Origin of the sequence: Sorangium sp. So ce448 (genome assembly GCF_051520915.1) — a bacterium.
GTDB lineage: Bacteria > Myxococcota_A > Polyangia > Polyangiales > Polyangiaceae > Sorangium > Sorangium cellulosum_B.
Genome location: NZ_CP150343.1, coordinates 1,900,756 through 1,957,977 on the forward strand (window position 1 = coordinate 1,900,756; position 57,222 = coordinate 1,957,977).

At 71.8% G+C, this 57,222-nt stretch carries 41 protein-coding genes, 1 tRNA gene and 1 pseudogene (2 of these 43 cut by a window edge); 19 read left to right on the forward strand and 24 right to left on the reverse strand.

The window, feature by feature from the left end; all coding sequences use genetic code 11:
• The 3 genes from WMF45_RS07205 to WMF45_RS07215 all read right to left on the reverse strand — a co-directional run.
• Positions 1-579, reverse strand: partial view of a hypothetical protein gene (locus tag WMF45_RS07205; RefSeq protein ID WP_437716202.1) — the 5' portion only. Its footprint begins 372 nt before the window's first position; the window shows 579 of its 951 coding nt (coding positions 1-579); the start codon lies at positions 577-579; its stop codon lies beyond the left edge, outside the window.
• A 426-nt stretch (positions 580-1,005) separates the two neighbouring features.
• Positions 1,006-2,307: a DUF1552 domain-containing protein gene (locus tag WMF45_RS07210; RefSeq protein WP_437716203.1), complete on the reverse strand. Its 1,302-nt coding sequence runs from the start codon at positions 2,305-2,307 to the stop codon at positions 1,006-1,008.
• The gene (locus WMF45_RS07215; RefSeq protein WP_437716204.1) at positions 2,304-4,019 is read right to left on the reverse strand and encodes a DUF1592 domain-containing protein; all 1,716 of its coding nucleotides are present in this window, start codon (positions 4,017-4,019) and stop codon (positions 2,304-2,306) included. The genes WMF45_RS07210 and WMF45_RS07215 overlap by 4 nt, the downstream gene beginning before the upstream one ends.
• 417 nt (positions 4,020-4,436) lie before the next feature.
• Between WMF45_RS07215 and WMF45_RS07220 the strand changes: the two genes are divergently transcribed.
• Positions 4,437-5,261 carry a LamG domain-containing protein gene (locus WMF45_RS07220; RefSeq protein WP_437716205.1) on the forward strand — a complete coding sequence of 275 codons (825 nt, stop codon included), beginning with the start codon at positions 4,437-4,439 and terminating at the stop codon, positions 5,259-5,261.
• Between the two features lie 36 nt (positions 5,262-5,297).
• Here the strand turns inward: WMF45_RS07220 and WMF45_RS07225 are convergent, their stop codons facing one another.
• From WMF45_RS07225 to tssC, 6 genes and pseudogenes are all read right to left on the reverse strand, one after another.
• Positions 5,298-6,347 (reverse strand): hypothetical protein, encoded by a 1,050-nt coding sequence (locus tag WMF45_RS07225; protein ID WP_437716206.1) that lies wholly within the window; start codon positions 6,345-6,347, stop codon positions 5,298-5,300.
• Positions 6,344-7,663 (reverse strand): FecR domain-containing protein, encoded by a 1,320-nt coding sequence (locus tag WMF45_RS07230; protein WP_437716207.1) that lies wholly within the window; start codon positions 7,661-7,663, stop codon positions 6,344-6,346. Before WMF45_RS07230 ends, WMF45_RS07225 begins: the two co-directional genes overlap by 4 nt.
• Entirely contained in the window at positions 7,653-8,300 is a 648-nt protein-coding gene (locus WMF45_RS07235; RefSeq protein WP_437716208.1) for an RNA polymerase sigma factor, read from the reverse strand. Before WMF45_RS07235 ends, WMF45_RS07230 begins: the two co-directional genes overlap by 11 nt.
• Before the next feature lie 275 nt (positions 8,301-8,575).
• A pseudogene (locus WMF45_RS07240) lies at positions 8,576-8,851 on the reverse strand (glutathione S-transferase family protein); the annotation flags it as partial.
• Positions 8,852-8,883: 32 nt separating this feature from the next.
• A complete protein-coding gene (locus WMF45_RS07245; protein ID WP_437716209.1) occupies positions 8,884-10,998 on the reverse strand; it encodes a M13 family metallopeptidase in 2,115 nt (704 codons plus the stop codon).
• 100 nt (positions 10,999-11,098) lie between these two features.
• Positions 11,099-12,571 (reverse strand): type VI secretion system contractile sheath large subunit, encoded by a 1,473-nt coding sequence (gene tssC, locus WMF45_RS07250; protein WP_437716210.1) that lies wholly within the window; start codon positions 12,569-12,571, stop codon positions 11,099-11,101.
• Positions 12,572-13,185: 614 nt separating this feature from the next.
• Between tssC and WMF45_RS07255 the strand changes: the two genes are divergently transcribed.
• The 4 genes from WMF45_RS07255 (at position 13,186) to WMF45_RS07270 (ending at position 16,880) form a co-directional block, all read left to right on the forward strand.
• Positions 13,186-13,446: a hypothetical protein gene (locus tag WMF45_RS07255; RefSeq protein WP_437716211.1), complete on the forward strand. Its 261-nt coding sequence runs from the start codon at positions 13,186-13,188 to the stop codon at positions 13,444-13,446.
• 46 nt (positions 13,447-13,492) lie between these two features.
• Positions 13,493-14,089 carry a hypothetical protein gene (locus WMF45_RS07260; RefSeq protein WP_437716212.1) on the forward strand — a complete coding sequence of 199 codons (597 nt, stop codon included), beginning with the start codon at positions 13,493-13,495 and terminating at the stop codon, positions 14,087-14,089.
• Between the two features lie 2 nt (positions 14,090-14,091).
• Positions 14,092-16,245, forward strand: a complete 2,154-nt coding sequence (locus tag WMF45_RS07265) for a heavy metal translocating P-type ATPase (protein ID WP_437716213.1) — start codon at positions 14,092-14,094, stop codon at positions 16,243-16,245.
• A gap of 65 nt (positions 16,246-16,310) precedes the next feature.
• The gene (locus WMF45_RS07270; RefSeq protein ID WP_437716214.1) at positions 16,311-16,880 is read left to right on the forward strand and encodes a cytochrome C; all 570 of its coding nucleotides are present in this window, start codon (positions 16,311-16,313) and stop codon (positions 16,878-16,880) included.
• Positions 16,881-16,942: 62 nt separating this feature from the next.
• On the opposite strand, the gene WMF45_RS07275 is transcribed toward WMF45_RS07270, so the two are convergent.
• Positions 16,943-22,024, reverse strand: a complete 5,082-nt coding sequence (locus WMF45_RS07275; protein ID WP_437716215.1) for a sensor histidine kinase — start codon at positions 22,022-22,024, stop codon at positions 16,943-16,945.
• Between the two features lie 409 nt (positions 22,025-22,433).
• Here WMF45_RS07275 and WMF45_RS07280 point away from each other — a divergent pair, with 409 nt between their 5' ends.
• The 4 genes from WMF45_RS07280 to WMF45_RS07295 all read left to right on the forward strand — a co-directional run bounded on the left by WMF45_RS07280 (position 22,434) and on the right by WMF45_RS07295 (position 28,795).
• A complete protein-coding gene (locus tag WMF45_RS07280) occupies positions 22,434-23,564 on the forward strand; it encodes a serine/threonine-protein kinase (protein ID WP_437716216.1) in 1,131 nt (376 codons plus the stop codon).
• A 197-nt stretch (positions 23,565-23,761) separates the two neighbouring features.
• Entirely contained in the window at positions 23,762-24,877 is a 1,116-nt protein-coding gene (locus WMF45_RS07285) for a prephenate dehydrogenase/arogenate dehydrogenase family protein (RefSeq protein ID WP_437716217.1), read from the forward strand.
• A 710-nt stretch (positions 24,878-25,587) separates the two neighbouring features.
• A complete protein-coding gene (locus WMF45_RS07290; protein ID WP_437716218.1) occupies positions 25,588-27,729 on the forward strand; it encodes a response regulator in 2,142 nt (713 codons plus the stop codon).
• A gap of 745 nt (positions 27,730-28,474) precedes the next feature.
• Positions 28,475-28,795, forward strand: a complete 321-nt coding sequence (locus WMF45_RS07295; protein WP_437716219.1) for a hypothetical protein — start codon at positions 28,475-28,477, stop codon at positions 28,793-28,795.
• 706 nt (positions 28,796-29,501) lie between these two features.
• Here WMF45_RS07295 and WMF45_RS07300 read toward each other — a convergent pair.
• Positions 29,502-32,117: a GAF domain-containing protein gene (locus WMF45_RS07300; RefSeq protein WP_437716220.1), complete on the reverse strand. Its 2,616-nt coding sequence runs from the start codon at positions 32,115-32,117 to the stop codon at positions 29,502-29,504.
• A 370-nt stretch (positions 32,118-32,487) separates the two neighbouring features.
• On the reverse strand, positions 32,488-32,631 hold the full coding sequence (locus WMF45_RS07305; RefSeq protein ID WP_437716221.1) for a hypothetical protein: 144 nt from the start codon (positions 32,629-32,631) through the stop codon (positions 32,488-32,490).
• Positions 32,632-33,157: 526 nt separating this feature from the next.
• Between WMF45_RS07305 and WMF45_RS07310 the strand changes: the two genes are divergently transcribed.
• Positions 33,158-34,411 carry a hypothetical protein gene (locus WMF45_RS07310; RefSeq protein WP_437716222.1) on the forward strand — a complete coding sequence of 418 codons (1,254 nt, stop codon included), beginning with the start codon at positions 33,158-33,160 and terminating at the stop codon, positions 34,409-34,411.
• Between the two features lie 82 nt (positions 34,412-34,493).
• On the opposite strand, the gene WMF45_RS07315 is transcribed toward WMF45_RS07310, so the two are convergent.
• Positions 34,494-34,979 carry a gluconokinase gene (locus tag WMF45_RS07315; RefSeq protein WP_437716223.1) on the reverse strand — a complete coding sequence of 162 codons (486 nt, stop codon included), beginning with the start codon at positions 34,977-34,979 and terminating at the stop codon, positions 34,494-34,496.
• Positions 34,980-35,099: 120 nt separating this feature from the next.
• Here WMF45_RS07315 and WMF45_RS07320 point away from each other — a divergent pair, with 120 nt between their 5' ends.
• Positions 35,100-36,395 carry a serpin family protein gene (locus tag WMF45_RS07320; protein WP_437716224.1) on the forward strand — a complete coding sequence of 432 codons (1,296 nt, stop codon included), beginning with the start codon at positions 35,100-35,102 and terminating at the stop codon, positions 36,393-36,395.
• Positions 36,396-36,483: 88 nt separating this feature from the next.
• Here WMF45_RS07320 and WMF45_RS07325 read toward each other — a convergent pair whose 3' ends face one another.
• Both WMF45_RS07325 and WMF45_RS07330 read right to left on the reverse strand, forming a co-directional pair.
• On the reverse strand, positions 36,484-37,146 hold the full coding sequence (locus WMF45_RS07325) for a methyltransferase family protein (RefSeq protein ID WP_437716225.1): 663 nt from the start codon (positions 37,144-37,146) through the stop codon (positions 36,484-36,486).
• A gap of 343 nt (positions 37,147-37,489) precedes the next feature.
• Complete coding sequence (locus WMF45_RS07330) at positions 37,490-38,947, reverse strand: PLP-dependent aminotransferase family protein (protein WP_437716226.1); 1,458 nt, start codon at positions 38,945-38,947, stop codon at positions 37,490-37,492.
• A 91-nt stretch (positions 38,948-39,038) separates the two neighbouring features.
• Between WMF45_RS07330 and WMF45_RS07335 the strand changes: the two genes are divergently transcribed.
• Positions 39,039-40,073 (forward strand): GNAT family N-acetyltransferase, encoded by a 1,035-nt coding sequence (locus WMF45_RS07335; RefSeq protein WP_437716227.1) that lies wholly within the window; start codon positions 39,039-39,041, stop codon positions 40,071-40,073.
• A 51-nt stretch (positions 40,074-40,124) separates the two neighbouring features.
• Here WMF45_RS07335 and WMF45_RS07340 read toward each other — a convergent pair whose 3' ends face one another.
• The 3 genes from WMF45_RS07340 to WMF45_RS07350 form a co-directional block, all read right to left on the reverse strand.
• Entirely contained in the window at positions 40,125-40,913 is a 789-nt protein-coding gene (locus WMF45_RS07340; RefSeq protein ID WP_437716228.1) for an HIRAN domain-containing protein, read from the reverse strand.
• Positions 40,910-41,776, reverse strand: a complete 867-nt coding sequence (locus WMF45_RS07345; protein WP_437716229.1) for a HipA domain-containing protein — start codon at positions 41,774-41,776, stop codon at positions 40,910-40,912. Before WMF45_RS07345 ends, WMF45_RS07340 begins: the two co-directional genes overlap by 4 nt.
• 221 nt (positions 41,777-41,997) lie before the next feature.
• A tRNA-Arg gene (locus WMF45_RS07350) sits at positions 41,998-42,071 on the reverse strand.
• Positions 42,072-42,272: 201 nt separating this feature from the next.
• Between WMF45_RS07350 and WMF45_RS07355 the strand changes: the two genes are divergently transcribed.
• Complete coding sequence (locus WMF45_RS07355; RefSeq protein ID WP_437716230.1) at positions 42,273-43,895, forward strand: L,D-transpeptidase; 1,623 nt, start codon at positions 42,273-42,275, stop codon at positions 43,893-43,895.
• A 24-nt stretch (positions 43,896-43,919) separates the two neighbouring features.
• Here WMF45_RS07355 and fusA read toward each other — a convergent pair whose 3' ends face one another.
• A complete protein-coding gene (fusA, locus tag WMF45_RS07360) occupies positions 43,920-46,031 on the reverse strand; it encodes an elongation factor G (protein ID WP_437716231.1) in 2,112 nt (703 codons plus the stop codon).
• 204 nt (positions 46,032-46,235) lie between these two features.
• Between fusA and WMF45_RS07365 the strand changes: the two genes are divergently transcribed.
• The 3 genes from WMF45_RS07365 (at position 46,236) to WMF45_RS07375 (ending at position 50,190) form a co-directional block, all read left to right on the forward strand.
• Complete coding sequence (locus WMF45_RS07365) at positions 46,236-46,583, forward strand: transcriptional regulator (protein WP_437716232.1); 348 nt, start codon at positions 46,236-46,238, stop codon at positions 46,581-46,583.
• A 273-nt stretch (positions 46,584-46,856) separates the two neighbouring features.
• Positions 46,857-48,869: a protein kinase domain-containing protein gene (locus tag WMF45_RS07370; RefSeq protein ID WP_437716233.1), complete on the forward strand. Its 2,013-nt coding sequence runs from the start codon at positions 46,857-46,859 to the stop codon at positions 48,867-48,869.
• A 52-nt stretch (positions 48,870-48,921) separates the two neighbouring features.
• Positions 48,922-50,190 (forward strand): glycoside hydrolase family 113, encoded by a 1,269-nt coding sequence (locus tag WMF45_RS07375; RefSeq protein WP_437716234.1) that lies wholly within the window; start codon positions 48,922-48,924, stop codon positions 50,188-50,190.
• 40 nt (positions 50,191-50,230) lie between these two features.
• Here WMF45_RS07375 and WMF45_RS07380 read toward each other — a convergent pair whose 3' ends face one another.
• Complete coding sequence (locus WMF45_RS07380) at positions 50,231-50,620, reverse strand: sensor histidine kinase (RefSeq protein ID WP_437716235.1); 390 nt, start codon at positions 50,618-50,620, stop codon at positions 50,231-50,233.
• On the opposite strand from WMF45_RS07380, the gene WMF45_RS07385 reads away from it, so the two are divergent.
• Positions 50,561-50,707 carry a hypothetical protein gene (locus tag WMF45_RS07385; protein ID WP_437719695.1) on the forward strand — a complete coding sequence of 49 codons (147 nt, stop codon included), beginning with the start codon at positions 50,561-50,563 and terminating at the stop codon, positions 50,705-50,707. The genes WMF45_RS07380 and WMF45_RS07385 overlap by 60 nt on opposite strands.
• 119 nt (positions 50,708-50,826) lie before the next feature.
• Here WMF45_RS07385 and WMF45_RS07390 read toward each other — a convergent pair whose 3' ends face one another.
• The 3 genes from WMF45_RS07390 to WMF45_RS07400 form a co-directional block, all read right to left on the reverse strand.
• The gene (locus WMF45_RS07390) at positions 50,827-51,543 is read right to left on the reverse strand and encodes a TIM barrel protein (protein ID WP_437716236.1); all 717 of its coding nucleotides are present in this window, start codon (positions 51,541-51,543) and stop codon (positions 50,827-50,829) included.
• On the reverse strand, positions 51,543-52,625 hold the full coding sequence (locus WMF45_RS07395; protein WP_437716237.1) for a nucleotidyltransferase domain-containing protein: 1,083 nt from the start codon (positions 52,623-52,625) through the stop codon (positions 51,543-51,545). The genes WMF45_RS07390 and WMF45_RS07395 overlap by 1 nt, the downstream gene beginning before the upstream one ends.
• An 88-nt stretch (positions 52,626-52,713) precedes the next feature.
• Positions 52,714-53,610, reverse strand: a complete 897-nt coding sequence (locus tag WMF45_RS07400; RefSeq protein ID WP_437716238.1) for a hypothetical protein — start codon at positions 53,608-53,610, stop codon at positions 52,714-52,716.
• 273 nt (positions 53,611-53,883) lie between these two features.
• Between WMF45_RS07400 and WMF45_RS07405 the strand changes: the two genes are divergently transcribed.
• Together WMF45_RS07405 and WMF45_RS07410 are read left to right on the forward strand one after the other, a co-directional pair.
• Positions 53,884-54,963 (forward strand): glycosyltransferase family 4 protein, encoded by a 1,080-nt coding sequence (locus WMF45_RS07405; protein WP_437716239.1) that lies wholly within the window; start codon positions 53,884-53,886, stop codon positions 54,961-54,963.
• A 14-nt stretch (positions 54,964-54,977) separates the two neighbouring features.
• Entirely contained in the window at positions 54,978-56,171 is a 1,194-nt protein-coding gene (locus tag WMF45_RS07410) for a glycosyltransferase family 4 protein (protein ID WP_437716240.1), read from the forward strand.
• 111 nt (positions 56,172-56,282) lie between these two features.
• On the opposite strand, the gene WMF45_RS07415 is transcribed toward WMF45_RS07410, so the two are convergent.
• Positions 56,283-57,222, reverse strand: partial view of a hypothetical protein gene (locus tag WMF45_RS07415; RefSeq protein WP_437716241.1) — the 3' portion only. 194 nt of this gene lie beyond the right edge of the window; the window shows 940 of its 1,134 coding nt (coding positions 195-1,134); its start codon lies beyond the right edge, outside the window; the stop codon is at positions 56,283-56,285.

Below are 57,222 nucleotides of genomic sequence, written 5' to 3' on the forward strand. Positions count from 1 at the left end.
CGTGTCCACGACGCGGACCTCCTGGGCGCCCGTCGTCGGGCCGTTGCCGTACAGCGCGACGAGCGTCGAATGGACGAACGCGTCAGGCACCGGCCGCTGCACCCGGTAGCGGATCCGGCCCCAGTGCCCGCTCCCGAGCTGAGAAGCGTCGTGATAGATGCGCCGCTCCCCGTTCGCGACGGGGCCCATCTTCAGCGCGTGCTTGCCGTGCGCGGCCTGATCGTCGGCGACCGCGACCGGCTCACCATGCTTGGTCCAGCCCTGCGGAACGCCGCCCACGTCGGTGTCCTCGAAATCCTCGCAGAGGATGTACCTGCCGGACGCGCAGCCCGTCAGGGAGGTCTCGCCGCCGCCCGAGCCACCTTGCCCGCCGCCGCCCGAGCCGCCTTGCCCGCCGCCGCTCGAGCCGCCTTGCCCGCCGCCGCTCGACGAGCTGCTCGTGAGGGCCCCGCCGTCACCGCCAGCCCCGCCGCTGCCGGTCGTACCGGTGCTGGTCGCGCCACCGCTTCCGTCGCCTCCACCGGAGCTCGAGTCCGAGGAGGTTGAATTGCAGCCCACGTGGAATGCAATGAGGGCCAAGGTAAGGCTCACAGCGTGAACACGATGCATGGTGGACCTCCGGCTCTCCGAGAGCCAAGCAAGCGGACCAAACTTGATACTTTTGTCATGGGGTGATGTCAAGACCCCCTCGGCGTGCGCAGAACTCTCGATGGGAAGAGTGACACGAACGATGCTGAATCGTGCGTCTGCGATCGGTGCGAATCGCGGCCTCGCTCATCGCGTCCATCAGCCCAGGGCAGGTCCCGCAGTTGGGTCGTGAGAGCAGCGTGGACTCAATCACCACAAGCGCGGGCGCCGTGCTTTTCTCGATGAATTTGAAATTTCGCCATGCACGAGGACGCGGAGCTGTAGACAGGCCACGCCTGGTCGCCCGGCTCGGGCGCTCCGCTCTCGGGAGCACCGGTGTACGACCCGAGCGAACCGCCCCGGAGGTTCGCTTGTCGGTCAAGCCTTCAAGAACGCGTCGCAGTCTCCGCCGTAGCCCTCGCCGACGCTGCTCACCGGGACGTCCATCGCGTGGCAGAGCGTGGCGAGCAGCTTGTTGTGCGGCATGCTCCCCAGCTTGACCTTTCGCCCGGTCTTGAAGAACCCCCCGCAGCTCCCGACGAGCAGGAACGGGATGTTGTCTACGGCGTGGTAGTTCCCCTCGTTCATGTCGTTGGCGACGACGACGACGCTGTTGTCGAGCGCGCTCCCGTCCCCCTCGGAGGAGTCGGCGAGCTGCGCCACGAGCGTGGCGACCTGCTCGTAGAACCACCGATCGATCGCCGTCTTCTGGGCCGCGTTGTTCGCGCCCTCGTGGGCGATGGCGTGGTAGTCGGGGCTGCCGATGCCGAGCCACGGGAACGTGAGGCTGTTGCCCCCGCCGTCGTCGATGAGATCGAGGGTGACCGTCCGGGCCAGGTCGCACTTCACGGCTGCCGCGGCCAGCTTCATCATCAGGTCGACGTGCTTCGGATAGTCGTTGATGTTATCGTAGTTGATCCCCCCCTCGCCGATCGCGGGCGGCGTGCACGCGCGCTGCGAGGCCGCCGCCTCGAGGTCCAGCTCCAGCGAGCGGATCGAGTCCAGGTGCGCCTGCACCTTCAGCCGGTCCTCCGTCCCGAGGCGCTGGCCGAAGCGCTCGAGGTCGGTCCCCACCAGATCGAGGACGCTCTGCCTGCGCTTGCGCAGCTTGTCGATCTGGGCTGCCGGCAGGCTCGCCCCTCCGAAGAGCCTGTTGAAGAGGCGGTAGGGATCTGTCTCGGCATTGTTCTTCTGATTCCGCCCCGCCCAGCTCGTCGAGAAGCCATAGGGGCGGCAGCCGAGGTTGAGCTGCGGCGAACTCACCCCCTTGCTCCTGAGATCGTCTCCGATGATCTGATCGATCGACGGCGCGATGCCGTCGCTGACCCCGGGGGCGGGGCTCACGCCGGTGAAGAGCGCGCCATAGCTGAAGTGCCCGTCGTACGTCCGGTTCGCGTCCAGCATCACCTTCAGGTCGACCCCTTGGGGGATCAGCACCTTGGACTTCCAGCTCTCGAGCGGCTCCAGGATGGTCGGGAGGCGCGCCGCGTTCAGGTCGTCGTTGCCAGGCAGCCAGTTCTGCTGGAAGATGCCGTTGGTCCAGGTCACGGCGATCATGCGCTTCGGGAACGCGCTCGGCGCCGCCGTGGCCGCGCGCTCGGCGTGCAGCAGCGGCAGCATGGCCGCCCCCACGCCCAGCGCCTGGAGCAGTGCTCGCCGTGAGAATCGCGCCTGGTTCATTGCAGCACCTCTCCTTCCATGATCGCCCGGAAGCGGAACGTACGCGAGCTCACCAGCGCCACCATCAGCTCGCGGATGTCCTGATCAGCGCCCTTGAAGGCATCCACCACCGATTCGAACGAGGCCTTGTCGTCCCCCGTCTCGCCTCGACCGAGCGCATAGCGCAGCCATTGCTTGGCGAAGCAGCTGTGGACCGCCTCGCTCGAGGCGAGCACCTGGCTGAGCCCGCGCGCGTCGGCCACGGCGTGGACCTGGCCGTCCAGCTCGACGGTGCTCGTCGCGTCGACCGGCTCTCCGTTGTCCATGGTCCGGAAGCGTCCGATGCCGTCGTAGTTCTCGAACGGGAAGCCGAGCGGATCCAGGAGTGCATGGCAGCCCTTCGCGCACGCCAGCTGGGAGTGCTCCGCGAAGCGCTCTCGCGTGGTACCTCCCTCATCTGGCTTCTTCGGCTCCGGGATGTCGTTCGGCGGCGGCGGGAGCGTCAGACACAGGATCTGGTTAAGGATGGCTTTCCCTCGCCTGACCGGGTGCGAGCCGTCGGCCGCGCCGGTCACGGTCAGGAACGCAGGCGAGGTCAAGATGCCTGACCGCTGGGCCGGGTCGAGCGACACGGGCTGCATCTCCTCGCCCTTCGGCCCGCTCACTCCATAAACCGCGGCGAGCGGCTCGTTCGCGAACGAGCTCGTCCCGGTCAGCACCTCCTCGAAGCGCCCGGTGCCATCGAGGACGACCCCGGCGACGAAGCGCCGCACCTCCTCCGACATCGCCCGCTTCAGCGCATCGTCGAACTCGGGGTAGACGTCGGCGTCCTTCGGCTTGCGAGCGACCGCCGAGAGGTCGAGCCAGTCCTCGAAGAAGTCGGCCACGGCGTCGCGCGATCTCGGATCGCCTAGCATCCGGCGCGCCTCTCGGGCCACGTCCTCCGCGCTCGCCAGCCGATCCGCGGCCGCGGCGTCGAACAGCGCCTGGTCAGGCATCGTCCCCCAGAGGAAGTACGAGAGGCGGCTGGCGAGCGCATAGCCGTCCAGCTTCACCGTCTTCCCCTCGACGAGCGCTGGCTCCTGCCCGTTCTCCCAGTGGTAGAGGAACCCCCGCGACTGCAGCATCGCCTCGACAAGGAGGACGATCGCGCCGTTGAAGTCGAGCTCGATCTCCGTTCGCCCGGTCTGATAGAGGCGCATCAGCCCGTCCACCTCGTCGGCGGAGACGGGGCGCCGGTACGCCTTCAGGCCGAACTCCGTCACGAACTGCCGGGCACACGCTTCTTCTCCGGCGCTCTGCGCGTCGCACGGCACGAGCGCGCTCAGGCGTGATGCCGCGTTCGCAGCGAGCTTCTCGGCTGCGTCGCGGAACAGCTCGGCGTTCAGCTTGTCGACCGGGCCGGGCAGATGGTAGCCGAGGACCGGATCGTCATTCTCCACGGGCACATCGTTGAGGTGCAGCGTGGTGTCTCCGAGCAGATCCCGGACGGTGTTGAGGTACTCGCGCCCGCTGAGCCGGCGGAGCACCTTGACGCCCGCCGAGGTGGGATCCGCCGGGGTCCCGTCGAAGCTCGGGTCAGGAGCCACGGAGCCGCCAGGCCGCTCCTCGGCGTCGCCTGGGCCGCCAGGCCGCTCCTCGGCGTCGCCTGGGCCGCCGAGCACCCCGGTGCATGAGGCGGCTGCGAGCGCGCAAAGGACGAGCCCTGCGCAAGTCCGTAAGATAAGTCTCATCGTGTTCATCTCCTCGTGTGAACGCATCCGCTCCGCGAGCGCACCCCTGCAACGACCCGGGCGCCTCGAGAGAGAAAGACGCAGGTTCGACGTCTCGCGACGGCAGCGTCGCGGGATGGTCAGGCGACCAGTAGGTCGGCCGTCGCAGGGAGCATGTGGCAGTAGCGGCTCGCCCCCGAAACGGCTCACCCTCCAGTCGATTCGCACTCCATGACAAATTTCTGGTTAAACGCGCGCTGCGAGGCGACGCAGGAAGATCGGATATGCTGCAGCCCAGCACGCTGCGCCGCGTCACCGCCGGGTGCCTTAGGACACCGAAGCTCGGAACCGGGGATTGGCCGAGATCGGGACAGGACCGGCGGGCCCGCCGTGCCCCTCGGCGCCGCTTCTCTGTCCTGCTACGGAGAGGGCCTGACCATGAAGCGGTCGAACACGCTGTCCCCGCACCGGGTTACCACCGCGATGCCGGCTTCTGCCGCGAGGCCCCCCGGCCGCGCGACGCGCCGCCGCCTGGCCGCCGTCGCGCTGCTGGGGCTCGCGGCCTGCGAGGCAGGGCCGCTCGACGCCATCGAGCTGGCCCCCACGACGCTGACCCAGGGCATGGTCGCGCACTGGACGTTCGACGAGGGAGAGGGCACGGTCGTGCTCGATTCCTCCGGCAACATGCGCGACGGAGCGCTGACCGGAGGAACGTGGGTGCAAGACGGTCGGTTCGGCAAGGCGATGCACCTCGGCGAGGGCGAGTTCATGGCGGTCGACAGCTTCCCGAACGCCACCGCGAGCTGGAGCGTCTCGGCGTGGGTGCGCCTGACGAGCGACGAGCCCGCGCCCGAGGTCCTGGCGACCGTGGTCAGCACGGAGAACACCGGCGGATGGGAGATCAACATCGACTACGCGCAGTCGCCGCCGGGCATGCACTTTGGGTTCTGGAAAGGGCCGGAGACCAGCGATTATCAATTCCTCATCTGCTTCTGCATGGAGCCTCGCCGGTGGACGCACGCCGCCGCGGTCGTCGACGGCGAGGCGCTCACCATGTCCCTCTACCTCGACGGGCAGCTCGACCAGGCGGCGCCGATCGACGTGACGATAGCGCCCGGCTCCGACACCCTTTATGTCGGTCGATGGGGGGGCGCGAGTCGGTTCCTCTTTGCGGACGTCGATGACATCGTCATCCACAGCCGGGCGCTCGTCCCGGCAGAGGTCGCCGAGCTCTCGCAGCGCTCTCCGCCGGAGCCCCGATGAGGAGGCTCGCCTGCGGCGGCCCGCCGCGCCGCGCTCTCACAGCCACCCCACGAAGCTGAGGCTGCCGAGCAGTGCCGGGCGCGCGCCGGACGCCACCTCGTCGTTGAGGAAGCGCACCACGGGATACGGCTCGGCGACGAGCACGTGCCCCTCGACGGAGATGTCGAGCCCCCGCACGAGCTCGATCTCGGCGCCCAGACCGGCGTCCGCCGAGAACGCCCACCGGGCGCTGTGGACGCCCCGGTACGGCCACGCTGCCTCGCCGTCGACCGACGCGTGCAGCGCCCCCGCGCCGGCCGAGAGCATCGGGCGAACGCGCAGGTCGGGCCAGGGGAGGACCGCGAACTCGACGAGCGCGAGCCGCTGGGCCACCGTGGCGCTGCCCTGCGGCCCGTCGACGCGCGGGGCCGTCCCGAGCCCCGCGAGCGACAGGCGCGCCTGGAACGGCCGCAGCGGCGCGAAGCGGAGGCGCCCGACCGAGAGCAGCGCGGGGCCGACGCCGCCCGGGCTCGCGAGGAGCGCGCCCCCCAGCTCGACCCCCCACGTCGACCGGCGCGCCCCGTCCAGCGACCGCTCCGCCCACCGGGACGCGTGCCGGCGCGCGTCGCTCGCCACGGGCGGCGGGGACGCCCCCTCCGCGGAGCGCCGCGAGGCCATCAGGAGCTCGAGCAGGCTCGCCCGGAGCAGCTCGACCGCGCGCACGGCGAGCACCTCGGCCATGCGCGCCCGCGGCTCGCCGCGGATGTCGATCCGCCGCGTGAGCGTCTTGCTCGTGAGCCGGTCGACCACCCAGAGCTCGGCGGCCTGGGCGTCCGGCTCCAGCGACATCCCGATGAGCGCCGCGGAGCCGCGCTGCTGCGCGACGTCGATCTCGGCCGACCGGGGCGCCGAGGCGGCGCTCGCGTCCGCGAGCACGACGTCGAAGCCGTCGGCGACCAGCTCCCCCCGGATGCGGATCAGCGCCTCCGCGATCGACGGGTCCGCGGCGCCGGGCCGCACGAGGACCACGCGGGCAGGCTCCGCGGAGGCCACGGCGCTCGCCGCCGCCAGGAGGAGCGCGAGCGCCTGCGCGAGCGCGCGCCTCACGGCGTCCGGGCGAGGGCCCGCGCCGCCTGCGCGTAAGTGCCGCCCGGGAACCGGCGCAGGTACTCCCGCGCGACCAGCTCGGCCCGGTCATCGCCCTGGAGCCCCTGCACGAGCACCATCTTGCGCCCGAGCGCCTCGGAGGCATAGGCCCCCCCTTGCGGCGTCTCCTTCAGGTAGCTCTCGAACCAGGCGAGCGCTGCGGCCGGCCCCTCCTGTGCCTCCGCGAGCCGCCCGAGCAGGAACGCCGCCTCGGCGCCCCGGCGCGTCCCCGGGAACCGCCGCCGCTGCGCGAGGAGCGCCCTCCGCGCGACGTCGGTCCGCCGGGTGTATCGCGCCGCGTCCGCGAGGGCCGCGAGCTCCTCGCTCGTGCTCTCGGCGAGGGCGGCGTCGAGCCCGAGGCGCTGCGCCTCGTCGACGATGGCGTCGAGCTTGCCGGCCGCGAGCTTGCCGGCCCAGTCGCGCTTCGGCCCCGCCTCCGGGCCGCGCGCCGTCCCCCGCGCGGCCGCGGGCTCGCCGCGCGGCTCGGCGGCGGCCGGCGAGGCGACCGGGGCCTCCGCGCGGCCTTCGGCGGGCGGAGCGGCGGCCAGCGCGGAGGCGGAGGGAGGCGGGGCGGGCGCCGCTTCGGCACCCTGCCGCGCGTCGAGGTCCCGGAGGAGAACCTCTCCGTTGCGCACCCGGACCGTCAGCCACTGCCCTGCGCGCACCGCGATCGGCTCCGCGGAGAGCGGCCCATGGACGGCGACGGAGCCGTCCTCGAGCCGGAGGTCGAGCCGCTCGTCGTCCGGCGCCCAGGCGAGCGCGAAGGCCGTCCCGGTCACGGTCACGACGAACGGCCCCGCGTCGAACAGCCACTGCGTCTCCGACCGGTGGACCACGCGCGCGTGGACCTCGCCCTTGTCGAGCGCCACCCGGGCGCCCTGCGCGGTCACCGCCGCGATGTGCGCGCGCGCCCCCTCGGCGAGCTGCACCTCGGTGCCGTCCGAGAACCGCAACGTCGGGCGGCTCGACGCGTCCGCCTGGAGATCGCCGTCCTTCGCGACGCCCCCCTCGACTTCGTAGGACAGCCGATCTCCGTGCGCCCGCCGCTGCCACCCTCGGAACGCGAGCACGCCCGTGGCGGCGACGGCGAGCGACAGCCCTCCTGCGAGCAGCGGCGAGGACCGGAAGCCCCGGCGCGCCGCCGTCCGCTCCGTCACGCGAAGCAGCCCCCGGGTGCGCTGCTGGTGCGTCATCGCGCCGAGCGACTGGCACGAGAGCTCGACCAGGCGCGCCGCCCTCGGGCTCAGCTCCGGCTCCTTCGCCTCGTCAGGGTTCATCCCGTGCCTCTTCTCTCATGCCGTAGGCGGCGAGGGTCGTGTCGCTCTCCACCAGCGACGACACGCGCTTGGTGGCCCGGCCGAGCCGCCGCTTGACGGTGGCCAGCGAGACGCCGACCGCCTCTGCGATCTCTTGCAGGCTCATGCCCTCCATGTGCCGGAGCACGAACGCGGTCCGATCGTCCGCGCTCAGCGTGTCGAGGATCGCGTAGAGACGCCCCAGCGCCTCGCGCGCCTCGCTGTCGGCCGGCTCGACGGGGTGCTCCGGAAGATCCGCGGTGTCCGACAGCTGGAGGATGCGCCGCACGCGCCTTCGCCGGAGCTCCCACTTGAGGATTCGAACGGTCACCGAGAACACGAAGCTTCCCAGCGCGTCCGGGTCCCTCAGCCCGGATATCTTGGAGAAAACCCGCACGAACACCTCCTGGGTGATGTCCTCGGCGTCGGCGCCCGGCCCGAGTACGCGCGCCGCGATCCGGAACACCTTCGGAGCATGCTTGTTCCATACCGCTGCTGCCGCCCATGGCTCCCCTGTCACGAGCGCGCGCACCACCTCACCCTCGTCGGGACCGCCACTCTCCGGAGGAGTGATGGCAAGGCTGGCTTTACGTGCTACGGCATCGCTCCGAGGGCTCATGACTCCCGCAGCGGTCGTGCGGAGCAGTCACAGTACCGAGCCGGTGCTCCCGGCGCAAGAAGGTGAGTCGGGGCGGCCGGGGGAGCGCGCCCCGCGCACGTCCGCAGATGCCGCGCGCGCGGCGGGGCGTCTTCGGTCCAGCTGGCGAAGCGCACTTCCATGCAGTAGCGGCTCGGGCTCGAACCGGCTCACCACGGGAGTGACTGGCGTGGGGATGTAAGTTTCCCGCAAGAGCGACCGGGGCTCAGGCGCCGCGCGCGACCTCGAGGACGCGGAAGGGCAGCGCGGCGCGCCTCGCCCGAGCGCGGCAGGAGCGCGCGATCGGGCCCCACCAGGTCGTCGAGGGCGTCGAGGATCGCCGCGCTCTCCACGAGCGGCTCCCCGCCGTCCGTCACGAGCACGGGGACCCGCCGGAGCGGGTTGTACTTCGCGATGGACTCCGCGTCGGCCCACACCGACCACGGGCGGTGCTCGTACGCGAGCCCGTAATGCTGGAGCGCCACGGCGACGCGGCGCACGAAGGGAGAGTCGTACTGGCCAATCAGGATCATGGAGGCTCTTTAACCGAGCCCGCCGCGCGCGGCTACCAGACAGCGCACGTCTTGGCCGGCCGCATCGGCGTGCCCGGCGCGCACCTGAACGCCTCGCCGAACTCCGGGAGGTTCGCGAGCGGGCCGTTGACGCGGAACCGCGGCGGGGAGTGCGGGTTCACCTGGACCATCAGCCGGAGCGCCTCGTCGCGCAGCTTGCCGCACCAGGACTGCCCGTGCGCGAGGAAGAACTGCTGATCTTCCGTGAAGCCGCTCGCGACCGTCTGCTCCGCCGCGCCCTTGCGCATGGCGCGGTACGCCATGAACGCGAGCTTCACGCCCCCGAGATCCGCGATGTTCTCGCCCAGCGTCAGCTTGCCGTTCAGCTTCAGCCCCGGCAGCGCCTCGAAGGCCGAGTACTGCGCCTCGACGCAGCCGGTCTTCTCCTTGAACGCCGCCCCGACCTCCTTCGACCACCAGTCCTCCAGGTTGCCCTTCTGGTCGAACTGCGAGCCCGCGTCGTCGAACCCGTGCGTGAGCTCGTGCCCGACCACCATGCCGATGCCGCCGAGGTTCACCGCCGCGGCCGAGCTCACGCTGTAGAACGGCGGCTGCAGGATGCCGGCCGGGAAGACCATGTGGTTGCGCTGCGGGTCGTAATAGGCGTTCACGGTGGGCGGGCTCATCTGCCACTCGTCGCGATCGAGCGGCTTGTCGATCTTCCCGAGGTCCCACCGCGTGTGGAAGGCGCGCGCGGCGAGCGCGTTCTTCGCGTACGATCCCGGATCGACCTCGAAATCGTAGGTCCTCCACTTGTCGGGATATCCGATGAGGTACGCCATCGCGGCGAGCTTGGCGAGCGCGCGCTGCCGCGTGCCCTCATCCATCCAGTCGAGCGCCCGGACGTCGCGCGCGAACGCGTCGCTGATCTGGTGCACCATCGCCTCGGCCGCGGGCTTGCTCGCGCCGGGGAAGCTCGTCTTGACGAACGGCTGCGCGAGCAGCTCGCCGAGCGCGTCATCGGTCGCGTCCACGCAGCGCTTCCAGCGCGGCCGCACCTCCTTCTGCCCGGTGAGCGCGGCCTGCAGCGTGAAGCTCTCGTCGACGAACGCCTTGGGCAGCGCGGGCGTCATGGAGCGCACCACGTGCCATGAAAGGTAGCTCTGCCACGCGGCGGGCTTCACCGACGTGAGCAGCCGGGAGAGCCCCTCGAAGAACCGGACGGAGGTCACGTTGACCTCCTTGACGTCCTGGAGGCCGAGCCCCTGGAAATACGCGTCCCACGAGAACGCCGGCGCGGCCTTCGCGAGCGCCGCCCGGTCGAGCTTGTTGTAGAGGCCCGCCGGGTCCCGCCGCTCGACCCGCGTCTTCGAGATCTTCGCGAGCTCGGTCTCGATCTGCACGACGTCGAGCGCCGCCGCCTTCGCCGCCGCCTCCTGCGCCCCGGCGAGCCGCATCATCCGCGCGACGTGCTCCTCGTAGGTCTTGCGGAGCGCCTTCGATTTGTCGTCCTCGTTGAGGTAGTAGTCGCGGTCTGGCAGGCCGAGACCGCTCTGGTCGAGCTGCGCGATGACGCGCGTCGCGTCCTTCATGTCCTGCGCGGATACGATGTCGAACAGCGCCCAGATGCGGCGGCGGTGGAGCTCGGTGACGAGCGCCCCGAGGCCCTTCGGGTCGCGCACCCGCCGCGCCTTCGCGAGGAGGTCCGCGATGGGCTTCGCGCCGGCGGCCTCGACCGCGGGCTCGTCCATGCACGCGCCGTAGTAGGCGCCGATCTTCTTGGTCACCGGATCCCGGTCGCCGGCGCTCGCGGCGTCCTCGAGGATGCGCCGGAGCTCCGCCTCGTTGCGCTTCTCGATCTCGTGGAAGCTCCGCATCCAGGTGGACTCGTCCCCCGGTATCTCGGTCTTCGCCAGCCATCCGCCGCACGCGAACTGGTAGAAGTCCTCGCAGGGGTTCGCCGATCGGTCGAGCGCGGCCTCGTCGAGCCCGACGCTCTCGAGCTTCGTCTCGACGACAGGGAGGCCCTGCGGCGCCGGCGGCATCAGCGCCTTCACGGTGGGGGGCGGGGGCGCCGGCGGCGGGCTCGCGGCGGGGCCGCAGGCCGCCAGCGCGGAGAGGGCCACGGTGAGCGCGAGGGGAGCGGCAGGCTGTCGGAGCGTGCGCATACAGCGCTCTACCACAGGCCGGCCGTCGCGCGGGCTCGCGATGGCCGCCCGCCGCGGCAGCGCGCGCTCGCGACCGCATCCGCCCGGAGCGGGGCCGGCCTCACTCCCGGTCGAGCTTGCCCATCAGGCTCAGGGTGAAATAGGCCCCCATGTACTTGAGGTGCGGGCGCACCTCGAGGTGGACCCGGTACCAGCCCGCGCTCCCCTCGACCTCGGTCACCGAGGTCCGCCCCTTGCGGAGCGGCCTGCGCGAGCGCACGGCGGGCGACACGACATCCATGTCCGCGACATACTGGCTGAGCCAGCTGTTCAGCTCGCGCTCGAGGTCGCCGCGCTCCTTCCATGTGCCGATCTGCTCGCGCTGCATGACCTTGAGGTAGTGGGCGAGCCGGCTGACGAGGAAGACGTAGGGCAGCTGTGTGCCGAGCCGGTAGTTGACCTCGGCGGCGCGCCCCTCCTCGCTCTGGCCGAAGTACTTGGGCTTTTGCGCCGAGTTCGCGGAGAAGAAGCAGGCGTTGTCCGTGTCCTTGCGGAACGTGAGCCCGATGAAGCCCTCCTCGCTGAGCTCGAACTCGCGGCGCTCGGTCAGCATGATCTCGGTCGGGATCTTCGTCTGGATGGCGCCGAGCGCCTCGTACTCGTGGAGCGTGAGCCCCTCGACGGTGCCGCCGGATTGCGGCCCGATGATGTGCAGGCACCAGCGGTGGCGCGCGAAGCTCTCGGCGAGCCGGGTCGCCATCGCGTAGGTGGGCGCCCCCCAGCAGTACGCCGCGTGGTTGCCGACGACGTCCTCCTCGTAGGAGAACGCCCGTATGGGCGAGGTGCTCGCCCCGTAGGGCAGGCGAAGGAGGAAGCGGGGGAGGAGCAGGCCGACGTAGCGCGCGTCCTCGGACTCGCGGAACGCTGTGTACTTCACGTACTGCGGCCCCTCGAAGAGCGCCTTGATGTCGCCGAGGTGCGGCACCTTCCGGTAGTCCTTGAGCCCGAAGAACTGCGGGCCCGCGACGGCCAGGAACGGCGCGTGCGCCATCGTCGCCACCGCCGCGCATTTCTGGAGGAGCGCGATGTCCTGGGGCACGGGGCCGAACTCGTAGTTCGAGACGACGGCGCCGAACGGCTTGCCGCCGAAATTGCCGAACTCCGACGAATAGACGATCTTGTAGAGGCCGCTCCTCACGACCTCGGACGAGTCCTCGAAATCCGCGAGCAGATCGTCCTTCGAGCAGTTGAGGATCTCGACGCGGATGTTCTCCCGGAAGTCGATGTGATCGATGGCGAACTTCAGGCCGCGCCACGCGGCCTCGAGGCGCTGGAACACCGGGTGATGCAGGATCTCGTCGATCTGCCGCGACAGCCGCTGGTCGATCTCGGAGATCCACAGGTCGATGAGGGCGCTGTCCAGCGCCGCGCCCGCCTCCGGGCGGCCCGCGACCTTGCCGACCACCGCCTCCACGCCCCGCTTCACATCGTGGTAGGCGCCGCTCGTCGCGGTGACCCCCGTCTCCGCCAGGAGCTCCGCAAGGAGAGAGCCATTGCTCCCCATCACCGGCTCTTCGCGCTGCCCCGCTTGCATGTCCGGAAATTTACCACGGTCGCTCGCCGGCTGGAAGCGACGGACACGCCGGCGCGCGCCGCGCCGCGCCCCGCCCGGGCGGGGCGAGAGCGCGGCGGCGCGGCATGGCGCGGCGCGGCCAGAGGAGAAACGCGCGCTCGGCGCGCCTCGGACGCCCGCGCGGAACGCTCCCTCAGCACGCGAGTCAGGTGTCGACCGGACATGAAAAGCCCATGGCGATCGCGCGACTGCAGTGTTACAAATCACGTGTGGGTGCTCCCACGGAAGCCGAAGACATAAGGGCTTTCGTTCGAGTCTGCCCTCTCGCACTCCCGGATCAGGCGCCGACGCCCCCGCGGCGGCGCCCGTCCTGGTCGTGGCCGCGCGGCGCCGCGCGGCGCCAGCGCCCCGAACGGCTCGGGACCGAGTGAAATGGGCAGTGGGAGCACGGAGGGACAGCGGACATCGCCTGTCTCTGTCTATCTCTCCGTGTGCCCCGTGCCTGTGTGGTCCAGATTCTCTGTCTTTCGGCGCGCGTCTGCGCGTCGTCAGCATCCGGCGCGCCTTCGTGCGTTGTCGGCATTCGGCGCTCCAAGGCGCGCCTTGGGTCGTGGATTTCGAGGAGAGGAGTGGGGATGGAACGCCTCGGGCTCGGCATCATCATCGGGATAGGGCTCACCAGCTTGACGAGGATCACGCGTCCGACCGTCAAGAGGGGCATGAAGCTAGGCTTCGTCGCCGTGGACGCGATCAGGGGCGCGCTCGACGAGGGCAGGGAGAGGCTCGCCGACCTCGTCGCCGAGGTGAGGGAGGAGATGGCGCGCCAGGAGCAGCGCGCCGGCTCGGGCGGCGCGCAGGGGTGGTCGCGCGCGGAGATGGAGCCGCCCGGGCGCTGAAGAGAGGTGTTCCGGTGACCCGGCCGCGCAGGCCGGGAGGTGAGACATGCCGAGCGATCGAGGGGTCGTCATCATCCACTGGGTTCCAGGGCGCGTGCGCCTCGCCGTCCCCGCGCTGCGCAGGGACCCGGCGAGGGCCGAGGAGATCGCGGAGCTGGCGCGCGCGTGCCCCAGCGTCGTCGACGCGCGGGCGAGCGCGTGGGCCGCGAGCCTCACGATCGAGCACGAGCCCGATGTCCCGCTGGAGGACGTCTTCTCCGAGCTCGCGCACATCCCCGAGCTCTCGGACTGTAGCTGTCGCACGATCGATGGGCTCACGCCCTCGCCCTGCGCGGCGCCCGCCGAGCCGCCGAGCCCGGGCCGGACGGCGCGCCTCGTCGTCCAGGCCGCGGACAGGCTGAACGCGGCGTCGCAGGTCGTCCCGCCGCAGCAGGTCGACCTCAAGCTCCTGGTCCCGGCGCTCCTCGTCGGGTCCGGGATTCTCCAGCTGATGATGCGGCGCTCCCCGGGCATGCCCCACTGGATCACGCTCGTGAAGTACGGGGTCGACTTCTTCGTGGTGCTGAACCACGGCCGTATCCAGAGCTTCTTCGCGAGCGCGGGCGCGGGCGTACCCACACCCACCGGCGGCGAGGCGGGGTGACGATGGCCGCGCTCCTGTCGACCGCGACCGAGCCGGTCTCGGTGGTCCACGCGATCCCGGGCAGGGTCCGCCTGCGGCTCCCGCGCCTCGGGAAGGACGCGGCGTTCGGTCCGCTGCTCGAGGCGGGGCTCACCGCCGTGCCCGGGGTCCTGTCCGTGCGCATCGCCGAGGGCGCGTCGAGCGCCGTCGTCGAGCACGACCCGCGGCACGTCGACCTCGAGGCCATCGTGCGCGCCGCCGCCTCGGCCTCCGCCGCGCCGGCCCCGCGAGGGGCGCTGCGCGCCGCGCGCGCCGCCCGGGAGGTACGGCGCGCGGCCGCCCTCGCGAAGCGCCCGCTCTACCTGTCGAGCGTCGGCATGGTCCTCTCGCTCGGCAGCTTCGTCTCGCCGCTGCTCGCGTACCCGTTCATCGCCGCGACGTCCGCGCCCATCCTCAAGAGGGCCTGGGACTCGGTGGTGCGGGACCGCAAGCTCAACGTCGACCTGCTCGACAGCCTGGCGATCGCCTCGGCCGTGGCGACCGGAAACGCCATCAACGCGGCCGGCATCATCTGGCTGGTCACGCTCGGCGACCACATCCGCGATCTCACCCAGGCGCGCGCCCGGCGCGCGATCAGCGGCCTGCTCGAGTACCAGCAGGACCTCGCGTGGGTGGTCCGCGGCGACGTGAAGGTGCAGATCCCGGTGGCCGAGCTCGCCGCCGGAGACGTCCTCGTCGTCTACACCGGCTCGGTCATCCCGGTCGACGGGACGGTCACGGACGGCGAGGGGCTCGTCGATCAGCAGACGCTGACCGGCGAGTCGATGCCCGTGCTCAAGGGCCCCGGCGACCGCTGCTTCGCGGCGACCGTCATCAAGGACGGCAAGCTGTACATCCGCGCCGAGCGGGTCGGCGGCGACACGACCGCCGCGAGCACGGCGCGGCTCATCGAGAGCGCGCCCGCGCTGGAGACGCGCGCGCAGAACTACGCGGAGCTCGTGGCGAACCGGCTCGTCCCGCCGGCCCTCGCCTGCTCGGCGGTCGTGCTCGCCGCGACCAGGGACCTCGGCCGCGTGTCCGCGATCCTGACGATCGACTTCGGCACCGGACCGCGGGTCTCGGCCCCGACGACGGTGCTCGCGTCGATGAACGCCGCGGCGCGGCGTGGGATCCTCATCAAGGGCGGCGCGTACATCGAGAAGCTCGCGAAGGTGTCGACCGTGGTGTTCGACAAGACGGGCACGCTGACCTCCGGCATCCCCGAGGTGACGGATCTCCTCGTCCACGACGCCCTGTCCGAGCGCGAGGCGGCGACCCTCGCCGCCGCGGTGTCCGCGCGGCAGACCCACCCCGTATCGCAGGCCGTGCTCCGGCTCGCCGAGGCGTGGTGCCTGACGATCCCGGACCGGGAGGAGTCCCGCTACCTCGTCGGCCGGGGCGTGCAGGCCAGGGTGTTCGGCAAGGTCGTGCAGCTCGGCAGCCCCCGCTTCCTCGACGAGCTCGGCATCCCCTGCCGCGCCGAGCCCGGCGCGAGGAAGGCGCTCGAGGCGGCGGCGAAATCGCTCCTCTTCCTCGCCGTCGACGGGCGGCACGTCGCCACGCTCGCCTGCCGCGACGCCATCCGGGCCGAGAGCCGCGCGACGATCAGCAGCCTGCGCGCGCGCGGGATCGAGGACATCGTCATGCTGACGGGCGACAGCCGCGAGGTGGCCAGGCAGGTCGCGCTCGAGCTCGGCATCCCCCGGTACTTCGCGGAGATGCTGCCCGAGGACAAGGCGGAGATCACGCGCCGGATGACGCAGGAGGGCCGCACGGTCGCGGTCGTCGGGGACGGCATCAACGACTCTCCGGCGCTGTCGTACGCCGACATCGGCATCAGCGTGTCCGCGGGCGCCGAGATCGCCCGGGAGACGGCGGGCGTCGTCCTCGTCGAGGACGACCTGTCGAAGCTCATCGAGGCGATCGACATCTCGCGCGCCGCGATGCGCCTCATCCACCAGAACTTCTCGATGATCCTCGCCGTGAACGCGGTCGCGTACGCGCTGTCGATCCCCGGGCTCCTCAACCCGGTCGCGGCGACGCTCATGAACAACGGCTCCGCGGTCCTCGCCTGCGTGAACGGACTCCGTCCGCTCATGGCGGCGCCGCGCAAGAAGGCCCGCGCCGGCGGCCCCTAGCGCGCTCGTCCGCGCGCCGCGCCGCAGCCCGGCACGCGCGCTGCACGAGGGATGGAATGGTTGGAATGCAGAGCGAAACGCGCGCCGGATCGAGATCGTCCGCCGCGGACCGGGCGCGCGCGGCGCGCCGGACTGTGCAGTGGCTGCCCGGCGCGGCGCTCCTGGCGTTGATCGGCTGTGCAGCCGTCGCACGGGCGCCTGCCTCGCCGCACGTCGCGGCGGGGAGCCCGGAGGAGGCCGGCCGGTACCTGATCCTCGTGGGCGGGTGCAACGACTGCCATACGCCCGGCTGGGACCGATCGAGCGGCAAGCTCCCGACCTCGGAGTGGCTGACGGGCAGCGACGTCGGCTACCGAGGTCCGTGGGGGACGAGTTATGCGGCGAACCTCCGGATCTCCGCCCAGAACCTCAGCGAGGAGGCCTGGGTGCGGATGTTCCGCGAGGCCGCCGGCCGGCCGCCGATGCCATGGCTCAACTACGTGACGATGCACGATCGCGATCTCGTCGCGATGTACCGCTTCATCCGGAGCCTCGGTGAGAAGGGCACCCCCGCGCCCCGCGCGGTGTCACCCGAGGAGGAGCCTGCGACGCCGTACATCCTCATGGTCCCGCAGCAGCCGAAGAGCAGGCCGTAGTCGTCATCGTCATCGCCTCGCGTCGGTTCGCGTCGGTTCGCGTCGGTTCGCGTCGGCTTGCGTCAGGCGTGCAGGCCGCCGAGCGTCGCCGACGCCGCGTGGCTCGCCGCCGGCCGCTCGCAGGGCAGCTCCACCGTGAACCGCGCCCCCTCGTCCGGCCGGCTGACGACGCGCACCGCGCCGCCGAGCGCCTCGACGATGCTCTTCACGACGTGGAGCCCGAGCCCGAGCCCGCCGAAGTGGCGGCTCGACACCGCGCGCTCGAACCGGTCGAACACGTGCGGGAGCCTCCCCACCGGGATCCCGATGCCCTGATCCTGCACCACGAGCTCTGCCGTGCCGTCCTTCCGCGCGACCGAGACCTCGATCGGCTTGCCCGCGCCGAACTTGAGGGCGTTGTCGAGCAGGTTCGAGACCACCTGCTCCAGCCTGCTCCTGTCCCACGAGCCCACGATGGACGGCTCGGCGCGCACGCTCACGGACGAGCCGGACTGCGCGATGCGCTCGGTGAGCCGCTCCAGGACGTCGTCCACGACCTCCGCGAGATCGACCGGCTCGACGTGCAGCTCCAGCCGGCCCGTGTGGAGCTGCGACACGTCGAGCACGTCGTCGATCAGCCGGACGAGCCGCTGCACCTGCCGATCCATCCTTTGCAGGGCGCGCGCGAGGCGCTCGTCGGACGCGTGGTCTCCCCGGCGGAGCAGCGCCTGGAGGCCGAGGCGCAGGGAGGTGACGGGCGTCCTGAGCTCGTGCGACGCGACGCTGAGGAACTCGTCGCGGACGCGCACCGCGTGCTGCGCCTCGCGGTAGAGGCGGGCGTTCTCGAGGGCGATCGCGATCTGGTCGGAGAGGAGCTCCAGCACGTGGACGCGAGCGCGCGTGAAGGCGTACGTGGCGAGGTTGTTCTCGAGGTAAACCACCCCGAGCCGCGCCTCGTTCCGCTGGATGGGCAGGACAAGGACCGACCGCGAGCCGCCCCCGGCGAAGTGAGGATCGCGGTCACGCGCCGGCGCGCTGTCCGCGTCGTCGAGCACGAGGAGCTCGCACGCCATGTGGGCGTGCTCGACGACCCGCCGGGGGACCTCGCGCGACCGGGAGAGCGGCGTGCGCTCGATGGAGACCGGGGTGGCGACGGACCCCTGGGCCCGCACGAAGAGCTCCCCCTCTTCCTCGAGCACGAGCGCGCCGCACTGCGCGCCGGCTGCCTCCAGGCAGACGCCCAGGAGCTTCTCGAGCAGCCGATCGAGCACGATCTCGCTCGAGAGGGTCTCGGCGGCCTTGAGCAAGCTGAGCGCGTCGAGGGCGACCGCCGGGAGCCCCTCCGCGAGCTCGGGCTCGTCGCCGGGCCCGCCGAGCCCGAACTCCTCCGCGAGCGCGCAGGCCTTCTCCGAGGCCCCCCAGCGGGTGAACCCCTGGTGCGCGGCCCGCAGGTACATGGCCGCGATCCGCGCCCGTCCGAGCCCGTGGTAGAAGCGCCCAGCCAGCTCGTTGCCGAGCGCCGCGATGTGGACGAACCCCCCGCGCGTCGCCGCCTCGACCGCCTCGTCGTACAGCGCGCCGGCGAGCTCGAACCTGCGCTCGACGCGGGCGATCTCCGCGTCGACGAGGAGGCGCCACGGGCGGAAGTTCTCCGGGCAGCCGAGCTCCCACCTTCGCAGGGCGCGCTGCAGGTCGGCCACGCGCGCGAGCAGCGCGGCCCTCTCGTGCTCGTCGGCCTCATCGCAGCGCCACAGCAGCGTGAGCGCGGTGAACAGCGAGCACTGGCACTCGGGGATGTAGCCGCCGAGAAAGTGAATGAACGGGACCGCCGCGTCGGCGTGAGCGATGGCCTCGGCCAGGTCCCGGAGCAGGTACGAGGCCTGAAGGCGCCCGATGTGATACACGCACCTCGCCGGCGGCTCCCGCTGCGCCGCCTCGAGGAAGGCCTGCTCGTCGAACTCGGCGTCCTCGGCCGCGTTCCGGCCCCTCGTCAGCCCCTTGAGGCACCGGATGGTCTGCCGGAAGGCGAGCTGGTGGAAGAGCGTCGACTTGTTGCCTGTCTGCCGGCTGAACGCGAGCGCGTCGTTCAGATCGACCAGCACGCGATCGAGCTCCACCCCTGCGGCGAACGAGTGTGCCACGAGCCCCGTGCGCGCGTACGAGGAGAAGCGGAGCTCGCCGGACGACACGCCGAGCTCGATGATCTCTCGGAACGGCGCCCCGCTCGAGGCGAGCGGCGCGACCCACGGGTGAACGAACTCGTTGTACATGTACCGGGCGATCGTCTCCTGGGCGCGATCCTCGAACCGCCGCGCGAGCTCCACGGCGAGCTGGCCGAAGCCCTGGGCGCTCGACAGGTCGCCCTCGGCCGCGAGGAGCATCGCGTGCCCTGCATAGGAGAGGCTCGACTCGCTCGAGTTGCCGTGCTCCAGCGCGAAGCGGACGCCGAGAGAGGTGAGGAGCACCAGCTGCTTCCGGTCCGCGAACCAGGCGGGGGCCACCATCTCGGCGAGGAGCCTCATACGGGCCCGCTCTTCCGGGCGGGTCACGCGGGGTAAGTCGACGAGCGACTCGGGCGAGCGCGCCCCGAGGTGGCTGGCGATGGCCCGCCGCTGCGCCGCGATCTCCACGTCGAGATCGGCTGCGGACAGCTCGACCCCGAAGTCCGCGCGCAGCGCGTCGCGCCCCCAGCCGAGCGCCAGATCGTGCTCGCCGGTGATCGTCGTGCTCATGATCCGGAGCGCCTCGAGATCGACCTTCTCCGGGATCGACGCCGCGTGGCGGAGCCCCTCTTCCACGAGCGCGCGGGCCATCGCGTGCTGATCGGTCAGCGCCGCGCACTCCGCCGCGTCGCGGTGGAGGGAGAACCAGAGCTCGTAGCGCGAGCGGAAGGCGCCGTCCGGCAGCAGGCGGAGGCCGCCGCGGAAGTACGCGAGCGCCGGGCCGAAGGCCGCGGCGCGGCGCGCCTTCACGCCGGCGCGGTGGTTGAGCTCGGCGAGGTGGCCCCGCTGCTCCGCGTCGAGCAGCGCGGCGCCCAGGTTCAGCTGGTCCGCGGCGTCGAAGAGCGCCGCGTCCGTCCCGTTGGTGCAGGTGGCCTCGAGGAAGCGGCCGATCTCCAGGTGCAGCTGCATCCGGAGCTGCTCCGGCCCGAGCTCGTAGGCCGTCTGCTGGACCCGGTCGTGGACGAACCGGATCGCGAGCCCCGCCTCGCGCTCGCACGTGCCGTCCGGCACCACGAGCCCCTCGCGGAGCGGCTGGACGAGCGACGCGGTCGTCTCGTCGACGGATCGGCCGAGCACCGCCGCGATGAGCCTGAGCTCCGCGCGCTTGCCGATGCACGCGGCGACCTGCAGGAGCTCCTGCGCCGCCTGGGGCAGCCTGCGGACGGACTCCGACATCAGCTGGACCACGTTGTCGGTGACCCCGACCCGCTCGATCCGGCCGAGATCCCACATCCATGTCGAGCGGCTCGCGTCGAAGAGGAGCAGGCCTTTCTCCTGGAGCGACCGGAGGAGCTGGCGGATGAAGAAGGGGTTACCCGCCGTCTTGGCGAGGAAGAGCTCTGCGAGAGGGCGCGCGCGCTCCGGCTCGCAGCGGAGCGCCTCCGCGAGCAGCGCGACGACCGCCTCGACGCCGAGCGGGCCGAGCGAGAGGTGCGTCATCGGGGGGACCTGCGCGCCCCGGATCTCCTCGATGGTCTGGTGGAGCGGGTGCGCGGCGCCGACTTCCCTCGACCGGTACGCGCCGAGCAGGAGCACGTGCTTGCTGCCTGGATCCGCGGCGAGGGCGCGGAGGACGCGGAGCGACGCCGCGTCCGTCCACTGGAGGTCGTCGAGGAAGATCGCGAGCGGCGGCCGCTGGCTGGCCACCGCGCGCACGAAGTCCTGGATCGCGAGCAGGAAGCGGTTCTCCGCGCGCATCGGATCCGAGGCCGGCAGCGCCGGCGCGTCCCCGAGGAGCTCGGTGAGCTCCGGGCAGAGCTCGCCGAGGGCGCGGCTCCGCTCGCTGACCGCCTCCCTGAGCTGCGCGCGGCTCTCCTCCGGCTCGGCGCGGAGCGCGGCAGCGAGGGCGCGGAGCGCCTCTGCCAGGGACGCATAGGGGACGTTCGCCGCGCGCAGGTCGAACTTGCCCTGGATGAACCGCCCGCCCCGCTCGGCGACGGCGGCCTGCAGCGCCTCGACGAGGGCCGTCTTTCCGACGCCTGCCTCCCCGGTCACCAGCGCGAGCTCCGTCCCGCCGTTCGACACGCGGGCGAGCGCGCCGCGCAGCGCGGCGAGCTCGCGCTCGCGGTCGATCAGGCGCTCGGGCAGCGGGAGGCGCCGCGCCAGGTCCATGCGGCCGAGCTCGAACGGCGCGATGGTGCCTGCGGCGCGCCATCGCCTCTGCGCCTCGTGCAGGTCCTGGGCGAGGCACTCGGCGCTCTGGTATCGCAGGTCCGGCATCTTCGCGAGGAGCCGCTGCACGAGCTCGGAGAGGACGGCCGGGACGCCGGGGCTCGCGACGTGCGCGGGCGCGGGGCTCCTCGCCATGTGGGCGTGCACGAGCGCGAGCGGATCGGCGTCCTTGAAGGGCGGCGCGCCGGTGAGCATGGCGTAGAAGGTCGCTCCCAGCGCGTACAGATCGGAGCGCGCGTCGATGAACCAGCAGGTGCGCCCCAGCTGCTCGGGGGACAGGAAGGGGAGCGCGTCGAGCTTCTCGAGCTCCACGGCGCGGGGCATGCTCGTCAGCTCGGCCGCGTCCGAGAAATGGACCAGGGTGACCTGCCCGTCCTCGCCGAGGACGACGCGGCCTGGGGCGATCCCGCGGTGGACGACGCCGCTCCCGTGGATGCGCGCGCACGTCTCCGCGAGCGCGATGGCGATGTCGAAGAACGCATCCAGCGCCAGCGGCCCTCGCGCGAGCCGCCGCTCGAGGTCCTCGGGGCCTGCGTCCTCGAGGAACAGCGCCGGCATGCTCTCCGGGCCCTCCAGCGCGAGCGGCCGCACGACCCCCGGCACATCGAGCCGGCGCAGGAAGGCGTGCTCGCGCAGCAGGAGGGCCGCCGCGCCCGGGGCTGGATGACGCCCCCGAACGGTTTTCTGCACGACCATCCTCCCGGAAAGCCTCTGTCTGCGGAGCAGAAATCGGCTGCAGCGGTGGACTTCAGTCGCTTCCGCCCGAGTCATACGCGTTCCCCCTCGCGCGTGGCCGCGAGAATATAAAGCAGGATGTGTGCTGGTGCGAGCCGGGAAGTCCCGGGTCTCGTGATATGGGAGGGACGTCGGGTTGTGCGCTTCGCGCCATCGCGCGGCGGCGCCACCGCTCCCTTCCTCTCGGCACGACCCTCTCGGCACGATGACGCGCGCTGCGCGGCCTCACCCTCGTCGCGAGGCGTCCCCTCCAGCGGTCTTTTGCCAGGCCGTCGGGCCCGCGCGGACAGGGGTGAAACGGGCAGGGGTGAGAGGGGGAGCGCGGCGTGACCTCGGGCTCCGGCGACGACCGCCAATCCGGCGAGCGAAGGTGCTAGGATGAATCAGCGCATGTACGGGGGGCGGGCGGCTGCCCCCGCGCCGGTGCGCGCTGCGGGGAGCTTTGATGAACGCACCTGTCGTCGCAGGGGACGTGATCGCCGAGAAGTACCGGGTCGACAGGATCTCGGGCAGCGGCGGGCTGGGGACGGTGGCCTTCGCGAGCCACCTCGTGCTTCCGCAGCGGGTCGCGATCGAGCTCCTGCTCGCCGACGGCAGCCCGGAGCGCGTGGAGCGCTCGCTCCGGGAGGCGCGCGCGGCGGTGGCGCTCAAGGGGGAGCACGTCGCGCGGGTGCTCGACGTCGGCCAGCTCGCCTCGGGGGTCACGTACATCGTCACGGAGCACCTCGACGGGCAGGACCTCTCCGAGCTGCTGCGCGGCCGCGGCCGGATCGAGCTCTCGGAGGCCATCGATTGGGTGCTGCAGGCCTGCGTGGCGGTGGCCGAGGCGCACGCCGCGGGGATCGTGCACCGAGACCTCGAGCCGGCGCGCCTGTTCCTCGCGACGACCCCCGACGGCGCGACGCTCCTCAAGGTGCTCGGCTTCGGCGCGTCCAGGGAGCTGCCTGGCGCGAGCGACGGCGGCGCGCCGGCGCAGACGCGGGCGGACCTCGGCGCGCCGCTCTACATGTCGCCGGAGCGGATGCGATCCTCGGTCATCGTCGACGCCCGCGCCGATGTCTGGTCGCTCGGCGCGATCCTGTACCGGCTCCTGACAGGGCGGCCGCCGTTCGAGGCGAGCTCGCTCGCCGATCTCGCGCCGCGCATCGCGAGCGCGGCGCCGGCGCTCCCGAGCGCGCTGCGGTCCGACATCCCCCCTGCCATCGACCGCGTGCTCCTCTGCTGCCTCGAGAAGGACCCGGCGCGGCGGCCCACGAGCGTGGCCGAGCTGGCGATCGCGCTCGCCCCTCACGCGTCGGCGGAGGGCCAGGATCACGTGGAGCGGGCCGCGCGCCTCCTCGGCGCGACGCTCCCGCCGCGCCCCCGCGCCTCGCTCCCGACGATCGGGCTCGGGCTCAGCGCGAGGCCCCGTCCGCCCGAGAGCGCCGGACCGAGCTCGGAGGCGGGCCCGGTGACCCAGCGGTACGGCGCGTACGGCGCGCAGGACACGGGGCGCAACAGGGCGCGCATCGCGCTGATCGCCGCCGTCGCGTCGCTGCTCGCGATCCTCGGCGTGGCCGCGACGCAGCTCAGGTGAGCCGGCGCCGGCCGAGCCGCCGCGGGCAGAGGAGCGCCGCCTCCGGCCCTCGCTGGAGGGGCATCGTCGCCGGGAGCGCGGCAGGATGGGAGAAGCCGGAGAGCCGTCCTGTCTCCCACGGACGCTGTCTCAGATCCTCGCGGCTATGCCGAGAAAACGTGGCATCCGCGTAGACCGGCTGTCGTAGTATCCGCCGCATGCCGCATTCTCTCCCACATTCCGGGGGCGGTCTCGCTCCGCCCGCGCGCATCGGCAAGGTCGCATTCCTCGGGTATGGCCGCTTCGGCGCGGCGCTCGGGTCGTTGCTCCGCGATGCGGGGATCTCGGTGCGCGCGTTCGACCCTTCCGCGGAGATCCGCGGCGCCGCGCGGGCCGCCTCGCTCCCGGAGCTCGTGGACGGCGCGGATCTCGTCATCGTCGCCGTCCCGGTGCCGGCGGTGCGCGAGGCCCTCCTGTCGCTGCGGCCGCACCTTGCGCCGGGGCAGCTCGTGGCCGACGTGGGCAGCGTGAAGAGCGTGCCGGCGAGCGCCATGGCCGAGGTGCTCGGCGAAGGCCGGCCCTGGGTGGCGACGCACCCGCTGTTCGGTCCGGCGAGCCTCGCCCGCGGCGAGCGCCCGCTGCGCGTCGTCGTCTGCCCGAACCCGGCGCACCCGGACGCGGTGCGCCGCATCGTCGCGCTGTTCGAGCGGATCGGCTGTCAGGTGCTCGAGCAGGCGCCGGAGGAGCACGACCGCGTCATGGCCTTCACGCACGCGCTCGCGTTCTTCATCGCGAAGGGCATGATGGACGCGGGCGTGCCCGCTGGCGCGCCCTACGCGCCGCCCTCGTTCCAGGGCATCGCCCACACGATCGAGACGGTGCGCGTGGACGCGGGGCACCTGTTCGCCGCGCTGCACCGCGAGAACCCCTTCGCGGGCGAGGCGCGCCGCCGCCTCATCGACGCGCTCGTCGCCGTCGATCGGAGCCTCGACGTCCCGACCAAGGACGCCGCGCCCGAGGACCTCGCCGCGCTCGCGATCCCCGATCTCGGCGCGCTCTCTCCCGAGCTCCGCGAGGCGCGGGAGCTCATCGACGACCTGGATCTGGAGCTCGTCGGCCTGCTCGCGCGGAGGGCCGAGCTCGTCCAGCGCGCCGGGCGCGCCAAGGCCACGATCGGGGCGGCGGTCCGGGATCCGGTGCGCGAGGCGCGCCTGATGGAGTCGCGCCGCCGCTGCGCCGTCGAGCTCGGCCTCGACCCCGACGGCGTCGCCGAGGTCTTCGAGGTGATCCTCCGGCACTCGCGCTCGCTCCAGGAGCGGCGCTCCGCCGTCTAGCGCGCGGCGCAGGCGACGGGCTCCTCACCACCGAAACACGAGGCACATCGAGCGCGTCGAGCGGGTATCGACAGAGGGTCAGGAGAGCGTCGATGCATCGCTGTCCATGCCACTTGCGTCGGTTTTCTTCGTGTTCTCTCCGATTCTCGCGCTGCGCTCACGGCCTCTTCGAGGGGGCGCTCGGTGGCGCACGAATTCCTCTTTCCACCCTGGCGTACTCCGGTGTAGGGTCTGCGTGCGGAGATCATGCAGCGGCGTCAGGCGCCCCCTTGTGAATACTGCAGGCGAGACCTGGGTCGCAGGTAATACAGCGCCTCGATTACGATACGAGCTCGTCGGCGCAGCGCAGCGCACGGGAGGGGCTGGAATGGATCTGCGGAGCGGGCGGGCCGAGCGTCCCGGGGCTGAGCGTGGCCGGCGTACGCTCCACGCGCCGGCGCCCTCGCGCAGGGCCGCCTCCGGGAAGGCCCTCCGGCGCCCGGGGGTTCGTTCCGGCAGGCGGGCGGGCGCGCTCACCCTCCGCCGCGGGCGCGGGCTGCTTCCCCCCGGCGACGTGGTTTCCCCGAGCCTCCTTGCACGGGGCGCCGGAGCAGGCTGGAACGGACGCGGCAGACGCCGCTCGAAAGCGGTGGACACAGCCCCATTCCTGAGGATGCTGCGGGGCTGGCCGCGGCGCTGACGACGGAGCAAGGGAGGCAAGGAGACGCGGGATGAGGGCAGAAGTAGGCAGAGTCAACATCCTGGTCGTTGACGACAGGCCTGAGCAGCTCCTCTCCCTGGAGGCAGTCCTCGCGCCGCTCGGCGAGAACATCGTCAAGGCGGCGTCCGGGAGGGAAGCGCTTCGCCATCTCCTTCAGGAGGAGTTCGCGGTCATCCTCCTCGACATCAAGATGCCTGAGATAGATGGGTTCGAGACGGCGACGCTCATCCGCAAGCGGAGGAGCACGCTGCACACGCCGATCATCTTCCTGACGGCGCACACCGAGCGCGTCTATGTCGAGCGCAGCTATTCGCTCGGGGCGGTCGATTACATCATGACCCCGTTCGCCCCCGAGGTCGTCCGCACCAAGGTGTCAGTCTTCGTCGATCTCTTCAAGAAGACACAGAAGATCAAGCTCCAGGCGGAGTCGCTGCGCGCGCACGCGGAGCAGCTCCAGCGGCTCAACCGCGCCGCGCTCACGATCAACTCGGCCCTGTCGCTCGACGCCATGGTCGCGGCGATCACGGAGGCGGCCCGCGACGTCGGCGGCGCCCATCAGGCGATGACCCTCGTGAAGCTGGAGCGGCCCGGTGAGCGGGCGCGGACCGCGGTGTCGCTCTCGGAGCGGTACACGACGTTCCAGAAGGAGGCGCCTCCCCCCATCGCCGGCAAGCTGTGCGCGCTCGTCTGCGCCAGGAACAGGCCTCTCCGGCTGACGCAGCGAGAGCTCTCGCTGCACCCGGAGTGGCTGGACAACGGCGGGCAGAGGCCGCCGCCGCGGGGGTACCTCGCGGCGCCCCTCACCGCGGCCGACGGCCAGAACATCGGGACCATCCAGCTCTCGGATCGGAACGACGGCGAGTTCTCCGACGACGACGAGACCGTCCTCGTGCAGCTCGCGCAGCTCGCATCCATCGCCATCCAGAACTGCGTCCACGCCGAGGCGCGCGAGGCGAACCGCCTGAAGGACGAGTTCCTCGCCACGCTCTCCCACGAGCTGCGCAGCCCGCTGAACGCGATCCTCGGCTGGACGCAGCTCCTGCGGTCCGAGCCGTTCGATGAGCAGCGGGTGTCCCACGGGCTCGAGGTGATCGAGCGCAACGTGGCCGCGCAGACGAAGCTCATCGAGGATCTCCTCGACGTCTCGCGGGTCACGACGGGCAAGCTGAGCATCAGCGCCGCGCCGATGGCGCTCGCGCCCGTCGTGGAGACCGCCATCGACGCGATCCGCCCCGCCGCCGAGGCGAAGGGCCTCACGATCGACGTCTCGCTCGACCCCGACATCGAGGTGAACGGCGACGCGGATCGCCTGCAGCAGGTCGTCTCGAACCTCACGTCCAACGCGCTCAAGTTCACGCGTCCCGGGGACCATATCCTCGTCTCCCTGCGGCGGGCCGGCGCGACGGCGGAGCTCACGGTGCGCGACACGGGCGAGGGGATCGCGCCGGATTTCCTCCCGCTCGTCTTCGAGCGCTTTCGCCAGGCCGACAGCACGAGCCGCAGGACGCACGCGGGCCTCGGCATCGGGCTGTCCCTTGTGCGCCATATCGTCGAGATCCACGGCGGCTCGGTCGTGGCCGACAGCCCTGGGTTGCACAAGGGGTCGACGTTCGTGGTCCGGCTCCCGCTCCTCGGGGTCGAGCGCAGCTCGCTCCAGGCGCTCACGAGGGAGGGGCGGTCGCGCTCGCTCGCGGGCTCGGAGTCCGCGTTCAATCTCGGCGGGCTCCGCGTCCTGCTCGTCGAGGACGACGCGGACGCGAGGGAGCTCCTTCAGGAGGTGCTGTCGCAGCACCACGCCGAGGTGACGGCCGTGGCTTCGGCCCACGAGGCGCTCGCGGCGTTCTGCGCGGATCTCCCGCACGTGCTCGTGAGCGATATCGCCATGCCGGGCGAGGACGGCTATGAGCTCATCCGCGCCATCCGCCAGCGCCCGCCGCAGGCCGGCGGCGATCTGCCCGCGCTGGCCCTGACGGCCTATGCGCGCAAGGAGGACCAGAAGCGCGCGCTCGACGCCGGCTTCCACATGCACGCCACGAAGCCGATCGAGCCCGCCGCCCTCGTGGCCGCCGTGGCCAGCCTCGCGGCCCGGGCCCGCGCAGGCGACCTCCCCTGCGCCCGGGAGCGAGGGTCGAGCGAGGAGATCAACCGGTGAAGAGCGCGCGGAGACGAGGGGCCGCGGGCGCTCCATAGCGGCGCGCCTTCGCGTTCTCCATCGCTCGCACATCCAACATGAGCTCGCTCGCTAGCCCGCCCGACCCGCCAGCGATATCGGGTCTCTCCCCAGCGTGCCCGCGCTCATGAGCAGGGACGAGGACCATGGCCGATGGGCATCGGGCCTGGGACTTGCACTTCTTGCACTTGATGACGCGAACGTGTCCTCATGACCAGACTGGGAGCCGACCCATCGGGGGCCAGACGAGGCGCGTCCGCGCTGCAGTCGGGCTCTGTTCGCGTGGTGCGCGGCGCCGGCGCCGCTCCTCCAGGTCGCTCACGCGAGGAGGCTTTGGCTCATGGGGCCCTCACCTCTGGAGGTCAATCCGTTATGGCGGATGAGCTGTCAGGCACAGTCGCTCTTCACGCGTCATGTTCGCCCCGCGCCGATGTAGGCGAATGTGCTTGACCAGCGGGAGCTCACGGGGGGGCACCCACATGCAACGATGATGCAGTGAGACAAAAAGCTTGCGTAATCCAGTATGGTGGCTTATCGTCCACCATAACGGAATCACCACGGAGTTGACACCGGCCCATCGAATGCAGCGTGCTCATAGCGCTTTTTAGGGCGCACATTTTGCGCGAATTTGCGTGGATTGAGTCGCTTGGCGGTGTGGAGCGGTGATCGGCGCGGGGTTCTGCCGAGTCATTCTTTGGGGGGGACAACCCAACGGAGAGAACGAACCATGAACGCTTCGAAGAGCATCTTTGCAAGCGCGCTGCTGCTAGGCGCGACCATGATGATGATCGGCGCCGGATGCGGCGATGACGGCGAGACCAACACCACCTCCTCCTCCACCACGACGAGCTCGGCGTCGGGTACGGGCGGCGAAGGCGGCGCCGGCGGCGAGGGTGGCGCGGGTGAGGGTGGCGGCACCGGCGGCGCGGGTGGCGCGGGCGAGGGCGGCGGCACCGGCGGCGCGGGTGGCGCGGGTGGCGCGGGCGAGGGCGGCGGCACCGGTGGCGCTGGCGGCGCCGGCGGCGCTGGCGGCGCGGGCGGCGCCTGAGACGAGCGCGTCGATAGCGGCCATCCCTCGCCGAGCCCGCGGTACGGCGGGCGAGGGATAGGCTGTTGGAGCGCCACTCATCACCTCCCGTCCCCATGCGTCTTCGCGGCTGCATGGCTCGGCCGGGCGTTGTTCGGCGCTCTATCGCGATGTGCAGGTTCGTGGGATGCTAGCTCGACCGCCAGGCCAGCGCGTTAGGCGTGCGAATGTGCGCTGAAGCGAGCCGAACGAAGCGGATGAGCCCGTAGCGCACGAAGTTGCGCCCCGCTGTGGGCTCGGGAATCACGGGTGGGCTGGGAGACAGCAGGTGCTTTGTGTCTTCCCACCGTCCCGTGGTGTCCCGAGCATTTTGATTTCGGAAACTCTGCCTGTCAGCGCCGGACTCGAGGGGCCGGGTGAAGGACGGCGTCTGCGCTGATGCCGCGCTGCCACGTGTCTTTCGCGCTGCGGGGCACCTCGTTCGCACGGCTGCATTCCCGTTCGCGCTTGTACGCATCTCGGACGGAGCCGTGGCGCATACGCGCCCGCGCTATGCATGTTTTGCGGCCCCTCTGGTGCCGGCGTCATGGATTTTTCCGAGGGGATGTCCCTCCGCGATGTGAGCTTTGCCCACGGCGCCCCCGCGAAGCCTCGTTGAATCTCTCCCCTTCCTGGCGGGGAATCCTGTCGGGCGGGACGGACCCGGACGCACCCCGCTGCAGCGGGGCTAGCGCGCCTCGTTGCAGCGCCGCAGCTCGCTCGTGGGGCTAGCGTCGCGGTTGCACGCGCGGAGCTCCTCGGTGAGGCGAGCGACCTCGTCGACGAGGGCCTCATTGCAGCGACGGAGCTCGCGCGAGGTGCTCTGCGCGTCGCGGTGGCGCAACGCGTTGTGCACGGCCACCGCCGCCTGCGATGCGAGGAGGCCGCAGAGCTCGACCTGGCCGGCGCGGAACGCGCCGGCGGTCGCGCCGTTCTCCGCGTAGAGCACGCCGGTGAGGCGGCCCTGATGCGTCATGGCGAGGCACAGGATCGATCGAAGGCCGCCCTCGAGCAGGTAAGGGTCGTCCGCGAACCGCTCGTCCAGGGCCGCGCTTGTGAGGGCGATCGGCTGCTGTGTCTGGGCGACATGCTGGACGACGCTCGCGGCGAGATCGGCGGTGGAATCGGCGGTGGAATCGAGCGGCGTCGCAGGTCCGAGGCGAACCCCTCCGCGGTCGCCGTCGAGCTCGGCCTCGATGGTCAGCGCGCCGTCGCGCGCGAGGAGCAGCACGGCGCGCTGCGCGCCCGCGCTCTCGCACAGGGCCCGGAGGAGCCGCTCGAAGAGGCGCTCCAGGACGAGCTCCCCGCAGATCGCGCGCGAGACGCGGAGGAGGGCGAACGCGTCGAGCGACGTGGGGCGCTCCGTGCTCGCCGGGAGCGCGGACTCCGGCGGACGGCTCTGCTGCCCGACGAGCGCGGCGCGCGCCACGAGGTGCGGGTACTTTCGCGACAGCTGTCGCGCTTTGGCCTGCGCGCCCCACCGCAGATAGCCCTCGTGGGCGTCGGCCATGTAGACGTGGGCGATCCTCTCCCTGCCGCTCGCGAGGTGGAACTTCGCGCAGAGCTCGCTGGCGAGCGCCTCGTCCCGGACGAAGCCGTTCACCTTCGCCGACTCGATCGCCTGATCGTAGAGCTTCATCGCAGCGAGCTCCTCGCCGGCGGCGCGCGCGGACTCCGCGCGGAGGAGGAGGTGCTTGTGACGGTAGTTGTCCGGGCACCGCTCGCCCCACTCCGAGAACCGATCCCGGTAGCTCGCCACCGAGACGGTGGTCAGCTGCCGGCCGCGCGCCAGCGCGGGCGAGAGCAGCGTCAGGCAGGTGTAAAAGAACACCTCGGTCGCGAGGTGATCGTCGACGCCGCCCTGCATCCTCGCCTCGGCCAGCGAGCCCATCCGCAGCGCCCCCTCGTAGTCCTCGTTGAGGAAGCAGATCTGCTGCCGCAGCGCGTAGTGGACGCGCGCGGCGGCGCCGTGCGCCGGCGCCGAGAGCTTCGCTTCCTCCCCTGCGTCGTCGAGATCGCCGTGGCTGGGCGGGCGGGACGCGCCGGCGCGCGTCGTGTCCATCAGGTCGTCGAGCGCGCGGCGCACCCCGGTCAGCGCGAGGGCGGCGAGCTCCTCCCGCGCGCGCCGCACGAGCGAGAGGAACCCGTCGACCTCGGCCCGCACCGCCTCGCACTCGTCGCCGAGCCCGAATCGAACGAGCGCGGTGTGGACGCACGCCTGGGACAGGTAGGTGAGATCGCCCGTCCTGTGCCCCGCCTCGAGCGCGGCCTGGAAGAGATCGAGGCTGGAAAGGAGATGATCGGTGAAGACGCTGACGTGGGCCCCGAGCACGACGCGCAGCCGGCACGAGAGCTCGGGCTGTCCGGACCTCTCGTTCATCTCGAGCGCGAGCTGGCCGAGCTCGTAGGCCTCGTCGTAGCGGCGGAGCACCCGCGCGGCGACCCAGGCGTAGGCCATGTAGCCGTACGAGGAAGCTCCGCCGTGGCCGCGCTCCAGCGACAGGTTGACCTGCCTGGCCGCGATGAACGTGCAGAGCGGCGGGTTCACCGTCGCGGCGGGGAGCATGAGCGCCATGAGGAGCCGGAGCGCCGCGCGGGTCCGGGCGTCCGACGCCTCGGGCTCGTCGAGCAGATCCTTGAGCCGGCGCGTGCCGAGCGCGGCGCGCGCGGCCGCGAGCTCGGCGTCCGCGGCCGCCTTCCGCCCCGGCCCGTCCTCCGGGAGGGGGACGCCGAGCATCGCGAGGGCCGTCCTTCCGAGCGCCACCGCCTCGTCGAGCCGGCCCTGGGTTGTGTACACGGCGATGCGCAGCTCGTGCGCCCTGGCCCGCTCGAGATCCGAGCGCGCCTCCGCCGCGAGCACGTCGAGCAGCGCCTCCGCGCGCTCGAGCCGGCCGCCGAGGTGCGCGCACTCGGCCGCCTCCGCGTGCAGCGAGAAGGCGATCTCGTGGTCTCGCTTGAAGCTCCCATCCGGCAGCGCCGCGATCCCGGCCTCGAAGAGATCGGCGGCCGCCGGGGTCGCGCCCCGCTCCCTCGCCTTGCGACCCGCTGCGAGGTTCATCGCGGCGAGCGCCTCCCGCTCGCGCGGCTCGACGATCAAGGGCGCGCCGAGGTTCAGGTGGTGCGCGGCCTCGAAGAGCGCCTCGTCCGAGCGCTCGCGCTGCGATCGCGCCTCGGCCATGCGCCCGAGGCGCAGGTGGACCGCGCGCCGCTCCGCGTCAGGGAGGGCGGCGTAGGCATCGATGTCGACCTTCAGCACCTGCGCACGCGCAGTGCGCTCGTCAGCGGGCTTGCAGAGCAACTTCATCGCCATCTCCGAGGCGATCCCTGGGGGCGCCGGCGGCGAGGGCGGGGCTGGCGCGGGGGGGCCGCGCAGTCGCGCCTTCGCTCGCAGGGAGCTCCGTCGTGATCGTAGATGGGTGGGGGGTCATCGAGCGGCCGGCGCCCGCGGTCGCGGGCTCCTCCAGCGGGAATACGTCCGCCGGAGTGGTGTGAAAGCATCCTACCCTAAGTGGGCGTGGGTGCGCTACGGTGGTAGGCGCCCGTCTTTCCGTTCTGCGCGCGCCGCCGGTCGCCTGCGTAGCCGGGGGGGAAGGGCGGCCTCTGGGTCCGCGGTGACCGGCGGCGCGCGGCTCACGGCTCCCGACGCCCGCCCCGGCGTCAGGGCCGCCCCGGCGTCAGGGCTTGCGCGCGAGCAGCCCGCCCATCGCCTGCGCCTCGCCGGGCCAGGCGACGTTCAAGATGCCAGTCGCCCGCGCCTGGACGGCAGCGGCGAGCGACTCGACCAGATTTCGATTATCGATGATCTGGATCCGGAACATGCGGTGTTCAGGGCGAGAGATTCCCTATCCATCTCTGTCGGCGTGCGCGTGCCAGTACGTGAGTCGATCGATCGCGCGACCGGGGTCGAATGGCCGGTTCGCCCGGGGAGCGACGGTGTGAAGAGGACATGCGGCGGCGCTGAACGAACGCGTCCTCACGCCCCGGATGAGCCCGCATCGAGCGAGAAAAGTTTGGATTTTTCAACTTCGCGAGAAGCTTGAAAGGCGCGGGCCATGGTCCGCATCCTGCAATGTTTCCAGTGTGCCCGCGTCGAGGCGGGAGAGGAGATGCAGTATGTGGTCTGTCTTGAGAGCACGGAGCGCCCTCTGCGGCGTCATCTGCTGTGGCGCCGGGTGTATGTCCTCGGAGGCTGCGGACGCTGTGTCGGAGGGCGAACCGGGAGGCGACAGCGGCGGTGCGGCGCGGGCGAACGCCGAGCACGCCTCGCCTCCCGGGATGTGCGAGACGGGGGCAGTCGGTCCCGGGGGCGTGTGTCTGGGTGCCGCGGTCGCACCCGGCGGGCGGTTGGCCCGCGCGACCGGGCTCGGCGACGGCGAGCGGGCCGAGCGGTCGTGCCGGCAGAGCTCGTTCAGCCGGCAGTATCCTGGCAAGGGCGCGACCCTGCGCGGCTTCACGGTCGACGGCGCCGGCCGCGCGCTGCTCGCCGGCTCCTTCGAGGGGGAGCTGATCTTCGGCAGCACCCGGCTGCGGAGCGCGGGCGCGACGGACGCCTTCGTGGCCGAGCTCGACGCGTGCGGCGCTCCGCTCTGGAGCAAGCAGTTCGGCGACGGCACGGCGCAGAGCGCCATCGACGTGGCCGCGAGCAGCGGGGGTCAGTCGCTCGTGCTCGGCGATTTCTCCGGCACGGTCCGCTTCGGCGCGCACCGGCTCACGGCGGCGTCGCCCTCGGGCGCGGACCTGTTCCTCGTGAAGCTCGGCCCGCGCGGCGCGGCGAGCTGGGCGGCGCAGATCTCCGCGGAGGAGGACGCGATCCTGAGCGGCACGGCGCTCGCCGCCGATGGCCGCGGCGGCGCGCTCGTGCTCGGCAGGCTGGAGGGGGCCGCGAAGGTCGCCGGCGCGCGGATCGAGCGTCGGGCCATCGGCGCCTTCGTCGTCCGGCTCGACGCCTCGGGTCGCTTCGCGTGGGTCAGCCTGCCGCCGAGCGGCTCCGACAGCGAGGAGATCGGCATCGAGGTCGACCGCGACGGGAACGCGATCCTCGCGAGCCAGGACGGGCGGGGCACGGCGACGTTCGTGACCAAGCTGGACCGGAACGGAGAGCTCGTTTGGCACAAGCGGTTCCGTGGCTCGCCGGAGCAGCTCGAGGAGGCGTACGACCTCGCCGTGGATCCAGAAGGCGCTGCGCTGCTCTCCGGCAGCGGCGTCTTCGGCGAGCCCGATCTGCCGGGCGGCCCGCGGCCGTTCGTCGCCAAGATCGGCCCGGATGGCCGTGTGATCTGGGTGAAGCGCTTCGACGCGCGGAGCCCTCGCCGCATCACGGCGAGCGGCGAGCGCGTGGTGCTGGCCGGCGATGCGCTGTGCGCGTCGGCGGATGAGCCGGCGTCGTGCAGCGCGTGGGCGGCCGGGCTCAGCTCCAGCGGAGAGGAGCAGTGGACCCGGCGCATCGGCGCGGACGTCCACGTCTCCGGGCTGGAGATGGACCCGTGGGAGAGCCCGATGCTGGCCGGGTCCTTCCAGGGCACGATGGCGCTCGGGGGCGAACGCCTCTCCAGCGACCAGGGCGCGCTCTTCCTGACCCGCTTGCCGGACCCGGGCTGACCGCGCGCGGGCGCTCGGGTCCTCCCGGAGAGATCGCCTGGAAAGCGCCCGTCGCCGGCGGACGGCGCGGCGCTGGCCCGGCTCACACGCCGAGCGCGCGGCGGACGGCGGCGACGATCTCCTCGGGGGTGCCGCCGACGTCGGCGCGGATCGCGTCCTCGGGCGGCTCCAGCGCGGCGAGCTGCGTCGAGAGGAGGCCGGGGGGCATGAAGTGATCCTTGCGCGCCGAGAGGCGCGCGGCGATCAGCGCTGGATCGCCGGTCAGGTGCACGAGGCGCATCCGCGCGGGGTCAACGAGCAGCTGCGCGCGGTGCGCCGCCTTGAGCGCCGAGCAGGCGATCACGGCGCCGCGCCCCTCGTCGAGGAGCTGGCGGATGCGCGCGGTGAGCGCCGCGATCCACGGCGCGCGATCCCGATCGTCGAGCGGCTTGCCGGCGCGCATCTTCTCGATGTTGGCGGCGGGGTGGAAGTCGTCGGCGTCGACGAGCTCCCATCCGAGCTCGCGCGCAAGGCGCGCCCCGACCGTCGTTTTTCCGGCGCCGCTCACGCCCATCACGAGCACGATCACGGGCGCCGCGCCTCTCCGAGGGCTGTCTCTCGCGCTCTTCGCATGGTGGGAGCCATCCTATCATGGGCGGTTCGGCACGCCCCCTGCTGCGCCGGGCGCATGCGTAGGCCTCCGATCCCTGTGGTCCTGTTGCCATTTTCCCTGCTCTGCGCCGGTTGCTCCTCTGGCGGCGCCGAGCCGGAGCCGCGGCCCTCGCCGTCCGGGTGCGCCGATCCGGGCACCGCGGGCTGCGTCGTCGCCTCGGACAGGCAGCGGGCCCGCGCGCCTCGGGTGCCGGAGGCCGACGCCAGGGAGCTCGCCCTCGGCAACACGGCGTTCGCCCTCGAGCTCTACCGCCGGATCGGCGCCGCGCCGGGCAACCTCTTCTGTTCGCCGTACAGCGTGTCGAGCGCGCTGGCGATGACGTACGCCGGCGCGCGCGGGGAAACGGCGCAGCAGATGGCGCGCGCGCTGCGCTTCACGCTGCCGCAAGCGCGGCTCCACCCGGCGTTCAACGCGCTCGATCTGGCGCTCGCGCGCCGCGGCGAGGGCGCCGAGGGGCGGGACGGCAAGGGGTTCCGGCTCCACGTGGCCAACGCGATCTGGGGGCAGATCGGCTCCGCGTTCGTGCCGTCGTTCCTCGACGTGCTGGCGGAGAGCTACGGGGCCGGGCTGCACGTCGTCGACTTCGTCCAGGCGCCCGACGAGGCGCGGGGGATCATCAATGGCTGGGTAGCCGAGCGCACCGAGGACCGCATCAAGGACATCCTGCCTGAAGGCGCCCTCGGGCCCTCGACCCGGCTCGTGCTGACGAACGCCATCTACTTCAACGCTGCCTGGCAGTTTCCGTTCGAGGAGGAGGAGACGAGTCCGGGGAGCTTCACGCTGGCGGACGGCTCCACGGTGTCCGTGCCGATGATGACCAACCACGCGCAGGTCCGTTATGGCGAGGGCGACGGCTACGAGGCGCTGGAGCTGCCCTACGACGGCGGCGAGCTGTCGATGGTGCTCGTGCTCCCGTCGGAGCTCGGCGGCTTCGAGGCGGGGCTCGATCCGGAGCGGCTGGAGGGCGTCCTCGCCTCCCTCGGGTCGCGGAGCGTCACGATGGCGCTGCCGCGGTTCAAGATCGCTTCGACCCTGGATCTCGCCCCGCCGCTCGAGGATCTGGGGATGCCCGCCGCCTTCTCCGATCGCGCCGATTTCTCGGGGATAAGCGTCCAGGGCGGCCTGTTCATCACCGATGTGCTCCACGAAGCGTTCGTCTCCGTGAACGAGGCGGGCACCGAGGCGGCGGCGGCGACGGCGGTGGTGATCGGCGAGACGTCGGCGCCCGAGCCCGCCACCCTCCGCTTCGACCGCCCGTTCCTCTTTGTCATCCGGGATCGCGCGACGAGCGCGATCCTGTTCGTCGGCCGCGTGGCCGACCCGTCCAGGTAAGAGCGCAGGGTCCGGACGAGCGAGGCATCCTGCGACAGGCGTTGCATCCTGTCCTGTGGCGCCGCGGCGCGCGCCGCGCGAGCCCTCCTCAGTAGAGGCGGGGGACGAGCCGCGCGGACGTCCGGCGCGCGTAGTCGTCGTATTCCGGAAAGGTGTCGCGCAGCACGCGCTCCTCGTATCCCATGCGGATGACCTGCAGGATCATCTCGACCGTGTAGATCAGGACCGCGGCGATGGACGGATAGATCAAGATGATACCCGTCCCCTGGATCAGGGTGGCGAGATAGACCGGGTGGCGTACGAGCCGGTAGGGGCCATTGGTGATGAGGCGTCGCGCCTCGGGCATGACGCTGAACGACTTGCCCAGCCACCCGATGCTGACCACGGCGAGCGCCATTCCAGCGAGGATGAGCAGCGTGCCCACCACCTGACGGCCGGGCATCGGCGGGGCCTTGGGCAGCCATGCGATGCTCGCCGGCAGCAGGCCGGCGGCGAGCGCGGTGACGCGAGGTACGACGCCGCTCAGCTTGCGTACAGGGCGGAGGCGAACGAGCGTGAACGCCGCGACGAGCAGCAGGTAGGCCTCGGTGGCCACGAGCGAGGCCACCGTCGTCCCGTACGTGAGCCCCCTGGGCCCGCTCCAGAGAAACAGGTGAGCATAGATATCGCGCCCGACGAACAGGGCGTTATAGAGCATGAGGACGGCGAGCGGCAGCCGCATCGCGAGGTCGTAGAGCACCGCGCCATTCATTTGTATTCCCCCTTACTTCGCATCGTGAGAGGGGGCGCGAGCGAGGTCAAGCCAGCGGGGCTTTCGTCGCGTCGGATCCATCATCCATCCACCGCGGGCGCAGCGCGCTTCGACGACGGCGGGGCCGCGGGACGATCGAGGTCTGTCGGAGACAGCGCCTGCGGGGGAGAAGGAGAGTTCAGCCGTATCGGAGCTTGAGGAGGAACACGGTGGTGCATAGGGGAGGCGTATCCGGAGAGACAGGGAGATAGAGATGTTTTGTCGACGCCTCCACGCTTCCACGTGGTGCGGCGTCCACCTTCGGGAGGGCCGCTGCGCTCAGCTGGTCCGCCCGCCGACGCGCTCACACCGCCTCGATCATCCTCTCCACCGCATCGCAGATCTCCTGCTCATCCAGCGCCGCGAACCCGAGCCGCAGGAAGGGGCGCTTCTTGCCGTCGAACGCGAACCGCCGCCCCGCGGAGAACGCCACCTTCCGCGCGAGCGCGCGCTCGGCCCAGGCGTCCGCGTCGATCGCGGCATCCACCTTGGCCCACAGGGCCATACCGCCGGCTGGCACGGCGAAGTCGAGCGCGCCGGGGAGCCGCGCGCGCAGCGACGCGACGAGCAGATCGCGCCGCGCCCGGTAGGCGCGGCGCGCGCGCTGCGCGTGGCGCTGCACCTCGCCGTCCTCGAGGAGCTCGGCGACGGCGCGCTCCACGGCGTGGTCGCCCTGCCGGTCGACGAAGGTGCGGTGGAGGGAGAGGCGCTCGATCAGCGGCTCGGGGGCGACCACGAAGCCGATCCGGAGCCCGGGGGCGAGGATCTTCGACAGGGTGCCGATGTAGATGACGACGCCGGCCGTGTCCGCGCTGGCGAGCGGCAGCACCGGGCGGCCGTCGTAGTGGAACTCGTGATCGTAGTCGTCCTCGAGGATCGCGATCCGGCGGGCCCGGCAGAGCTCGAGGAGCGCGATGCGCCTGCCGGGCGCGAGCACCGCGGTCGTGGGGTACTGGTGGTGCGGGGTGACGTAGACGGCGCGCAGGCGCTCCCGCTCGGCGAGCTCCGAGAGCGCATCGACGGAGAGGCCCGCGGCGTCGACAGGCAGCGGGAGGAGCCGCGCGCCGGCGAGGCGGAGGGCCTCCCACGCGGGGCGGTAGCCGTAGGACTCGACGGCGACCGCGTCGCCCGGCGTGATCAGGGCGCGGGCGACGAGGTCGAGCGCCATCTGGCTGCCGCGCGTGACGAGGACCGACTCCGGCCCGGCGGCGAGGCCGCGCACCGCCGAGAGCATCGCGGCGAGGGCGGCGCGGAGGCGCCCGTCGCCGCGCGGATCGGCGTAGTCGAGCAGCTGCTTCGACCCGGCGTGCAGCGCGCGGCGGTAGGCGCGCGCGAGCGCCGCGGTCGGCACGAGGCGCATGTCGGGGAGGCCGCCGCTCATGCGGAGCGTGCCGGGCGGGATGATGGGCACGTGCCGGAGCGAGGTCGCGCCGAGATCGAAGCCGAGCCGCGCCGGCACCTCCGCCCGCGCGGCGGCGCGCCGGGCGAAGCCGCGGGGCGCCGGCGCCGGCAGCTCCGCCGAGACGAAGGTGCCGCGCGCGGCGCTGGCCTCGATCCAGCCCTCGGCGGCGAGCTCGCGGTACGCGGCGAGGACGGTGTTGCGATGGACCGACAGCGACCGCGCGAGCGCGCGGCTGCCCGGGAGCTCGGCGCCGGCGCGGAGCCGGCCGCGGCGGATGTCGTCGGCGAGGGCGCGCGCGATCTGCAGGAAGATCGGCTGCGGCGCGGCGGGATCGACCGCGAGGGTGAGCTCCCAGGGCATGCCAGCTGGTCTAGCAGAAATCGGCGAACCGGATCTTTCGGGAGTACCAGGTGCGCGCCAACCTCGGTCCATGCGCAGGGAGATTTTTCGCATGGAGAGGGCGGAGGCCGAGGCGCTCCTCGGTCTCGCGGAGGTGGTCCACCTGGCGTCGACGACGGCCGAGGGCGAGCCGGTGCTGAGGACGGTGCACGGCGTCGTGGTCCGGGGCGCGATCGCCTTCCACGGCGCGCCCGCGGGCGAGAAGACCGAGGCTGTCGGCCGGCCCGCGGTGGTGTCGTGCGAGCAGGTCGTCGCGTCGATCCCGAGCTACTTCACCGATCCGGAGCGGGCGTGCCCGGCGACGACGCTCTACCGGAGCGCGCAGGTCCACGGGGTGATCGAGCGCGTGGACGATCCGGATCACAAGGCCGAGGTGCTGGAGGCGCTGATGCAGAAGTACCAGCCCGAGGGCGGGTACACGCCGCTCGACGCGTCGAGCCCGCTCTACCGCAAGGCGATCGCTGGGATCCTCGTGCTCGCGGTCCCGCTGTCGCGGCTCGACGGCAAGGCGAAGCTCGCGCAGAACCGGACGCCCGAGGAGCGGGCGCGGATCCTCACGAAGCTCTGGGAGCGGGGTGCGCCCGGCGATCCCGCGGCGATCGAGCTGCTCCGCGGCGCTTGCCCGGACACGCCGGTGCCCGGGTTCCTGCAGGCGCCGGCGGGCTGCGTGCTCGCGTGCGCGCTGGGCCCGCGCGACGTGGCGGCGGCCGTCGATCTGCTGGAGGGCGGCTACTGGAACCAGGGCGTGTCGCGCGAGGCGATCGCGCGGGCGCTGCTCGGCTCGTCGGCGTGGGTGGGCGCGCGCGACGCGGCGGGCCGGCTCGTGGCGACGGCGCGGGCGATCAGCGACGGGAGCAGGCGCGCGTGGCTGTTCGACGTGATGGTCGCGCCCTCGCTGCGGGGCCGCGGCGTGGGCGAGGCGGTGGTGCGGCTGCTGCTCGGGCACCCGGCGGTCCGCGGCGCGAGCCACGTCCACCTGGGCACCCAGGACGCGCACACGTTCTACGCGCGGTTCGGTTTCCGTGACCGCGCGGCGCTGCCGCCGCGGCCGTTCACGTCGACGGAGATGGTCTTCGCCAGGAGGTGAGGGGCGTGGCTCGTCGCGCCGGGGGCGCACTCCCTCACGACGCTGGGGGCATTACTGGATCGCGTGGTCTGCCCGGGTGGGCGGCGCGGTGAACGGGCTCAGCGGTTGGAACTGCTCGCCTTGAAACGGGACGAACCCGTCTGGCCAGCGCGCTTCGAGCCGACCCAGCACACGATGGTGCAGCGGTGCGGGCGGCAGGTTCACCCTATCGACGAACACATCCATCGACACGCGGTGGTCGATGAGCTTCGCGGTGTCCGGCACGAGGTAGTCTGGAATGTAACCTAGCAAGCACTTGTCTGCGCTGCGGAGCGCGACGGCGTTGGGGTTCGCCTCGTTCTGCGCATCGAGCATCCAGAACAGCCGTTCTCCGGACACGAGGCGTGCGATGCGTTCTTCTGCGCCTGGGATGTACCGGACGCCGCGGAGGAGGAAGCGAGTTGTGTAGCTGCCTGTCTCGTCCTGCTCCGGCGCAGGTACCACTTCGATGCGATCCGTCTCCCGCCTGCCCCCGCTCCGCGCCAGGATCTCGACCGAGTCCGCCTCCGCGGGGTCAAGACCCAGCACTTGCAGATACGCCAGGTAATCCGGGCGGGTCGTAGGCATCACCCGATTTGAGAAGAAGGGGAACAGCGACGGGCTGCGATAGACCTTGTAAAGTTCGGGGAACGCAATGAACGGCTGGAAGCCCCGATCCATCGCCTCCAGAGCACCCTGAATGTACTGGAATTCGTAGAGATCGCCGTCCGTTCCGCCGTGGTGAACGAGCCGGGCGACCGGAATGATCGCGCTATGGTTCGAGTCGTACCATGTGACGAAGAGGGTTCGGCCGGCCGTCATGGATGCGTTTCCAGCAGTGAGAGCAACGCGCGGCGGTTGGTCGACATCACCGCAAGGGCGAACTGGCGAGCCGGCTCGCTGATTCGATGCGCAGGGATGCGGTCCACGATGGAGGATACCGTAGCATGATCGGTTGCGCCGAGTCGCTCGAGCCAGTGCCTGCCGGCCAGCTGCGCGTGCCGCATCGCCTCCGCGAAGGCATCGAGCGGGCTCATTGGCGCTGGATCCTGGGCGTTCCGGTAAAGAGCCGAGCGCGCCTTCTTGCAGTACGCGTCGACGGAGCGTCGCCGGTCCCGGCCCTCGAGGCGTGCGCGCCGCTCTTCGTCCTTGATCTCCCGGCCCAAGCTCGATGCGTGGTCATAGCTGGGCGCGAGTGCCGCATAGCGCTCTGCCTGTCCGACGCGCACGAGCACGGCCCAGTTCTCATGGTGCCGATCGGTGTTGCCGATCAACGCGTCGAGCATGAGATAGCCGAGGAACCAATCCACTGCCGTCGCGAGATCGGCCGAAGCTGTACCTTCGGGTGCACGAATGAAGCTCTGGCTGAGCGCGTCGAGCACAAAGGTAACAGTGTGCTCGGACGCGCTGTAGGCAGCGTGGACGGGGTACTCCGGACGGCGCTCCTGCAACAGTTCGTTCCCATGCGCCAGAGCATGCTCGTCGTCGGTGATGGCAAGCGTAAGCGTCCCGGGTTGCCCCTCGTAGACGGCGAGATCCACCTCCGCATGTGGAACGCCGAGGGCGCCCGCGACCTCGGCGGCGATTTTTTCCGCCCAGTCTTCCCCAGTACTGGCGCGGGCGTACTTGAAGAGGTAGCGACGGTGGTCATCGGCGTGGCACCAGAACTTGCGCTTGGTGCCCATGGGCTCCTCTCCAGTCCGCCAGACAGGAGAGACCTCGCGGATGGAGTACACCTCTGCCACTGCATCACCTCGGAACGCAGTGCATGCTCACGAGCGCGTCGTCTGCCCTCGAACCAGCCAGTGCAACGGTCGAGCCGGCTCGCGACAGCGCCAGCGATGCACACTTCACCGACGCCGCGAACCAGGCGAACGGCAGCGGTGTACGAGATCTGAAAACCCTGCGCGCCACAGTGGATTCGAACCACTGGCCTTCGGCTCCGGAGGCCGACGCTCTATCCAGCTGAGCTAGTGGCGCATTCTCGCGGGGTTTCGCGAGGGCCCCGAACCTACCCAAGGCTGGGCTCAAGCGCAACCCCATTCCAGCATCTTCGCGCACCGCCGGCAGCAACCCTCCGGAAGGCGGACCTCGCAGCGGCGTCCGTGGGGGGCTCCTGGCCGGCCGCGCGCCATCCGCCAAAATTTGGCCCCCGGACCGTCTGTCCGGCATTCCGGGGGCATGGATGCCCGTCAGCGAAGCTCCGCGCTCCCGGCCCCGGCGCGCGGACCCCTCCCGCTCGCCCTGGCCGTCGCCGCCCTCGCCCTGCCGGCCTGCACCGGCGGGGAGAACGCCACGCCCGAGGGCATCATCAGCCTCTCCGCGGGCGCGGCCCAGAAGGCCGCCGAGAACGACCCCGCCACCCTGCCGCGCCCGGACGGGCCCCGCATCGGCGCCGTGCAGATGGTGGCGCCCATCTACGAGAAGGCGGACCGGCGCTCGGCCAAGCTCGGCTACCTCCGCGCGGGCGGGACGGCGCCCCGCGGGGAGAAGCCCGCCGCGTTCGACGACTGCCAGGGCGGCTACTACCGCGTGCTGCCCGCCGGGTACATGTGCGCGGACGGCGACGCCACGATCGACACGCAGCACCCGATCGTCCGGGCGCTCACGCGGCGGCCCGACCTGTCCAAGCCGATGCCGTACCCGTACGCCTTCGTCCGGGCCATCGCGCCGAACTACTACCGGATGCCGTCCACGAAGGAGCAGCTCCAGTACGAGATGAGCCTGGAGCGGCACCTCCGCAGCTACAAGAAGCTCAAGAAGAAGTGGGACGAGATCAAGGTCGGCGCCAACGACGTGCCGCTCGACCCCGCGGGCAACGCCGCCGCCGACCCGCCCGCGGAGCCGCCCGAGCTCGGCGACAGCGAGCTCTTCGGCGGCAACGGCAGCGACGAGATCCCCTGGTTCTTCAAGGGCGGCCGGCAGCTCCCGAACATCTCGTCGTTCAAGGTCCCGGGCTACGCGATCATCACCAACCGGATCGCGCGCAAGGCAGGTCTCGCCCTCGTCGACACCTTCATGGGCGACGGCGGTCGGCGCTTCGCCCTGACCACCGACGCGCGGCTCGTGCCCACCTCGAAGCTCAAGCCCGCCCGCGGCTCCACGTTCCACGGCGTCGACATGACCAAGGGGTGGGAGCTGCCGCTCGCGTTCGTGCACCGGCAGGACGCGAAGCGCTACGACATCTCCGGCGGCGAGATGGAGAAGGCGGGCGAGCTGCCCTGGCATACCGCCGTGCAGCTCACGGGGCGCTCGAAGAAGGTCGGCGGCGCCCGCCTCGTCGAGGCGAAGGACGGGACGTGGGTGCGCGACTCCGACGTCGCCATCGCGGTGAAGCCCTCGGAGCTGCCGTCGTTCGCGCAGGGGACCGTGAAGTGGATCGACATCTCGATCCTGAGCCAGACGCTCATCCTCTACGAGGGCAGGAAGCCCGTCTACGCCACCGCGGCGGCGACGGGCCGCGACGGGCTCGGCGACCCCAAGAAGACCTTCTCGACCGTGCGCGGGACGTTCCGGATCCGCGACAAACACGTCACGACGACCATGGACGCGCACGAGGTCGACAACAAGTTCGAGCTCCGCGACGTGCCGTGGGTGCAGTACTTCGAGGCCGGCTACGCGATCCACGCGGCGCCGTGGCACGACGACTACGGCAAGCCGCGCAGCCACGGGTGCATCAACCTGTCGCCGATCGACGCGCGCCGGGTGTTCCTCTGGACCGATCCCCCCGTGCCCGAGGGATGGCACGGGGTCAGCGCGGGGAAGGCCACGGGGGAAGGGACCATCGTCCACATCCATCCCTAGAGCGGGGCTCAGGAAGCAGCGGGGTCAGTCCTCGTCGGCCTCGGCCTTGAAGCCGCTCTCCTTGATCACCTTGTCCTGCACCATCGGCGGGCAGACCTCCAGGTGCTCGACGTTCATCGTGAACGTGCCTTTGCCCTGGGTCATGCTCTTCAGCTTCGACTCGTACTCGAGCACCTCGGCGAGCGGCACGAACGCGTTCACGATCGTCTGGCTCTCGACCGAGTCCGTGCCGATGATCCTCCCGCGGCGGCTGTTGATGTCGCCGATGATGTCGCCCATCGCGACGCTCGGCACCGTCACCGAGAGCCGCACGATGGGCTCGAGCAGCACCGGCGCGCACTGCGCGGCGGCGGCCTTGAAGGCCTTGCTGCCCGCCATCTGGAACGCCGCGTCCGAGGAGTCGACGTCGTGGTACTTGCCGTCGAAGAGCCGGACCTTGACGTCGATCATCGGGAAGCCCGCCAGGACGCCCTTCGACATCGACTTGACGATGCCCTTCTCGACCGAGGGGATGAACTGCCGCGGCACGGCGCCGCCCACGACCGCGTCCTCGAAGACGAAGCCGCCGCCGCGCGGCAAAGGCTCCATGTCGATGTAGCAGACGCCGAACTGGCCATGTCCGCCCGTCTGCTTCTTGTGCTTGCCCTCGATGTTCGTGGCCTTCTTCGAGATCGTCTCCTTGTAGGCGATGTGCGGCGGGCCGAGCCGACAGTCGACCCCGACGCGCCGGCGGATGCGCTCCACCGTGATCTCGAGGTGCAGGGCGCCGAGGCCCGAGACGACGAGCTCGCGGGTCGACGCGTCCTGGTGCACGCTGAGCCCCGGGTCCTCCTCGGTCAGCCGGTAGAGCGCGTTGCCGACCTTGTCCTCGCCGCCCTTGGCGTCGAACCGCACGCCGCGCGAGAAGAGGGCCGGCGGCAGCTCCGGCGCGGAGAGCAAGAACGCGTGCTTCTCGTCCGAGAGCGTGTGCCCGCTCAGCGTCGCCTTCAGCTTGTGCAGCGCCACGATGTCCCCGGCGCGCGCCTCGTCCACCTGCTTGTGGTCCTTGCCAACCACGCTGTGGATCTTGCCGAGCCGCTCCGAGCCGCCCGTGCTCGCGTTGAGCATCGTGGCGTCGGGCCGGAGCACGCCGGAGAGCACGCGCACGAACGAGGTGCGGCCGGCGTGCGGATCGATCGAGGTCTTGAAGACGAACGCCGCGGCCGGGGCCTCCGCCGACGACGGCCGCTCCGCGGCCTGCGGCGCGGCGCCGGGCTTGCCGGTCGGGACGACGCCGCTCCAGGCCGGGTGCTCGGTCGGCGACGGCACGAGCTCGACGATGCCGTCGAGCAGCGCGGCGACGCCGCTCGGGCGGACCCCGGAGGCGAAGTAGACAGGGATCAGCGCCCCCCGGCGGACCGCGGCGCGGAGCCCCTGATCGAGCTCCTCCTGCGTGAGATCACCCTCGGTCAGGTACCGCTCGGTCAGCTCGTCGTCGCTGCCGGCGACGTCGTCGACGAGCTTCCCCCGGGCCTTCTCGACGGCGCCCGCGGCGTCGGCCGGCACGGGAGAGCCCGCGGCCGTGGCGGGCGCCTCGGGCTTGTCGAGCCACGCCTTCTTCGTCCGGATGGCGACGACCCCCCGGTGCTGGAGCCCCTCGCCGACGCGCTCCTCCATGACGGCCAGCGACGCCTTGAGGCGCGCGCGCACCTCGGCGAGCACCTCGTCGGGGCGGGCGTTCTCGGCGTCGACCTTCGTGACGACGATCATGCACGGTAGCTTTGCGTCCCTCACCCAGCCGAAGACGCGCTCGGTGATCGGCTGCACGCCGTCCTTGCCGCTCACGACGAGGATGGCCGCGTCGACCGCCGCGAGGGCGAGCCGCGTCTCGGCGAGGAAGCTCCCCTCGCCCGGCGTGTCGACGAGGTTGACCTTCTTCCCCGCCCAGGAGAGGTGCGCGACGCTCGCCTCGAACGAGCAAACGTGCTCTTTTTCCTCGGCGGTTTCGTCGAGGACACTCGACTTGTCGTCCACCTTGCCGAGCTTGGCCGTCGCCTTGGCGATGTACAGCATGGCCTCGGCAAGCGATGTCTTCCCAGCCCCCTTGTGTCCGATGATTGCAACGTTCCTGATGTCCCCTGCCTCAGTCGTTGTCATCCCTCGTTCGTACCAATCCCCGTCGAGATCGAGAAGGCCGGCACGCGATTTTTGCGGCGCTTTCCTCGAGGCAGGAGGTCAGCGAAGCCGGGCAGCGCGTCGCTCACCCGAGCTCTGCCGCGACGCGCTGCGGCGTGCTCTGGCGATCTGCGCTTGTCCGGCGCTGCCTGAATGGAGCGCTCACCCGGGAGCTCGGCGCACGAAATGAGCACTCTCCGCCTCGCACTCCAGATGGTCCTCGGGTTCGCGCTACCGTTCGCGCTGCAGCGCTGGGACCGACGGCGGCTCACGCCCGAGCAGCGCGCCGCTTGCTGGAACGGAGCGACCTGGGGCGCGGCCCTCTATGCGTTCGGCCCGCTGTCCATGCTCGGGTGGTGCTGGGTCACGCGCGGCGTCCAGCACGGGCGGCCGGGGATGCGTGGAACACGCGGAACAGCGCTCTTGCGCGCGCTGAAGGCGCTCGGGCTCGGCGCGGCGTCCGCCGCAGCGCTCGTCCTGATCCTGAGCGGCGCCGATTATCTGGTCGCGCTCGCATTGGGGCTCCCGCCGTGAGCCGCGTGGATGGCACGCGGAACGCATGGACGCGGTGTCGATGGCTCGATGGCGCGTGACAGTGGCCGCGGATGCCGCTGATGGAGATGGCTGCAGGCCGGCCGGCCGGCCAGCTGGCCGGCCAGCCAGAATGCGTGAAGAACGGACATTTTCGTGCCCGAGTGTCACTAGACGACACGTCATGGACGCGATAGCAGCACTCTGAATCTGTTATTCAGGGGACAGGCTTTGACTCTGTCCGCGAAGCTCGCGGACACACACCGAGGCAGTGCGTTGACGTCGCTGAAGCCCAGAGGACAGGATCGCGCGGCCGCACGGGAGCGGACCGACGCGTGGACCGACGGTGAACGTGCGCCGCGGGCGGCCGAGGGCGGCCCGAGGTGGCAAGAGATCGTCGCCGGCAGGTACGCGGTGGAGACCCGGATCGGCGCCGGCGGCGTGGGCGTCGTCCAGCTCGCCATCGATCGCCTGTCGGGCCAGCGCGTCGCGCTCAAGCGCGTCGATGCGAGGCTCGTCGAGAACAGGCACGCCGTCGATCGGCTGCTCCGGGGCGCCCGCGCCGCGCGCGCGCTCAAGGGCAGGTACGTCGCGCGGGTCCTCGACGTCGGGGTCGAAGGTGGCGCGCCGTTCGTGGTCAGCGAGTACCTGGAGGGCTCCGACGTCACGAGCTACCTGCGGCGCCGCGGGCCGATCCGGGTCAGGGAGGCGGTGAAGTACCTCCTGCAGATCTGCGAGGCGGTCGCCGAGGCGCACGGCATCGGGATCCTCCACCGGGACATCAAGCCCGAGAACCTCTTTCTCAGCTTCGGTGACGGCGCCCCGAGCGTGAAGGTCCTCGATTTCGGGGTGTCGGCCGTCGCCTGCGGCGTCGAGAGCGAGGGGCCGAACGCCGCCTCGGGCGCCATGCGGACGTCGCTGCTCTTCATGGCGCCGGAGCAGATGCGGTCGGCGGGCGGCATCGACGAGCGCGCCGACATCTGGTCGATCGGCGCGGTCGCCTACGCGCTGCTCTGCGGGGCGAGCCCGTTCGATGCGCCGACCGAGCTCGAGATCTGCACCAAGGTCCTGACCGAGCCGCCCGCGCCCTTTCCGGCGGGCGTCGAGCCCCCGGAGCTGCGGGCCCTCCTGCTGCGCTGCCTCGCCAAGGACCCGGAGGCGCGCCCCTCGGACGTCGCGAAGCTCGCGTTCGCGCTCGCGCGCTTCGGGGGCGAGGGCGCGGAGGACGCGGCCGAGCGCGTGTGGGAGGCGCTCCGGGCGGACGAGACCGTTCGCATGGCGACGCCTGCTCCGGTCGCCGCGGACGAGTGGGAGGCCGACACGCTGGCGGACCTGCCGAGGATGTCGCCGGACGATCTCATGAGCGACCTCGAGACGACGGCCAAGTGGGAATCTCCCGCAGGCCGCCTGTCCGACGTCACGCTGGTGTCGCACGCGGGGGCGGGGTGGGACGGCGGCGATCAGCTCCGGGCGAGCCGGACTCCGCCCCCGCCGGTCCTGACGGTGAGCCCGCCGGAGCGCCGCGCCGATCTTCAGGCGGGCGGGGCAGGGAAGCCGCCGACCGCCGAGGACACGCCCGTTCCGCTCGGCCGCAAGGTCGTGCACCGCGTCAGCGACGGCGCGGCGCCTCGCGTCACGCCGGTGCTCGCGGCGCGTGCTCTGGCCGAGGCCGATGCGGAGCGGCTCACGGTGGTGCGCCGGGGGCCGTCTCCGTGGCCCCGGCGGTTCGCGATCGCGTTCGCGCTGTTCGGGATGCTCGCGGGGATCGGCGGCGTGTGGCTCGTGCAGATGCGCACGCTCGACGGCGGCGGGAGCGCGCTGCCTGCGGCGAAGGGGCTGGCGAAGCGCGCGGTTCAGGAGGCGCGCTCGTCGGTGGTGGCGAGGCGATCGAGCACGGCCGTTCCTGCCGCGCCGGAGCCCTCGCCCGAGCCCCCGGCGGGTGAGCCCCCGGCGGCCGAGCTGGTTCCCGCGAGCGCCGTGGGCCCGGACAGCGAGGCGCCGCGGGTGGCGCAAGCGCGAGGGGCCCGTCTCGACGCGCGGCGCCCCGAGGTCATCTACGACGAGGTCGAGCGCGAGCGGCGGCGGCGGCGCGAGAAGCTCGAGCGCGAGCGGGCGTGGCGTGAGGCGACCACCCGCGCGCGGCAAGAGCGCGACGCGTCCCGGCGCGAGCCGCCGCGGCCCGAGGAGGGCGCGGTTGGGCCGGCGCAGCCCGCCGAGGGCGCGCGCGCGCCGCAGCAACCCGCGGAGAGCGACGGCGCGCAGCGGCCTCAGGCGAGCGACGGCGGGTGACGTCCGCGGCCCGGCGGTCCGCCTGCCTGGTATAAGGCGGCCCGTGCCAGGGATGAGTCGAGGAGGTCACGCGCTCGCCCGCGCGGCGTGCGCCGCGCTCGCCGTGTCGGCGGCGGCGGTCGGCGCTCCTGTGCGCCCTGCGAGCGCCGCGCCGCAGGTCGCGCAGCAGGCGCCGCGGGTCGCGCCGGAGCACCTGCCGTACGGCGCGGCGGGGTGGGCCGTGTCGGGCTGGGGCGGCGTGCGCGGCGTGACGATCGGGCCGATCGAGAACCTGCGGCACCCGGGCCGCGGCTACGGCACCGCGGCGAGCGGGCGGGCGATGGATGAGGCGGTCGCCATGGGCGCGACGTGGGTCAGCCTCACGCCGTTCGGCCGCGTGTGGGACGGCAAGGGCACGGGCGTCGATCTCGTCTTCGAGGCGCCGTTCGAGGAGAACCGGCGCAACGTGCTCGCGGCGATCGCGCAGGCGCACGCGCGCGGGCTGAAGGTGCTGCTCGTCCCGCACCTCTGGGTCGAGAGCGGCGAGTGGCGGGCCCAGATCGACCCCGGGGACGACGCCGGCTGGGCGCGCTGGGCCGAGTCGTACCGCCGGTTCCTGCTCACGTGGGCCGCGGTCGCGCGCGAGGGAGGCGCGGAGATGCTCAGCGTGGGCGTCGAGCTGCGGAGCTGGGTGACGACGCCGCGGGCGGCGAGCTTCCTGCCGATCATCGAGGCGGTGCGCCGCGTGTACCCGGGGCTGCTCACCTACTCGGCGAACTGGGACGACGTCGAGCACACGCTGATCTTCGACGCGCTCGACCTCATCGGCATCAACGCGTTCTACCCGCTGGCGGAGCGGGAGGGCGCGTCGTTCGAGGAGCTCCTGCGCGGCGGGCGCAAGGTGGCGGCCGGGGTGGACGCCGTGGCCCGCGCGTGGGGCAAGCCGATCCTGCTGACGGAGATCGGCTACACAACGCGGCGCGATCCCGCCGTCCGCCCGTGGGAGTGGCCCGACCGCATGAAGGGCGTGGTGGTCGACCAGCGCTCGCAGGCCGAGGCCTACGCCGCGGTGATCGCGCCGTTCCTCGACGCGCGCACGTGCGCCGGCTTCTTCGTCTGGCGGCTCTACGCCGATCCGGACGACGTCTCGCAGGAGGCCGAGTGGGGCTTCTCGCCGAGGGGCAAGCTCGCGGAGCTCGTGCTGCGCGACGCCTTCGCCGCCCGCTGGGCCGCCGACGGCCCCCGGCTGCCCGGCGACGCGCTCGGCCGGCACCGCGCCCGCACCCCGGGGCTCTTCGGCTGGGAGCTCGATCCCGACGAGCCCGGGGGCCTGTTCCCGTAGCCGGACGAGCGGACGAGCCGCTCCTTGCAGGACGATGCGCTCATGACGGCAGGCGGAGGGTGAAGGTCGAGCCCCTGCCTGCGGTGCTCGTCACCTCGATGCGCCCGCCGTGCGCCTCGGCGATGCGGAGCGCGGCCCACAGGCCGAGGCCGACGCCCGGGGCCACGCCGCTCGACGACGGGGCGCGGAAGTAGCGCTCGAACAGCCGTCGCTGATCGTCGGCCGCGATCCCCACCCCGCGGTCCGAGACCGCGATGGAGACCTCGGCGCCTACCCGCGCGACGGTCACCTGCACGGCGCCGCCCGCAGGCGAGTACTTGATGGCGTTCGCGACCAGGTTGTCGAGCACCTGCTCGAGACCTCGCGGGTCATGTACGTGGCGCTGAGCGTGAACCCGCTCGCCGTCAGCAGCGCGAGGGCGGCGAGCCATGCGGTGCTCGCCGCCGCGAGCGTCTTCAGCGTCATCGTCGTCCCCCGGTTCCGGCCCAGGTCGCGCCGGGAACGAGCCGAAGCGTAGCGCCTCGAGCGCGCGCGGCCCGTCCGCCTGGCAATCCGGAGCTCCCGGAGCCGCAGGGGAGGCGGACGAACGCGGGCGCTGCGGGCGCGGCTCCCGTCGAGGCTGCGCCGCGCGCAGCCTCAGGCGCGCGTGTTTTCCAGGCCGTTCGGGATCGACAGCGCCGTCCGCGCGATGGCCATCTGGCGCTCGAGCTCCGCGGGCGACGCCGGGGCCTCCAGGATCAGCGCCGCGTCATCAGGCACATGGGCCGCGATCCGCTGGAACGCGTGCGCCGCGCTCTGGCTCAGGGCGCCGTGGCGGCTCCCCGCGTTCACCTCGCTCACGTGGAGCTGCCTTAGCCGTGTCCTGTGCTCCCGTACGAGGAAATGGGCCTCGGTCATCGTGCGATCGACCTGGTGCGCATGGCCGATATCGAAGCAGAACGACGCGTCCGGCAGCGCGTCGAAGAAGGGCCCGAGCTCCTCCACGGTGCGGCCTGTCCGCTTTCGCTTATCCATGTTCTCGATCGCGAGGAAGGCGCCGAGCTGCCGGAAGGCGCCGAGATCATGGAGGGTGTCGGGGTGGAGGACGATGAGCCATCCGAGCGCGGCCACCTCCGCCATGGCGTCGGCGACGGCGCGCTCCTCCGCCGCGCCGAAGCGGCTCGGCGCGTGGAACGAGACGTGGTCGTACCGCGACAGGTCGAGCGAGCCGAGGAGCCGGAGCAGCGGCTTGAGCTCCGAGATCCGCAGCGCGGAGAGCTCCACGGCGGTCGCCGAGCTCCCTTCGAGCATCGAGAGCGCCCGCTCGACGTCGCTGAGGGCGAGCGCCCCTGTCGAGTAGCCCACGGGTCCCATCAGAACACCCCATAGGTCTGGAGGAGCTTGCGGAGCTCGTCGTCTTCCTTGAAGAAGAGCCGGTCGAGCCCGCCCTGGAACTCACGCGCGATGTCCCGCACCCGCTTGAAGGTCGGGTCGCTGCCCAGCTGATCGTCCAGCGGCAGCTGCTTCAGCCGGCCGCGCTCCTCTTCGTTCGAGAGGAGCGCGAGGAACGCGTCGTAGCTGTCGAACAGCGTGCGCGCCGTCTCCGCGGAGATCGAGGGCCGGAGCAGCACCTCGGCCAGGCTCTCCAGGGGCGTCACCCGGATGCGCTCTCGCAGGAAGCGCACGAGCGCGGGCGTCGAGAGCCGCTCGCCGTCGTCGGTCAACGTCGTCCGATCCTTGCAGAACAGCTCGAAGCCGAAGCAGGTGAGGAGCCCGCTCACGAAGATGAGCTTCCGCGACATCCTGAGCTTCGCGTTGCGGAGCGCCCAGCCCGAGCTGCGCTCCCGCTGCTTGTAGACGAAATCGACGGCGACCGTGCGCCAGTACCGGACGATGTCGTTCAGGAGGAACATCGGGAGGATCTCGCGCTTGCTGCCGTAGCGCAGCCCGCGGTCGTCCTCGACGTACCGCGAGAGCACGAGCCTGAGCACCCGCTCGTGGGCGTCCGGCTGGCCGATCGCGAGCGACTCGAGGAGCAGCAGGATGCGCTGGGTCGTGTTCTTGTTCGTGTCCTCCTGCCCGCCGATCTGGTGGAGGATCGGGTGGCTGAAGGCCACGTTGCCGAACACGCCCGTCGGGCCCGGCTCATGGAACTTCGCTTCCTTCAGGATCCTCGTGATGGCCTGGACCTGGCTGAAATGCCCCTCGTCGGCCTGACCGTCGATGAGCAGCGTCCAGTCGAGATCGCTGCCGGTCGTGTACTCGCCCCGCGCCAGCGAGCCGAAGACCACGACGCTCGTGTCGCAGGGGATCTGCTCGCGGAGCAGCGCCGCGAGCCGCGCCCGGGTCTCCGTCGAGAGCCGCGCGGCCGCCTCGATGCTCGGCCACGATCGCCCCGCCTTCTCGCCGATCCGCTCGATGGCGCTCTGCGGCGCCGCGCCTTCATCTCTCGTCATCGAACCACCCTCGATCACGCGGATCGCTCATCGGGCGTACCGCGGCGCACCGCAGCGAATCGCAGCGCGCCGCGTCGCGCCGCGCGCCTCATGCCCCGCCGTCGCCGGAGAGCGCGAGCCCGAACCACCGGTTCACGAGGTCATGGTGCTCGTCGAGGCGATCGCGGTAGCGGGGGGTGCCCTCGAGCGCGGCTCGCTCGAAATCGATCCAGTACAGGGCGCCCGTCTTCTCGCCGATGAGCACGTTGCCGAGCTTGACGTCGAGCGGCGCGACGCCGCGCGCGTTCATCGCCCGGACCATCTCCTCGATCCGGCCGCGGTAGGACGCGCCGCCGCCGCTCGCGAACGCCTCGATCTCCCGCCGGTCGCGGTCTGGATCGAACAGCTGCCCGAGCGGCGCGAGGTCGATGTCGAGCACCTTCTCCCCGCGCTCGGCGACCTGATGTTGCAGCGTCCGTCCGCGCACGTAGTCGAGGTAAAGGGTGCGCGTGGCGAGGCTGAGATCGCGAATCCTCGGGACGCTGGGGAGGTCGCGCAGGCGGAAGAGCGAGGCTGCTTCGTTGTAGAAGAAGAGACCGAGCAGGGCGAAGAGGTGCGCCTCCAGCGGCGCGTTCCGCGGCTGGCCGACGAAGCGCTTGCGGACGCAGACGTAGCCGCCGCGCAGCACGACGTGCAGCCGGTAGCGCAGGCGCGGCATCTTCTCGCTCCGCCGGTTGAAGAAGGCGACGTCGGCCGGGTGGACCGCGAAGGCGAAGCCGTCCTGATCGAGCTCCGCGAGCACCCTGTCCCCCGGGCCGAGCTCGGCGACCGATGGGATCTCGCTCGGGGTCACGGCGTCGGGCACGGGGAGCGGGTTCTCTGCGAGCCGGCGCGCGAGGAGCGCTTTGACCGTCTCGAGCCGCACGGCGAGCAGCCTCGTCGCGGCGTCCATGCCGGGCACGCGGCGCATGCCTTCGTCAAGGGCGCGCCGAAGCTCAGGGTTCATGCCCGTCTAGTAGCCGCTTCCGTTCGGCAAATCAAAAGGTGAGGTGACGGCGAGGCGAGGTGGTACGCTGATCCAGCGACCTTGGGCGCGTGCGTCGACGAGCGGCGACGCGCGCCAACGAGCGTGGACGAACGTGGACGCGCGTGGACGAACGTGGACGCGCGCCAGAGGCCACGGCCGCCGGCGTTTCGGGTGGGCGTTTGGCGGCGCGTGTGGTGATGCTGGGTGCGGTTTGCGCTTCAACAGGGGACCCGATTCGGGTAGCAAGCCTTCATGGGGAATTCGATGCTGCGGATCGTCCATGTCGTGAGCAGCCTCAATGGCGGAGGTATGGAGCATTTCGTGCTGCGCCTCGCCGAGGCGCAGCGGCGCCACGGCCACGACGCCGCCATCCTCGCGCTGCGCGGCGGGCCGCTGGCGGAGCTGGCGCGGCAGCGGGCGCTGCCGACCACGGTGCTGGGCGGGAGCCTCCCCGCGCGGCTGGCGCACGCGGCCCTCTCCTTCGCGCGCTCCCGCCCGCACGTCGTCCACGCGCACAACCCCACTGCGCTCCATTACGCCACGATCGGCAAGCTCCTTACGCGCGCGCGGCTCGTCTTCACCGACCATGCCCAGACGCGCGGGATCATCCGCGTTCCGTCGCGCTTCGAGTGGCGTGAAACGGACGCTGTCGTCGGCTGCTCGCAGGACACGGCCGACAAGAGCGGCGCCGTGGGCGTGGCCAGCAACATCTCTGTCATCCACAACGGGATCGACATCACCCCGGCCAAGCGGACGCGCGACGAGGTGCGCGCCGAGCTCGGCTTCGGCCCGGACGTGTTCCTTGGCATCATGCCCGCCGCGTTCCACCCGGTGAAGGCGCACGACGTGCTGCTGCGGGCGCTCGCGCGGCTCCGGGAGCGGGGCGTCGCGGTCGCGGTGCTCGTCGTCGGCGACGGCGACGAGCGCGATCGCATCCATGGGCTCGCGAGGGAGCTCGGGGTCCACGGCGCCGAGGCGCGCTTCCTCGGCTTCCGCAAGGACGTGCCCGATCTGCTCGTCGCCGCCGATTTCTTCACGCTGCCCTCGCGCGACGAGGGGCTGCCGCTCGCCGTCCTCGAGGCCATGGCGCGCAGCCTGCCTGTCGTGGTGACGCCGGTCGGCGGGGTCCCGGAGGTGGTGCGGCACGAGGAGCACGGCCTGATCGTCCCGGTGGACGGGCACGACGCGCTCGCGGACGCGATCGAGCGGCTCGCGAGCGATCCGGCGCTGAGGCGGCGGCTCGGCGAGGCGGGGCACGCGCGGGTGCGCGACGACTTCTCGTTCGAGAAGATGACGCGCAAATACGAGCAACTCTATTTCCGCCTCACGTGACAGGCGAGCGCGCGATGAAGATACTCGTCTTCACCCATCATTACCCTTCCACGCGGCTGCCGACGATGGCGCCGTACAGCTATCACACGTACAGGGCGCTCGCGCGCCGCTGCGAGCTCCGGCTCGTGGCCCCGATCCCCTGGTGGACGCGCGCGCGCGGGGCGTCACGGGAGCTCATCGGCGGCACGCGCGAGGCGCACACCGGCATCGACGCGCTGTTCCCCACGTACTGGTCGATCCCGGGGCTGCCGAGCCTGCACGCGCGGGCGCTCCGCGCGTCGCTCGGGAGCACGATGGCGGGGCTGCGGCGCGAGTTTCCGTACGACGCGATCCTGGCCGCGTGGGCCTATCCCGATACCGTCGCCGCGGAGGCGTTCGCGCGGGAGGCGGGGGTGCCGGTCGTCACGACGGTGCTCGGCAGCGACATCAACGAGCAGCCGAGGAACGCCGCGCTGCGGGCGCAGATCGCGCCGGCGCTCCAGCGCTGCGCCCGGGTGGTCGCGGTGAGCGGGGCGCTCGGGGAGCGCCTGGTGGAGCTCGGGGTGCCGCGGGAGCGCGTCGTGGTGCAGCTCAACGCGGTCGACGGCGCGCGGTTCGCGATCCGGGATCGGGCCGAGCCGCGGCGGCGCTTCGGCGTCCCGGCGGACGCGAAGGTGGTGCTGTACGCCGGTTATCACGTGCCCGAGAAGGGCGTGGACGTCCTCGTGGAGGCGATGGCGCACCTCGACCGGGCGGGTCGCCGCGACATTCACCTGATGATGGTGGGCGGTGGCGAGCTGCTCGAGCCGCTGCGCGCGAAGGTGAGCGCGCTCGGCCTGGGCGATCGCGTGCGGCTGTTCGGCTGGGCGCTGCCCGTGGAGATCCCGGACTACATGGCCGCGTGCGACGTGTTCTGCCTGCCGAGCCGCCGCGAGGGCTGCCCGAACGTCGTCCTGGAGGCGCTCGCCTCGGGCCGCCCCGTCGTCGGAACCCGGGTCGGCGGAGTGCCGGAGCTCGTCCGCGAAGGGAACGGGGGCAATGGCCTCCTCGTCCCCCCCGGCGATCCCGGGGCGCTCGGGGCCGCGCTGGCGCGAGCGCTGGATACGGCGTGGGAGCCGGAGGCGCTGCGGGGGAGCGTGGGGGCGCTGTCATGGGACGTCGTGGGGGAGCGCTATCACGCGCTCCTGAAAGAGGTCCTCGGCGAGCAGCGCGGTCGCGGGCCGGGCTGAGGCCCCGCCAACACACCAACGTAAACGTTCGGAGGTGGGAGAACGCGGCGCGAAGATTGGTTAACGCCTATGCGCCGGGCCTGCGGTGTCGTCGAAGGGGGAGTGGTTGCGTCAGCTCGCGCAGGGCGGCGGCTTCAGGCGGTGATCCCTGTAGTCACCGGGATTGCCTGTCTTCCCCTCGAGCGCGGCGATCGCGATATTGTACATCTCCCGCGCGGTCACGTAGTGGAGCACCCACTCCTTGCCATCGTTGTAACGGGTGGTGAGCTCCCGGTGCAGCTCGTGGCCCCCGGCGCCGAGCAGCGCCGCCGCCTGCTCCTCGGGCGCGCCGTGCGTGTAGACCTTGACGAACACCCACTCGGGCCTCCCCTCGATATGGATGTTCTGATCAACCCACGTCTTCACCCGATCCGGCGTCGGCGGATCGACCGCCTGGAGCGCGCCGTACTCCATCCGCATCCGCACCCGGCTTCCCCGGCGCGTCAGCGTGAGCGCGAGCGGGCCCTCGATCATCAGGATCCGGTCCTCCAGCACCTCGCCGACCTTGGCCCGCGCGCCCACGGCGTGGGCGCTCCGGCGCGCCAGGTTGCCCGTCGGCCAGTAGATCTGGTTCACGATGGAGTGCTGCGACTCGTCGGGGGCCGACGGGAACGTGTAGTCGGCATAGCAGCCCGTGTCGAAGAGGAGCGGGAGCTCCGCGTCGACTCCGCAGTTCCGCGAGTCCCGCCCGGAATTCGCCAGACACCAGTTGCCGTGGATGAACCCGTAACGCATGCGCCCGTCCGGGTCGCGCGAGAAATGCCCGTGCTTCCCCAGGATGTCCAGGTACCTGAGGATGTCCGCGCGCAGGTTCTCCTCCGTGTCATTGTGGTGGTGCAGGTGCAGCTCCACCTCGCCGAAGCCGCGGCGCGTGAGGTCCGCCAGCGCGTCGAGCCACCCGGGCGTGTACTGCTCCCCCGGAAAGAAGAAGCTGTGACGCGGGTTCCGGCCGTCCGCGTCGCGGTACGCGCCGGCCATCTCGGGATACCCCTCCGACCACGCCCTCACCCGC

What these genes read in the sequence shown, in the direction of transcription:
- WMF45_RS07210 (WP_437716203.1), bottom strand. Translation starts at nt 2,307, where the DNA reads ATGAACCAGGCGCGATTCTCACGGCGAGCACTGCTCCAGGCGCTGGGC.
- WMF45_RS07215 (WP_437716204.1), bottom strand. Translation starts at nt 4,019, where the DNA reads ATGAGACTTATCTTACGGACTTGCGCAGGGCTCGTCCTTTGCGCGCTC.
- WMF45_RS07220 (WP_437716205.1), top strand. Translation starts at nt 4,437, where the DNA reads ATGAAGCGGTCGAACACGCTGTCCCCGCACCGGGTTACCACCGCGATG.
- WMF45_RS07230 (WP_437716207.1), bottom strand. Translation starts at nt 7,663, where the DNA reads ATGAACCCTGACGAGGCGAAGGAGCCGGAGCTGAGCCCGAGGGCGGCG.
- WMF45_RS07235 (WP_437716208.1), bottom strand. Translation starts at nt 8,300, where the DNA reads ATGAGCCCTCGGAGCGATGCCGTAGCACGTAAAGCCAGCCTTGCCATC.
- WMF45_RS07245 (WP_437716209.1), bottom strand. Translation starts at nt 10,998, where the DNA reads ATGCGCACGCTCCGACAGCCTGCCGCTCCCCTCGCGCTCACCGTGGCC.
- tssC (WP_437716210.1), bottom strand. Translation starts at nt 12,571, where the DNA reads ATGCAAGCGGGGCAGCGCGAAGAGCCGGTGATGGGGAGCAATGGCTCT.
- WMF45_RS07255 (WP_437716211.1), top strand. Translation starts at nt 13,186, where the DNA reads ATGGAACGCCTCGGGCTCGGCATCATCATCGGGATAGGGCTCACCAGC.
- WMF45_RS07260 (WP_437716212.1), top strand. Translation starts at nt 13,493, where the DNA reads ATGCCGAGCGATCGAGGGGTCGTCATCATCCACTGGGTTCCAGGGCGC.
- WMF45_RS07265 (WP_437716213.1), top strand. Translation starts at nt 14,092, where the DNA reads ATGGCCGCGCTCCTGTCGACCGCGACCGAGCCGGTCTCGGTGGTCCAC.
- WMF45_RS07270 (WP_437716214.1), top strand. Translation starts at nt 16,311, where the DNA reads ATGCAGAGCGAAACGCGCGCCGGATCGAGATCGTCCGCCGCGGACCGG.
- WMF45_RS07275 (WP_437716215.1), bottom strand. Translation starts at nt 22,024, where the DNA reads ATGACTCGGGCGGAAGCGACTGAAGTCCACCGCTGCAGCCGATTTCTG.
- WMF45_RS07280 (WP_437716216.1), top strand. Translation starts at nt 22,434, where the DNA reads ATGAACGCACCTGTCGTCGCAGGGGACGTGATCGCCGAGAAGTACCGG.
- WMF45_RS07285 (WP_437716217.1), top strand. Translation starts at nt 23,762, where the DNA reads ATGCCGCATTCTCTCCCACATTCCGGGGGCGGTCTCGCTCCGCCCGCG.
- WMF45_RS07290 (WP_437716218.1), top strand. Translation starts at nt 25,588, where the DNA reads ATGAGGGCAGAAGTAGGCAGAGTCAACATCCTGGTCGTTGACGACAGG.
- WMF45_RS07295 (WP_437716219.1), top strand. Translation starts at nt 28,475, where the DNA reads ATGAACGCTTCGAAGAGCATCTTTGCAAGCGCGCTGCTGCTAGGCGCG.
- WMF45_RS07300 (WP_437716220.1), bottom strand. Translation starts at nt 32,117, where the DNA reads ATGAAGTTGCTCTGCAAGCCCGCTGACGAGCGCACTGCGCGTGCGCAG.
- WMF45_RS07305 (WP_437716221.1), bottom strand. Translation starts at nt 32,631, where the DNA reads ATGTTCCGGATCCAGATCATCGATAATCGAAATCTGGTCGAGTCGCTC.
- WMF45_RS07325 (WP_437716225.1), bottom strand. Translation starts at nt 37,146, where the DNA reads ATGAATGGCGCGGTGCTCTACGACCTCGCGATGCGGCTGCCGCTCGCC.
- WMF45_RS07330 (WP_437716226.1), bottom strand. Translation starts at nt 38,947, where the DNA reads ATGCCCTGGGAGCTCACCCTCGCGGTCGATCCCGCCGCGCCGCAGCCG.
- WMF45_RS07335 (WP_437716227.1), top strand. Translation starts at nt 39,039, where the DNA reads ATGGAGAGGGCGGAGGCCGAGGCGCTCCTCGGTCTCGCGGAGGTGGTC.
- WMF45_RS07340 (WP_437716228.1), bottom strand. Translation starts at nt 40,913, where the DNA reads ATGACGGCCGGCCGAACCCTCTTCGTCACATGGTACGACTCGAACCAT.
- WMF45_RS07345 (WP_437716229.1), bottom strand. Translation starts at nt 41,776, where the DNA reads ATGGGCACCAAGCGCAAGTTCTGGTGCCACGCCGATGACCACCGTCGC.
- WMF45_RS07355 (WP_437716230.1), top strand. Translation starts at nt 42,273, where the DNA reads ATGGATGCCCGTCAGCGAAGCTCCGCGCTCCCGGCCCCGGCGCGCGGA.
- fusA (WP_437716231.1), bottom strand. Translation starts at nt 46,031, where the DNA reads ATGACAACGACTGAGGCAGGGGACATCAGGAACGTTGCAATCATCGGA.
- WMF45_RS07365 (WP_437716232.1), top strand. Translation starts at nt 46,236, where the DNA reads ATGAGCACTCTCCGCCTCGCACTCCAGATGGTCCTCGGGTTCGCGCTA.
- WMF45_RS07375 (WP_437716234.1), top strand. Translation starts at nt 48,922, where the DNA reads ATGAGTCGAGGAGGTCACGCGCTCGCCCGCGCGGCGTGCGCCGCGCTC.
- WMF45_RS07385 (WP_437719695.1), top strand. Translation starts at nt 50,561, where the DNA reads ATGTACGTGGCGCTGAGCGTGAACCCGCTCGCCGTCAGCAGCGCGAGG.
- WMF45_RS07380 (WP_437716235.1), bottom strand. Translation starts at nt 50,620, where the DNA reads ATGGCTCGCCGCCCTCGCGCTGCTGACGGCGAGCGGGTTCACGCTCAG.
- WMF45_RS07390 (WP_437716236.1), bottom strand. Translation starts at nt 51,543, where the DNA reads ATGGGACCCGTGGGCTACTCGACAGGGGCGCTCGCCCTCAGCGACGTC.
- WMF45_RS07395 (WP_437716237.1), bottom strand. Translation starts at nt 52,625, where the DNA reads ATGACGAGAGATGAAGGCGCGGCGCCGCAGAGCGCCATCGAGCGGATC.
- WMF45_RS07400 (WP_437716238.1), bottom strand. Translation starts at nt 53,610, where the DNA reads ATGAACCCTGAGCTTCGGCGCGCCCTTGACGAAGGCATGCGCCGCGTG.
- WMF45_RS07405 (WP_437716239.1), top strand. Translation starts at nt 53,884, where the DNA reads ATGGGGAATTCGATGCTGCGGATCGTCCATGTCGTGAGCAGCCTCAAT.
- WMF45_RS07410 (WP_437716240.1), top strand. Translation starts at nt 54,978, where the DNA reads ATGAAGATACTCGTCTTCACCCATCATTACCCTTCCACGCGGCTGCCG.